Annotated in this window: 58 protein-coding genes (2 of these 58 cut by a window edge); 27 read left to right on the top strand and 31 right to left on the bottom strand. The window is 39.1% G+C overall.

The annotated features are described in order from the left end of the window. Nucleotides 1–766, bottom strand: the 5' portion of a protein-coding gene (locus tag JN11_RS17875) for a hypothetical protein (RefSeq protein WP_144914747.1). Its footprint begins 53 nt before the window's first position; only the first 766 of its 819 coding nucleotides appear in the window; its start codon is at nt 764–766; the stop codon falls past the left edge of the window. Between the two features lie 421 nt (nt 767–1,187). Here JN11_RS17875 and JN11_RS17870 point away from each other — a divergent pair, with 421 nt between their 5' ends. Both JN11_RS17870 and JN11_RS17865 read left to right on the top strand, forming a co-directional pair. Beyond that, a complete protein-coding gene (locus JN11_RS17870; protein WP_144914746.1) occupies nt 1,188–3,968 on the top strand; it encodes a response regulator in 2,781 nt (926 codons plus the stop codon). A gap of 116 nt (nt 3,969–4,084) precedes the next feature. Next, nucleotides 4,085–4,459 (top strand): hypothetical protein, encoded by a 375-nt coding sequence (locus JN11_RS17865; RefSeq protein ID WP_144914744.1) that lies wholly within the window; start codon nt 4,085–4,087, stop codon nt 4,457–4,459. Between the two features lie 92 nt (nt 4,460–4,551). Here the strand turns inward: JN11_RS17865 and JN11_RS17860 are convergent, their stop codons facing one another. From JN11_RS17860 to JN11_RS17850, 3 genes are all read right to left on the bottom strand, one after another. Continuing rightward, nucleotides 4,552–5,688, bottom strand: a complete 1,137-nt coding sequence (locus JN11_RS17860; RefSeq protein WP_144914743.1) for a M20 family metallo-hydrolase — start codon at nt 5,686–5,688, stop codon at nt 4,552–4,554. Between the two features lie 17 nt (nt 5,689–5,705). Further along, complete coding sequence (locus JN11_RS17855) at nt 5,706–6,308, bottom strand: N-acetyltransferase (protein ID WP_144914741.1); 603 nt, start codon at nt 6,306–6,308, stop codon at nt 5,706–5,708. Between the two features lie 209 nt (nt 6,309–6,517). Then, entirely contained in the window at nt 6,518–6,919 is a 402-nt protein-coding gene (locus tag JN11_RS17850) for a hypothetical protein (RefSeq protein ID WP_144914739.1), read from the bottom strand. A 208-nt stretch (nt 6,920–7,127) separates the two neighbouring features. On the opposite strand from JN11_RS17850, the gene JN11_RS17845 reads away from it, so the two are divergent. Next, nucleotides 7,128–7,502 (top strand): hypothetical protein, encoded by a 375-nt coding sequence (locus tag JN11_RS17845; protein ID WP_144914738.1) that lies wholly within the window; start codon nt 7,128–7,130, stop codon nt 7,500–7,502. Nucleotides 7,503–7,510: 8 nt separating this feature from the next. Here JN11_RS17845 and JN11_RS17840 read toward each other — a convergent pair whose 3' ends face one another. Next, the gene (locus JN11_RS17840) at nt 7,511–8,656 is read right to left on the bottom strand and encodes a putative sensor domain DACNV-containing protein (protein ID WP_144914736.1); all 1,146 of its coding nucleotides are present in this window, start codon (nt 8,654–8,656) and stop codon (nt 7,511–7,513) included. 269 nt (nt 8,657–8,925) lie between these two features. On the opposite strand from JN11_RS17840, the gene JN11_RS17835 reads away from it, so the two are divergent. Beyond that, entirely contained in the window at nt 8,926–11,343 is a 2,418-nt protein-coding gene (locus JN11_RS17835) for a glycoside hydrolase family 3 C-terminal domain-containing protein (RefSeq protein WP_144914735.1), read from the top strand. A 162-nt stretch (nt 11,344–11,505) separates the two neighbouring features. Here the strand turns inward: JN11_RS17835 and JN11_RS17830 are convergent, their stop codons facing one another. Together JN11_RS17830 and JN11_RS17825 are read right to left on the bottom strand one after the other, a co-directional pair. Continuing rightward, nucleotides 11,506–12,003: a hypothetical protein gene (locus tag JN11_RS17830; protein ID WP_144914733.1), complete on the bottom strand. Its 498-nt coding sequence runs from the start codon at nt 12,001–12,003 to the stop codon at nt 11,506–11,508. 60 nt (nt 12,004–12,063) lie between these two features. Then, nucleotides 12,064–13,239, bottom strand: coding sequence for a THUMP domain-containing class I SAM-dependent RNA methyltransferase (locus tag JN11_RS17825; RefSeq protein ID WP_144914732.1), 1,176 nt, complete (start codon nt 13,237–13,239; stop codon nt 12,064–12,066). Nucleotides 13,240–13,319: 80 nt separating this feature from the next. On the opposite strand from JN11_RS17825, the gene JN11_RS17820 reads away from it, so the two are divergent. Then, entirely contained in the window at nt 13,320–13,682 is a 363-nt protein-coding gene (locus JN11_RS17820) for a DUF3127 domain-containing protein (RefSeq protein ID WP_144914730.1), read from the top strand. Between the two features lie 148 nt (nt 13,683–13,830). On the opposite strand, the gene JN11_RS17815 is transcribed toward JN11_RS17820, so the two are convergent. Continuing rightward, nucleotides 13,831–14,631 (bottom strand): T9SS type A sorting domain-containing protein, encoded by an 801-nt coding sequence (locus tag JN11_RS17815; RefSeq protein ID WP_170227788.1) that lies wholly within the window; start codon nt 14,629–14,631, stop codon nt 13,831–13,833. Between the two features lie 133 nt (nt 14,632–14,764). On the opposite strand from JN11_RS17815, the gene JN11_RS17810 reads away from it, so the two are divergent. Together JN11_RS17810 and JN11_RS17805 are read left to right on the top strand one after the other, a co-directional pair. Beyond that, the gene (locus tag JN11_RS17810) at nt 14,765–16,585 is read left to right on the top strand and encodes a sensor histidine kinase (RefSeq protein WP_144914727.1); all 1,821 of its coding nucleotides are present in this window, start codon (nt 14,765–14,767) and stop codon (nt 16,583–16,585) included. A gap of 87 nt (nt 16,586–16,672) precedes the next feature. After that, nucleotides 16,673–17,365 (top strand): response regulator transcription factor, encoded by a 693-nt coding sequence (locus tag JN11_RS17805; protein ID WP_144914725.1) that lies wholly within the window; start codon nt 16,673–16,675, stop codon nt 17,363–17,365. Here JN11_RS17805 and JN11_RS17800 read toward each other — a convergent pair. Continuing rightward, nucleotides 17,362–17,712, bottom strand: a complete 351-nt coding sequence (locus tag JN11_RS17800; protein WP_144914723.1) for a bleomycin resistance protein — start codon at nt 17,710–17,712, stop codon at nt 17,362–17,364. The two genes, JN11_RS17805 and JN11_RS17800, sit on opposite strands and share 4 nt — an antisense overlap. Nucleotides 17,713–17,918: 206 nt before the next feature. Between JN11_RS17800 and JN11_RS17795 the strand changes: the two genes are divergently transcribed. After that, nucleotides 17,919–19,460 (top strand): M28 family metallopeptidase, encoded by a 1,542-nt coding sequence (locus JN11_RS17795; protein ID WP_144914722.1) that lies wholly within the window; start codon nt 17,919–17,921, stop codon nt 19,458–19,460. Between the two features lie 53 nt (nt 19,461–19,513). Here the strand turns inward: JN11_RS17795 and JN11_RS17790 are convergent, their stop codons facing one another. After that, nucleotides 19,514–20,914 (bottom strand): MBL fold metallo-hydrolase RNA specificity domain-containing protein, encoded by a 1,401-nt coding sequence (locus JN11_RS17790; RefSeq protein WP_144914720.1) that lies wholly within the window; start codon nt 20,912–20,914, stop codon nt 19,514–19,516. A gap of 238 nt (nt 20,915–21,152) precedes the next feature. Between JN11_RS17790 and JN11_RS17785 the strand changes: the two genes are divergently transcribed. From JN11_RS17785 to JN11_RS17770, 4 genes are all read left to right on the top strand, one after another. Beyond that, nucleotides 21,153–21,524 (top strand): BlaI/MecI/CopY family transcriptional regulator, encoded by a 372-nt coding sequence (locus tag JN11_RS17785; protein WP_144914718.1) that lies wholly within the window; start codon nt 21,153–21,155, stop codon nt 21,522–21,524. Between the two features lie 3 nt (nt 21,525–21,527). Continuing rightward, a complete protein-coding gene (locus JN11_RS17780; RefSeq protein WP_144914717.1) occupies nt 21,528–23,162 on the top strand; it encodes a M56 family metallopeptidase in 1,635 nt (544 codons plus the stop codon). Nucleotides 23,163–23,278: 116 nt separating this feature from the next. Beyond that, nucleotides 23,279–23,683 (top strand): hypothetical protein, encoded by a 405-nt coding sequence (locus JN11_RS17775; RefSeq protein WP_144914715.1) that lies wholly within the window; start codon nt 23,279–23,281, stop codon nt 23,681–23,683. 169 nt (nt 23,684–23,852) lie between these two features. Then, nucleotides 23,853–24,263 carry an SPW repeat domain-containing protein gene (locus JN11_RS17770; protein WP_144914713.1) on the top strand — a complete coding sequence of 137 codons (411 nt, stop codon included), beginning with the start codon at nt 23,853–23,855 and terminating at the stop codon, nt 24,261–24,263. 149 nt (nt 24,264–24,412) lie between these two features. Here the strand turns inward: JN11_RS17770 and JN11_RS17765 are convergent, their stop codons facing one another. Both JN11_RS17765 and JN11_RS17760 read right to left on the bottom strand, forming a co-directional pair. Continuing rightward, a complete protein-coding gene (locus tag JN11_RS17765; RefSeq protein ID WP_144914712.1) occupies nt 24,413–24,955 on the bottom strand; it encodes a YybH family protein in 543 nt (180 codons plus the stop codon). 88 nt (nt 24,956–25,043) lie between these two features. Next, nucleotides 25,044–25,529, bottom strand: a complete 486-nt coding sequence (locus JN11_RS17760; protein ID WP_144914710.1) for an FKBP-type peptidyl-prolyl cis-trans isomerase — start codon at nt 25,527–25,529, stop codon at nt 25,044–25,046. A gap of 124 nt (nt 25,530–25,653) precedes the next feature. Between JN11_RS17760 and JN11_RS17755 the strand changes: the two genes are divergently transcribed. The 5 genes from JN11_RS17755 to JN11_RS17735 all read left to right on the top strand — a co-directional run bounded on the left by JN11_RS17755 (nt 25,654) and on the right by JN11_RS17735 (nt 29,307). Next, a complete protein-coding gene (locus JN11_RS17755) occupies nt 25,654–25,989 on the top strand; it encodes a tRNA-binding protein (protein WP_144914709.1) in 336 nt (111 codons plus the stop codon). Further along, nucleotides 25,989–26,459 carry a nucleoside deaminase gene (locus JN11_RS17750; RefSeq protein ID WP_144914707.1) on the top strand — a complete coding sequence of 157 codons (471 nt, stop codon included), beginning with the start codon at nt 25,989–25,991 and terminating at the stop codon, nt 26,457–26,459. Before JN11_RS17755 ends, JN11_RS17750 begins: the two co-directional genes overlap by 1 nt. Nucleotides 26,460–26,580: 121 nt before the next feature. Next, nucleotides 26,581–27,189 (top strand): superoxide dismutase, encoded by a 609-nt coding sequence (locus JN11_RS17745; protein ID WP_144914706.1) that lies wholly within the window; start codon nt 26,581–26,583, stop codon nt 27,187–27,189. Nucleotides 27,190–27,292: 103 nt separating this feature from the next. Further along, nucleotides 27,293–28,291, top strand: coding sequence for a zinc-binding dehydrogenase (locus JN11_RS17740; RefSeq protein ID WP_144914704.1), 999 nt, complete (start codon nt 27,293–27,295; stop codon nt 28,289–28,291). A 2-nt stretch (nt 28,292–28,293) separates the two neighbouring features. Further along, nucleotides 28,294–29,307: a ferredoxin--NADP reductase gene (locus tag JN11_RS17735; RefSeq protein WP_144914702.1), complete on the top strand. Its 1,014-nt coding sequence runs from the start codon at nt 28,294–28,296 to the stop codon at nt 29,305–29,307. 5 nt (nt 29,308–29,312) lie between these two features. Here JN11_RS17735 and JN11_RS17730 read toward each other — a convergent pair whose 3' ends face one another. The 6 genes from JN11_RS17730 to JN11_RS17705 all read right to left on the bottom strand — a co-directional run bounded on the left by JN11_RS17730 (nt 29,313) and on the right by JN11_RS17705 (nt 38,263). Next, entirely contained in the window at nt 29,313–30,212 is a 900-nt protein-coding gene (locus tag JN11_RS17730) for a hypothetical protein (protein ID WP_144914701.1), read from the bottom strand. 42 nt (nt 30,213–30,254) lie between these two features. Beyond that, nucleotides 30,255–31,103: a glycoside hydrolase family 16 protein gene (locus tag JN11_RS17725; protein ID WP_144914699.1), complete on the bottom strand. Its 849-nt coding sequence runs from the start codon at nt 31,101–31,103 to the stop codon at nt 30,255–30,257. 43 nt (nt 31,104–31,146) lie between these two features. Continuing rightward, the gene (locus JN11_RS17720; RefSeq protein ID WP_144914698.1) at nt 31,147–32,367 is read right to left on the bottom strand and encodes a family 16 glycosylhydrolase; all 1,221 of its coding nucleotides are present in this window, start codon (nt 32,365–32,367) and stop codon (nt 31,147–31,149) included. Nucleotides 32,368–32,460: 93 nt separating this feature from the next. Beyond that, the gene (locus JN11_RS17715) at nt 32,461–34,347 is read right to left on the bottom strand and encodes a glycoside hydrolase family 30 beta sandwich domain-containing protein (RefSeq protein WP_144914696.1); all 1,887 of its coding nucleotides are present in this window, start codon (nt 34,345–34,347) and stop codon (nt 32,461–32,463) included. Between the two features lie 515 nt (nt 34,348–34,862). Next, the gene (locus JN11_RS17710; protein ID WP_144914695.1) at nt 34,863–36,764 is read right to left on the bottom strand and encodes a 7TM diverse intracellular signaling domain-containing protein; all 1,902 of its coding nucleotides are present in this window, start codon (nt 36,762–36,764) and stop codon (nt 34,863–34,865) included. Nucleotides 36,765–37,039: 275 nt separating this feature from the next. Beyond that, a complete protein-coding gene (locus tag JN11_RS17705; RefSeq protein ID WP_144914693.1) occupies nt 37,040–38,263 on the bottom strand; it encodes a glycoside hydrolase family 5 protein in 1,224 nt (407 codons plus the stop codon). Between the two features lie 310 nt (nt 38,264–38,573). Between JN11_RS17705 and modA the strand changes: the two genes are divergently transcribed. The 6 genes from modA (at nt 38,574) to JN11_RS17675 (ending at nt 43,236) form a co-directional block, all read left to right on the top strand. Continuing rightward, a complete protein-coding gene (modA, locus tag JN11_RS17700) occupies nt 38,574–39,320 on the top strand; it encodes a molybdate ABC transporter substrate-binding protein (RefSeq protein ID WP_144914692.1) in 747 nt (248 codons plus the stop codon). Nucleotides 39,321–39,324: 4 nt separating this feature from the next. Further along, nucleotides 39,325–39,996, top strand: coding sequence for a molybdate ABC transporter permease subunit (modB, locus tag JN11_RS17695; RefSeq protein WP_144914690.1), 672 nt, complete (start codon nt 39,325–39,327; stop codon nt 39,994–39,996). Beyond that, entirely contained in the window at nt 39,993–40,628 is a 636-nt protein-coding gene (locus JN11_RS17690) for an ATP-binding cassette domain-containing protein (protein WP_144914688.1), read from the top strand. Before modB ends, JN11_RS17690 begins: the two co-directional genes overlap by 4 nt. Before the next feature lie 67 nt (nt 40,629–40,695). After that, a complete protein-coding gene (locus JN11_RS17685) occupies nt 40,696–41,286 on the top strand; it encodes a hypothetical protein (protein WP_144914687.1) in 591 nt (196 codons plus the stop codon). Next, a complete protein-coding gene (locus tag JN11_RS17680; protein ID WP_144914685.1) occupies nt 41,258–42,586 on the top strand; it encodes a YARHG domain-containing protein in 1,329 nt (442 codons plus the stop codon). Before JN11_RS17685 ends, JN11_RS17680 begins: the two co-directional genes overlap by 29 nt. Beyond that, nucleotides 42,583–43,236 (top strand): DUF2306 domain-containing protein, encoded by a 654-nt coding sequence (locus JN11_RS17675; protein ID WP_144914683.1) that lies wholly within the window; start codon nt 42,583–42,585, stop codon nt 43,234–43,236. Before JN11_RS17680 ends, JN11_RS17675 begins: the two co-directional genes overlap by 4 nt. Before the next feature lie 22 nt (nt 43,237–43,258). Here JN11_RS17675 and JN11_RS17670 read toward each other — a convergent pair whose 3' ends face one another. The 4 genes from JN11_RS17670 to JN11_RS17655 all read right to left on the bottom strand — a co-directional run bounded on the left by JN11_RS17670 (nt 43,259) and on the right by JN11_RS17655 (nt 45,083). Beyond that, nucleotides 43,259–43,837, bottom strand: coding sequence for a peroxiredoxin family protein (locus JN11_RS17670; RefSeq protein ID WP_144914682.1), 579 nt, complete (start codon nt 43,835–43,837; stop codon nt 43,259–43,261). A 72-nt stretch (nt 43,838–43,909) separates the two neighbouring features. Further along, nucleotides 43,910–44,164, bottom strand: a complete 255-nt coding sequence (locus tag JN11_RS17665; protein WP_144914680.1) for a hypothetical protein — start codon at nt 44,162–44,164, stop codon at nt 43,910–43,912. 83 nt (nt 44,165–44,247) lie between these two features. After that, nucleotides 44,248–44,520 (bottom strand): hypothetical protein, encoded by a 273-nt coding sequence (locus JN11_RS17660; protein ID WP_144914679.1) that lies wholly within the window; start codon nt 44,518–44,520, stop codon nt 44,248–44,250. 11 nt (nt 44,521–44,531) lie between these two features. Further along, nucleotides 44,532–45,083, bottom strand: coding sequence for a sigma-70 family RNA polymerase sigma factor (locus tag JN11_RS17655; protein ID WP_144914677.1), 552 nt, complete (start codon nt 45,081–45,083; stop codon nt 44,532–44,534). Between the two features lie 326 nt (nt 45,084–45,409). On the opposite strand from JN11_RS17655, the gene JN11_RS17650 reads away from it, so the two are divergent. The 4 genes from JN11_RS17650 (at nt 45,410) to JN11_RS17635 (ending at nt 49,264) form a co-directional block, all read left to right on the top strand. After that, the gene (locus tag JN11_RS17650; RefSeq protein ID WP_144914676.1) at nt 45,410–46,219 is read left to right on the top strand and encodes a DUF1223 domain-containing protein; all 810 of its coding nucleotides are present in this window, start codon (nt 45,410–45,412) and stop codon (nt 46,217–46,219) included. 94 nt (nt 46,220–46,313) lie between these two features. Further along, nucleotides 46,314–47,021 carry a cytochrome b/b6 domain-containing protein gene (locus JN11_RS17645; protein ID WP_170227787.1) on the top strand — a complete coding sequence of 236 codons (708 nt, stop codon included), beginning with the start codon at nt 46,314–46,316 and terminating at the stop codon, nt 47,019–47,021. After that, nucleotides 47,005–47,793 (top strand): molybdopterin-dependent oxidoreductase, encoded by a 789-nt coding sequence (locus JN11_RS17640; RefSeq protein WP_144914674.1) that lies wholly within the window; start codon nt 47,005–47,007, stop codon nt 47,791–47,793. The genes JN11_RS17645 and JN11_RS17640 overlap by 17 nt, the downstream gene beginning before the upstream one ends. Nucleotides 47,794–47,899: 106 nt before the next feature. Continuing rightward, nucleotides 47,900–49,264 carry an MFS transporter gene (locus tag JN11_RS17635; protein WP_144914672.1) on the top strand — a complete coding sequence of 455 codons (1,365 nt, stop codon included), beginning with the start codon at nt 47,900–47,902 and terminating at the stop codon, nt 49,262–49,264. A 61-nt stretch (nt 49,265–49,325) separates the two neighbouring features. On the opposite strand, the gene JN11_RS17630 is transcribed toward JN11_RS17635, so the two are convergent. The 9 genes from JN11_RS17630 to JN11_RS17590 form a co-directional block, all read right to left on the bottom strand. Beyond that, a complete protein-coding gene (locus JN11_RS17630) occupies nt 49,326–50,564 on the bottom strand; it encodes an SAM-dependent methyltransferase (RefSeq protein WP_211360822.1) in 1,239 nt (412 codons plus the stop codon). Between the two features lie 79 nt (nt 50,565–50,643). Then, nucleotides 50,644–51,453: a DUF1365 domain-containing protein gene (locus JN11_RS17625; protein ID WP_144914671.1), complete on the bottom strand. Its 810-nt coding sequence runs from the start codon at nt 51,451–51,453 to the stop codon at nt 50,644–50,646. Between the two features lie 15 nt (nt 51,454–51,468). Further along, a complete protein-coding gene (locus JN11_RS17620; RefSeq protein WP_144914669.1) occupies nt 51,469–52,755 on the bottom strand; it encodes an NAD(P)/FAD-dependent oxidoreductase in 1,287 nt (428 codons plus the stop codon). Then, a complete protein-coding gene (locus JN11_RS17615; protein ID WP_144914667.1) occupies nt 52,755–53,873 on the bottom strand; it encodes an alpha/beta hydrolase in 1,119 nt (372 codons plus the stop codon). The genes JN11_RS17620 and JN11_RS17615 overlap by 1 nt, the downstream gene beginning before the upstream one ends. 58 nt (nt 53,874–53,931) lie before the next feature. Then, the gene (locus JN11_RS17610) at nt 53,932–54,966 is read right to left on the bottom strand and encodes an SAM-dependent methyltransferase (protein WP_144914665.1); all 1,035 of its coding nucleotides are present in this window, start codon (nt 54,964–54,966) and stop codon (nt 53,932–53,934) included. 121 nt (nt 54,967–55,087) lie between these two features. Next, nucleotides 55,088–55,882 carry a DUF1295 domain-containing protein gene (locus JN11_RS17605; protein ID WP_144914664.1) on the bottom strand — a complete coding sequence of 265 codons (795 nt, stop codon included), beginning with the start codon at nt 55,880–55,882 and terminating at the stop codon, nt 55,088–55,090. Then, complete coding sequence (locus JN11_RS17600; protein WP_144914662.1) at nt 55,875–56,210, bottom strand: DUF1475 family protein; 336 nt, start codon at nt 56,208–56,210, stop codon at nt 55,875–55,877. Before JN11_RS17600 ends, JN11_RS17605 begins: the two co-directional genes overlap by 8 nt. Nucleotides 56,211–56,215: 5 nt before the next feature. Next, complete coding sequence (locus JN11_RS17595) at nt 56,216–56,950, bottom strand: acyl-CoA desaturase (protein ID WP_144914660.1); 735 nt, start codon at nt 56,948–56,950, stop codon at nt 56,216–56,218. Between the two features lie 55 nt (nt 56,951–57,005). Next, a protein-coding gene (locus tag JN11_RS17590) for a peroxiredoxin (RefSeq protein ID WP_144914658.1) crosses the window boundary here: on the bottom strand, nt 57,006–57,356 show its 3' portion. 195 nt of this gene lie beyond the right edge of the window; 351 of the gene's 546 nt are visible here — the last part of the coding sequence; the start codon falls outside the window, past its right edge; its stop codon occupies nt 57,006–57,008.

Below are 57,356 nucleotides of genomic sequence, written 5' to 3'. Positions count from 1 at the left end.
CACTTTTATAACTGTCTGCAATGGTTACCAACGCACTAGTCGTGCCTGCAGCAGTATTCAGATAATTCGTTATTTTGCCAAGGAGGCTTTTTACGGATATAGCATTATTGGCTTTTAAAGCAACTAAAAGCGCATTCATATCGGTTTTAATCTGCTCAATATCCGTTTGGGCGAGTGTTTGGTTGATGATTTTCAGGTCTTCATTTTGTATGGCATCAACATTTAGGAAATCCTTGCTGATGTTGACATCAAAAAGATGGTCAGCGTGTAGGCTTTCGTTATGCGGAAACAGTTCGTCATCGACCTTTCTTGCCATGCATTTAAACCCGAAGACGATACTATCTGTGATATTGAATACAATGGCTGAGCGCTTTTCTTGAAAGTTATATAATACCTGTAGATGCCCCGGTGGCCTGGTGGACACCAATCCGCCAGCATTTATCGGTATGTATGGTTTGTCTTTGAATTTAATGATGTCCGGCACATATCCCTTAGGAAACAAAATGCCGATGACCGTATCGCCTGGGACGCCGTAATCATCACAAAATATGAGCTCGTTTTCTTTCATGACCAATATCGTTTCATCGCCCGACTCACGCTCACAAAGGTCATGTTTGCCATTAACGTGAAAGGGAAAGAAAACTGGGTCATCCGGCATCCTGCTGCGGTGGGCGTGAAAGGTCCACTGGAAATTGTTCCCGCTGATTTGGGCGACATCGACCCGTTTCTGGTCTATATGCTGAAGTACTAAAAGTTTGGTGATCATAAAACTATGGTTGGTTCGGTTTTGTTCCAAGCAATATCCGAATAAAAAATCAAAGAGAAGGCTGATTGGAGGTTTATTCTTACTTAACGATTCGTCAACTCATAATTTGCCCCCCCCCCCATAATTTATCTAAATTACATTTCTGCAATGCAGAGGCTTAATCCGTCCAAGCCCACAAGTGTCCCACTTACCACAGCAAAATTGACATTTTTTAGCCCACCTCAGCCCAGCTTGTCCCAAGCACTGCTGTTAACTTGTTTATTTCCAGTAGATTAGCTTTTTAGCCGTCCCGGCGTACTTCTTCTGTCCCATATATTCGCGGGACAAGGCAGCAGCTCCGCCTCCAAGCCTCCCCATAAATTTTTGACTAAAATTAATCTTCCCTTAACAACTTCGATTAGTGCATTCCGTATAATCGCAAATGAGAATTCTTAAATCTAATCTTGAAATATCGTACAAACTACGACTCGTTTTAAGCTTTTTTTCTTTGGTTGCCGTAATATTTATCTGGTTAATAACCTATCTTATTATCGATCAAAAGCAAAAGGATCTCAGAGGTTTTTCTGACGACTTAACCCATATCCAAATTCAATACCTCAAAAGCTCAACCTACCTTCAAAAGTTTATGCTTACCGGTTACCATGATCCGCTGTTTTATAAAACCGGTAACCAGGAGGATGTTGACAGTTTCATTAGGCTCCAAAGGAAAATCATCAATAACATAACTGATCTTAAAAACAGCCAGGCCGATGGTCAAATCAATGTTAACAACAATATAAACTCACTGCTTCAAATTAGTAATGCAACGCTTGCATCAGGCAAGGTACTTAAGCAATTGTATCTGAAAAAAGGCTTTGTAGACTATGGCACAGAGGGTCTGATGCGTCAACGTGCCCACTGGATTGAAGATTCGGGTAAAGTGGCGCGGGTTGATATTCTGCAATTGCGCAGGCATGAGAAAGATTTTATTATGCGGGGTAAAATGATGTACGCCCAGCAGTTTTTTGGCACCATTGATTCCCTGATTAGCGGGAAGAATATGACTAACCCCACCAAGCAGGAGCTAATTGAATATAAAAACAAGTTTACGGACCTGGTTAATTATACCGAAGAGCTGGGCCTGTTTCATGACCATGGCATTGTGCCCCTCACCCAGCATGAAATTAATCAGTTTAACCGCGTTTACATGGTAACCCTGGCTTTGGTAAATGCCGAAATGACGCATTTGCAGGGGCGGTTTGAAGCCATACTAGTTGGTGTTTCAACCATTTTGCTCATTGGGCTTATTATGCTGAGCTTTATTCTTTCCAAATACCTTACACGGGATATAAAGGGGATCAACAAGAAAATGGAGGCCTTTATTAATTCGGACTTTACAGATATCCAACTAATGCCGGTTGAAAAAAGTATTGTACCTAATAGCATCGAGATTAAAAGATTGTATAACTACTTTAACCTCCTGAAAACAACTATCCGCGATTATATTCAGGATCTTAACCAGCGCACAGCAGAGTTACAACAGGTAAACGGCGAACTCCAGGCGGTAAATGAAGAGCTGCAGGCACAGTCGGAGGAATTGCAGGGGCAATCGGAAGAGTTGTTACTCTTAAACAATGAACTGGAAATTCAAAAGGAGCAGGAGCATTTGGCTAAAGAAGAGGCAGAAAGAGCCAACCAGGCTAAAAGCACTTTCTTAGCCACCATGAGCCATGAAATACGTACCCCTATGAACGGGGTTTTAGGAATGGCCTCTTTATTGGGAGATACCTCTTTAAACCAGGAACAAACAGAATATGTGCAAACCATTACAAACAGCGGTGAAACGCTGCTTAATGTAATTAACGATATTCTTGATTTCTCCAAAATAGAATCGGGCAAACTGGAGCTTGATCTGCATGAGTTTAATCTGCGCAGGTGTATTGAAGAAGTAATGGACATGTTTGCCGGCAGGGCTGCCCAGCTTGGATTGGACCTGGTTTATCACATTGATAGCAACGTGCCTTTGCAACTTTTTGCCGATAGCATGCGGTTAAAGCAGGTAATAATTAATCTGGTAAGCAATGCCATAAAGTTTACGCACAAGGGCGAAGTCTTTTTGGGGGTATCCTTAGCTGAGAATAACGGGGAAATTGCAAAACTCGCTTTTGAATTACGGGATACCGGGATAGGCATAGCAGCTAATAAAATACCCAAGCTGTTTAACTCGTTTTCGCAGGTTGATTCGTCCACCACCCGCAAATACGGTGGTACGGGACTTGGGCTGGTTATATGCGAGCGCCTGGTTCATTTAATGGCTGGCGACATCGGCGTAAAAAGTGAACTAAATGTAGGTACCAGCTTTTATTTTACTACAAAAGCTGAATTGGGAAAACAAGAGGAAGTTATCGATCCAAATGCAGCTGCGCAACTTGAAGGGAAAAAAATACTGGTTGTTGATGATAATGAAACGAACAGAAGAGTTTTGCAAATGCAGCTTGAAAACTGGAGGCTAATTCCTTTCCTTGTTTCATCAGCTGCTGACGCGATTGCGGCAATGGAAAAGAACGCTTTTGATATGGTGCTGAGTGATATGCAAATGCCCGGTATGGATGGGGTAGAACTTACTAGAATAATAAAAGATAAACATGCTAACCTGCCTGTAGTTCTACTTAGCTCCATTGGCGACGAAACCAGGAGTAAATATCCCGGCCTTTTTACGGCCATACTTACCAAACCAGTTAAGCAACAACGGTTGTATGATGTAATACGAACTGGACTGTGCAGGGTTAAGGAGTTGCCGGCTCAAAAGCAAAATCAAGCTCTTTTAGAAAAAAACTTTGCTGAAAAACATCCTATGGATGTTTTAGTTGCTGAAGATAACATGATTAACCAGAAGCTGATTTTGCGGATACTTAACAAATTAGGCTACGAGGCTGATTTGGCACAAAATGGAATTGAGGCGGTTGCCATGATGAATGATAAATTATATGATTTGATTTTGATGGATGTGCAAATGCCTCAAATGAGCGGATTGGAGGCAACAAAAATAATAAGGAGCTCCAATATTGCTAAACAACCATTAATAGTTGCCATAACCGCTAATGCTATGCGTGAAGATAAAGAGGCCTGCCTTGATGCAGGTATGAATGATTATTTATCAAAACCAATAAACATTGATGCATTATTGTTGGTTTTAGCAAAGGTTAAAGAGTTGGTTGTATAGCGAAATACACTTAAAATGTTAAAAATATTATAAAATCATTGATTTACAGTTACTTTTTGGAAACCAAACACCCGGTTTATCCGTAAAAATGAACTTGGATTGATTAAAAAAAAATTATGGAACGGAAATACCTTTTTGGAATTGAGGATGGCGGAAGAACCGCAGGTATGGTTAGTTACTTTTTTGTAATAGGATGGTCTATTGGCTATTTTGGGTTCCATCAACCTAACAAAACAAGTTTAAGTGCTTTTCATTTAAGGCAATCATTGTTTTTATATCTAACATTTTTAACTATCTGGTTTGGCTCTTCAATAATTGCCAATGCCATGGGGCAGTCTTCAGCAATGGTTTCACTTTTTTATTTTAGGATAGTTTTAACAGTTGCATTTCTTGCTCTTTGGGCAACAGGTTTAAGTGCAGCTTCAAATTCATCAGAAAAAGGCATACCCGTATTGGGGCAGCTTGCACAAAGTGTTTTTGCATTTATTTAGTTTCATCAACTTTAATTATATTAAATAGCGAGGCGATGTTCCGGAAGGTAGTTCCAGAATCATCGCCTTTTTTGTAATAAGGGGAAGGGGGCTTAGTATTCGCAATTAACCGGATTGTTAATGAGTGTTAAAGTCAGTAGATCCAGGATTGCGGTGTAGGTTTTAATACCTTGTTGAATTTCACTAATAAAAATATACTCATCAGGCATATGTGACCTGGCCGATGAACCGGGCCCAAGTTTCACTGAAGGGATGTTTAATAATGCTTGATCTGAAGTAGTGGGCGAACCATAAGTTTTACATCCCATCATAAGGCCTGCCTGTACTATGGGGTGGCTAATATCAATAACCGAAGGGTTTAAGTGAAATGGCCTTGGTGTAATAGTGCTGTTTACATGTTCTTGTACTATCTGCAAAACCTCATCATAAGTATAAGCGTCCGTTAGCCTGATATCCACAGTAAAGTTGCAGGTGCCTGGTACTATATTATGCTGTGTGCCTGCATTAATAACAGTTACCGACATTTTAACCGGGCCAAGGGTATTAGAAACTTTCGGGAACGCAAAATTGCGGAACCAATCAATATCTTTTAAACAAAGATAAATGGCGTTATTCCCTTCTTCGCGTGCGGCATGCCCTGCCTTTCCGTTTGATACACAATCAAGCACCATTAATCCTCTTTCGGCAATAGCCAGGTTCATGAGGGTGGGTTCACCAACAATGGCAAAATCTAAGTGCCCCAATTCAGGAAGAATAAGCTTCAACCCATTTTCGCCTGAGCTTTCTTCTTCGGCGGTAGCTGCATAACATAAATTGAAAGCCAGGTTAGGCTTGTTATAAAAGTGCAGAAAGGTAGCCAGTAATGATACAAGGCATCCCCCGGCATCATTGCTTCCTAAGCCATAAAGCTTATTGCCAACTATTGATGCTTGAAACGGATTGCGTGTATACTGGCTATTTGGCTTTACAGTATCATGATGTGAATTTAAAAGTATAGTGGGTTTGGCCGGATCATAGTAATAATTAAACGCCCATATATTATGCTGCTGGCGATGGGTTTGAACGCCCCTGTTTTGGAGGAAACACTGGATAAGCGTTGCTGTAAAGGATTCTTCGCCACTAAATGAAGGTGTTGCAATCAGGTCTTTTAATAGCTGAAGGGTATCATGAAATAAATGATCTGTAATATGTTCATCAGGAGTAATTACCTGCTCATGTTGTGTTTGCATAATAAAAGTGTTCTAGTTTATAATTCCATCATAGCGAGACTTCCTACCTTCATTCCGGTAGCATTAGCAGTTTCATTAGCTTTAGCCGGGTCAAAAAGCATTGCTGTACATAGGCAGTTACATTTGTTTTTGCCGTTAAGTACATTGTAATTTATGCAGCTTTTACATCCTGCCCAAAACTGCTCATCGTGTGTTATTTCGGAGTAAGTAACAGGTTCAAAACCAAGCTTGGTGTTTAGTTTCATAATGGCCAGGCCGGAGGTGATGCTAAAAATGCAGGCGTTGGGGTATTTGCTGCGTGATAAATTAAAAATGCAGTTTTTGATAGCTGTGGCTACGCCGGCATTTCTGTATTGAGGAGAAACAATCAGACCTGAGTTGGATATGAATTTGCCATCTTCCCAAACCTCAATGTATTGAAAGCCAACCCAGCGGCCCTCATTAGTAAGTGCTATTACAGCCTTGCCTGCCAAAATTTTTTCGCAGATTAATTCAGGCGATCTTTTACTTATCCCGGAGCCCCTTGCAATGGCAGAGGCCTCCATTTCATATGCTATTTCTTTGGCAAAAATCACATCACTGGCTTCGGCCAGGCGTATAATTATTCGTTCTTCTTCCATTTTATGAATATAATTTAACCCGGAGGATAATTATTTCATGCCAAAAGAATGCCCTGATAATATTTTTTTAATAAATATACTTTTAAACGGTTTTAATGCAATTTGTGAACCCGGAAGGAAAATATTACCCATAAAAAAACCTATCAAAACGATAGGCTTTTTTCAATGTGATTGAATGTTTTTTTAGTGAAACTAATAAAAGTGGAGTCTTAAGACACTTTATCTTCTTTTACCACTTTGGCTGTTGCCGGTTTCGCTTTAGGCGCTGCTGTGGCTGCTTTAGTTGCTGGTTTACTAGTTTTGGCTTCGGCCGCTTTAGGTGTAACAGGTGCTGCTTTTGCCTTTTCTTTAGGAGCAGACGTTTCTGCTTTTACTACAGGTGCCGTTTCTTTTGCTTCCTCTTTATTTTCAGACTTTGGCTCTTTTATGCCTTTTGTGATCTGCTTTGCCAGTTTTTTAGACCCTTTTTCTATTTCTTTAGCCAGCTTTTCGGCATCTTGTCCAAATTGACCGGTTAGTTTTTTTAATTCAGTGATCAAACGTTGTTGAATAGCCTTTCTTGCGGTTTTCCTGGCTGATTTAACCGGTGATTTCTGTTTACTCTTACTCATAAATATGTTGTATTTACCCAAAGGTATATGATTTTATTGTGAATTTAACATTATCATTATGTTAACATTTCAAATTGTATTAACATTAGTTTCAATAACTTAGCAATTAAGGAAGTGTTTTGTTTATTTAAAAATAAATACCAGTTGTTAACAAACGTTGTTGTTAATTAATATTAATTTTAAACAACATTTATCAAACCTTAAACTAATGGAACCAACTAATCCTTTTGCAAATGAGAGTAATGGAAAACTGGCAGGTATAATCAGCTACTTTACTATTGTTGGCTGGCTGATTGCTTATTTTGCATTTTATGTAAATAACAGAACCAGTTTAGCCAGTTATCAGCTTAGGCAAACATTACTGTTTCACCTTGTTTCAATGGTATTAAGGTTTGTTGTTGCTGCAATATTGGGTCTTGTCTGGCTGTCAACAGGTATGTTTTCTTTATATTCTTTAATGAACATTTTATACCTGGCACTGTTTATTATGTGGATAATTGGTTTAATTGGAGCCATTAATGGTGATAAAAGGCCAATACCATTTATAGGCGATGCTGCGCAAACAATCTTTTCAGGAATTTAAGCTTATAATTAAAGCAGCAGTGCATCTACCGAATGTGCATGAACTATATTTTCGCATGGCGACCAGGAAAAAATAGTAAACCGTCCATCCTGTGATGATACTAGTGCTATGGCATCACGCTGATCATAAACAAACTGAGCCGCAGAAAGATGCCTGGTGCCACCATTTTGCGATGGATGGATAATGGTAGCAATGTTGCCTTGCACCGGCTCTGTGATCATCATTTCTTCAACAGGAGAACCATTGGAGGATAAGCCTATTTTGGCACCGAAAGCCAATAGCTCCAGTTGATCATTAATAATAGTTGCACCGTCAACAGCGGTAAGACCAGCTACCGCATCAACTGTGCGATTTACTTCGTCCTGCCATAAAATCATGCTGCGTTCGTTCACCACCTGGCTCATTAGTTTTTTTAATTCGCTATAAGCAGGAGTAACCGGATAAGTAACCGGGTTAATAATGGAACTGCGCCAGGCATCACTCTCTGAAGGGACAACCAGCAAACTGCCCCCATGTCCGTGAGTTCGCATAGATGCGGCTAATTGTACCAGTACATTTACAGAGTCGTTCCAGCCAGTTGGCGAATTATAATCAAGCAATGAGGTAAGCATGGCCGGGCAATCAGGAAGACTTTTGCTTTGTTCATCAATGATCTTTATTTCATCGCCTTTTAATACGGCCACATTAATAAACTTCCCAAAACCTTTTATACGGCGGTGTTTAATTACAAGCAATCCTGGTTCTATCACTTCTAAAACAAAACAACAATCGGGTATGGACCGTGTTGTGCCCCAAACATATAATTCGCCATTCTGATCCCAAACCCCCAGGTGGATACCCGAACGCTCAACTGCTGGAGCCAGTTTAGTAAGTATATAAGGGGTGAGCAGGATGCTTTCTTCAAAAATAAGGGGCTGGCCTGCTAATATAGGCGGAAGATAGGCCAGCGATATTTTTGGCGATCGGCCCTCTTCTTGCCTCAGGCTGGCCCAAAAGGCAATATCTATTACAGCTTCTATTACCTTTAAAGGGGGTTCAGGAGCGAGTTCTTCATTCTCGCCTTGCTGTAAAGCCGTAGCTAAAAGCTTTGAAAAATGCTTTTCAATTGCCGGTGCTGCTGCGTTTGCTCCCTGGTATGTTGATCTGAATGTCATGCCTGCTTTAAGAATAAATAATGTGCTAAAATACCATTATTGTTTTTTGCCGCCCTCAAATATTGTAAGTATTACAAAAGGATTAATAAAGGGCTATTCCAAACTTAATTTACTGCTATAAAAACTTATTTACATTGGCATTTGTAGTGTATTTATCTATTTCTCTTGGTATTGTAAAAAATAATATATAGCATTGTGTATTGATGACACAATAATGAATGTTGCATCATTAAGCCAATTTACCAATAAACCAGTTAAATTATAAATCAATGAAGATTAGTTACAGAATTGCGGCAGTTGCTGCATTAATTGTGCTGGCATGTTCATTTCTGATCACTGTCAATGCACAAGGTAAAAAGCCGGTCCCTAAACTGGGCAAAAGCACCTTGAAACAGGTTATCAATGCCATGACGGTTGAAGAAAAAGCAAGACTTGTGGTAGGGATGGGCTTCATAATGCCTGGTGTGCCGCCACCCGTAAAAGGTCAAAAACCTCAGCCTATAGATATTGGGGGTTTTAAACTCCCTCCGTCAGATCCTGAAGCTTATGATGTACCCGAAAAAGTACCGGGAGCAGCAGGCAGAACACATGCCATTCCGCGTTTAGGTATTCCATCCATTACTGTTTCTGATGGTCCTGCCGGGCTAAGGATTGAGCCTAAACGCCCTAATGATCCTAAAACTTATTATGCTACCGCTTTCCCTGTTGCTACTTTGCTGGCATCATCATGGGATACTGCTTTAGTGCGTAAAGTAGGAGTGGCCTTCGGGAACGAAATACGCGAATATGGTGTTGATATAATATTAGGACCGGCTTTAAATATCCACCGCAACCCTCTTGGTGGCCGTAACTTTGAATATTACTCAGAAGATCCGCTGGTAGCAGGCAGCATGACCGCCGCTATTGTAAAAGGTATTCAATCAAACGGTGTAGGTACATCAATTAAACACTTTGCAGCCAATAACCAGGAAACTAATCGTAACAGTATAAATACCATAGTAAGTGAAAGAGCAATGCGGGAAATTTATCTGAAAGGATTCTCCATCGCTGTAAAAACTGCACAACCGTGGACAGTAATGTCATCATACAATAAAATAAATGGTACTTATACTTCTGAGCGCCGTGACCTGCAAACCACCATTTTAAAAAATGAATGGGGCTTTAAAGGTTTGGTAATGACCGACTGGTTTGGTGGTCATGATGCAGTTGCGCAAATGAATGCCGGTAATGATTTGCTGATGCCAGGTAACCCTGATCAGTCTGCAGCAATTGTAGCTGCGGTTAAAGATGGCAGTTTAAGCATAGCGCAGCTGGATGCCAATGTTGAAAGGATATTACAGATCATCTTAAAATCACCAACCTTTAAAGGATATAAATATTCAGACAAGCCAGATCTGGTCGACCATGCAAAAGTATCACGTACGGCCGCTGCTCAGGGTATGATATTGCTTAAAAATGATAGCGAAGCACTTCCGTTAGCCAGCGGAAGGCGTGTTGCAGTTTTTGGTAATACTTCTTACAATATTATAGCCGGTGGAACCGGTAGCGGTGATGTGCATAAAGCTTATACCATATCATTATTGCAGGGTTTAACTAATGCTGGTTATAAAGTACAGGAACAGCTGGCTAAAAACTATACTGATTATATTGCTGATGCTAAAGCTAAGCAACCAAAAAATATCAGTTTTTTTATTGCCCCCCCGCCAATTCCGGAAATGAATGTAGGTGACATTGTTGCCAAAGAGGCCGACGGTGCCGATGCAGCAATCATTACCATAGGCAGAAATGCAGGTGAAGGTGTTGACCGTAAAGTAGAGAACGATTATAGCCTTACTGAGGCTGAAAAGGGATTAATCAGTGGTGTTTCACGGGCTTTTCATGCTAAAGGCAAAAAAGTGGTTGTGGTGTTAAACATAGGCGGTGTTATTGAAGTTGCCAGCTGGAGAGATAATGTGGATGGTATTTTATTAGCATGGCAACCAGGTTTGGAAGCAGGTAATGCCATTGCCGATGTATTGAGCGGCAAGGTTGATCCATCAGGTCATCTGGCTACTACTTTTGCAATGAGCTATGGTGATGAACCAACAAGCAAAACCTTCCCGGGCAAAGAATTCCCAATGCCTGATGGTCAGAAACCAAACATGTTGATGGGCCGTCCGTCTGAAGTTACTTATGAGGAAGGTATTTATGTGGGTTACCGCTATTTCAATACATTTAAAGTAAAACCAGCATATGAATTTGGTTACGGTTTATCGTATACAACATTTAAACTGAGTGATATTAAAGCAAGTTCTGCTGATTTTAAAGGCAGTATTACCGTTAAGGTTACCGTTAAAAATACCGGTAAAGTAGCCGGTAAACAAGTGGTACAACTTTATTTAAGCGCACCGGCACAAAATATTGATAAACCGGAAAGTGAGCTGAAAGCATTTGCTAAAACAGGATTACTAGCACCGGGCCAATCACAATTTTTAGTGTTTACTCTGCGTGCTGCTGATTTGGCTTCTTTCTATACCGATAAATCAGAATGGATTGCTGATGCAGGCGAATACAAAATTAAAGTAGGTACTTCATCAACAGATATTGCTAAAACGGTTTCCTTTAAACTGGCAAGCCCTATTGTTACCGAAAAGGTACACGCGGCTTTGACACCACAGGTTACCATTAATGAGCTAAAGAACAAATAAGCTTAAAGAAACTAAACTATAAACTAAGCGAAGCCCCGTTAACCTTGTGTTGCGGGGCTTTTTTGTGGGGTTGCCATCTGTCAACTTATTTTAGGCAGAGACAGGTGTTCGAGATGTTCAGCGTTCAAAAATGGACACTGTTATTTTTTAACTGTGTAAATATTATTGCGGCAAATCGTAGTTAATCACTATGGTTGGCAACAGGGTTGTAAGATCCAGCACGGCCTGATTTGTAAATAAAATAGGCTTACGATTGATAATATAGTTATAAACCTCTTTTTGCAATTCGCGGTTGGCAGTAGCCGGGGGATTAAAATTAAAAGTGAAAGTTATCAGATAGTCGTTTACTTTTACATCATCCGGAAGTACCCATTTACGGTTAGATTTTTTCAGTATATCAATAACCGGCTGTACCAAAACGGCATCATCAGCATAATAAAGTACCATTTTAGTAACGTTACCCAACTGATCTGAAGTGAATTTAAAAACTACAGTGCCAGTAGCTTTTTCTTTCATAATCTGAGGAGAAACAACCAAACTATCCTTTAAAAACTCCATCATATGCTCCTTACCGCCTCTAAATGGGAAAGGTGATTTTTTTTGGGCCATGCCATAAAAAGACAGCAGCATAAGCGCAATAAACAGTGTGTTCTTTTTCATTTGTAATCAATAATCAAATCAGGTATTACCCTTTATGCAAACCAAATGGATGCATCATCATTATTCAACATCTCTGGGCTCCCTTTTGGTCCCTTCGTACAATTCATACTCCAATAAACGGCAATCCAGCTTTCCATTATAAAACTCTACCTTTCGGGCAGCCTTTAAACCAATCTTTTTTGCCAAATCGGGGTTTCCTGTAAAGATATAGCCCCGGTATCCCAGGCATTCTTTTTTCATAAAATCACCTATCCGTTTGTAGGTTGCTTCCAGCTTGGTATGTACGCCTAAACGCTCGCCATACTCCGGGTTAAACATTACTATACCCGGTTCGGCAGGTACAGGTGTATCCGCAAAATCACAAACGCTAAACTCAATCAAATGTTCTACCCCTGCAGTTTTAGCATTTTTTTGGGCGATGTCAACAGCATCATCCGAAATATCGGTTGCTATAATTTTAAAACCGGTATCTTTTTTGGATTTATCTTTGAGTTTTCTTCTTTCAGTAAAAAACACGGTCTCGTCATACCCCATAATATGCATAAATCCATAATTCATCCTGAATAGGCCTGGATGTTTATCGGTAGCTAACAATGCGGCTTCAATAGCCAATGTTCCGGAGCCGCACATGGGGTTAATAAAAGTGCTTTTTCTATCCCAGTGTGTCGCCATTATGGTAGATGTGGCTAATGCCTCCAGCATGGGTGCCTTACCGGGAATTTTCCGGTAGCTGTGCTTGGCTAATGTTTCGCCCGAGGTATCTAAAAAAATATCGGCACTATCGTCCTGCCAGTAAAGGTGAACCAGTGTTTTATTTACTTCAGCACCTGAGTTTGGGCGAATGCCTTTTATAGATTTAATCCGGTCGGCAATGGCATCCTTAACCTTTACATTGGCAAAAAGCGGCGTGCGGATATGCTCGTTATTCACATTTGATGATACAGAGAAATATCCGGTAAAGTCAATCAACTTTTCCCATTCAATGGTAACCAGGTTATCGTACAGCTCTTGCGGATCTGCCGCTTTAAAACTTTTTATTAAATATAATACCTGGCTTGCGCAACGTAAATTCAGGTTTAGGCTGATAGTATCCGTTACGGTGCCCAATAATTCAACCCCGGTTTGAAAAACGCGTGTAGGCTTAAAACCCAACTCTTCAACTTCCTGTTGCAGGTATGATGATAACCTTTTGTTGCAGGTTATGATGATTTTACTTTCTGTGTGGAAAACTTGCATGATATTTTGCGAATTTATGAATTAAATACGCCCTATTTTACTTCTTATCTATTAACTTTACATTTTTAATTTTTGAAACTATGGAAATTAAGGGTAAGGTACATGAAGTAGCGCCGACTGTACAGGTTACTGAGTCGCTTAAAAAGAGAGAACTGATACTTGAATATATTGAAAATCCGCAATATCCGGAATATTTGAAGTTTGAAGCTATACAAGATCGTTGCAATTTATTGGACAACGTAAAAGTTGGTGATGATATTGAAGTATTCTTCAACTTAAAAGGCCGTCCGTGGACAGATAAGACAGGCAAAAAGAGTTATTTCAATTCAATGCAGTTATGGAAAGTAAATGTTTTGGCAGGAGCCGGAGCCAGTGCAACACCTGAATATGCGCCACCAGCAGACATCAGCTCAACACCTGATGAGGATGATTTGCCTTTCTAAAACAGTTTGCAGCCTGTAGTAAGCAGTTTGCAGTAGGAAAAAGACATAAAAAAGCCCTTTATCAATTTGCTTGATAAAGGGCTTTTTATTTAACTGCTAGGAGCGAACTGCAAACCGTCAACGGCCAACGGTTCACTGCCAACTGAACTTATTCTTCTTTTACAATTTTCTTTATAGCGATATTATTACCTTGTTTTACCTGCAGGAAATAAATACCATTGAGACCTAAAGGAAAAGTTTTGCTAAAGCTTCCGCTGGTGGTTTTTTCTTCAAACAGCAATTTACCTTCGCTGTCTGTTAGTTTAACTGTGGCAACTGTTTTTGCCGGTAAATCAAATATCAGCAGGGTTTTGCCGGTTGAAAACTCAGGGACAACGTTCAGGTCGGTTATCTCAAACTTACCGCCTTCTACATGAGGCATTTTTTTCAGGTCCTCGTTTGAAATTTCAGACACGCGGAATCTTACCCTGGTGCTTATTCCTTCGTTATCAGTGCTTACGTAATCAAAATTTTGAGTGTTTTTACGCTCGGCGCGCATTTTCATTGCAAAGTCTCTGGCCCTAAATCCATTATCGCCGTCATCACGAAGCTTAAGTGAATAGGTATAGTCCATCTTTTTTAAATTATCAGGCTTACCATTTATCATATTGCCTGTGCTATCCAGATCCGAGCGGCGCTTAAACGTATAAGTGCGTTGGGTATTGAAATCTTTATTGCCAAGTATCACTGTGGTATGGCTCATGCGATTAATGTCTTTTAAAGCCACGGCTCTATCACTCGCCGAAAGATCTTTTATGTTTTTGCCATTAACTGTAGTATCGCCATTAACAATATTTATATCAACATCTTTGCGGTTTTGTGCCAGCAACATAGGGGGCAGGCCAAGTACTATAATTAAACTCAGCGAAAAAATAAATTCAAAGCCTGGTTTTAAAACGATTTTTTTCATGGTTGTGGGGTTATTTAACATCAAAGTTAACAAACAACTATTTGTCCTGTTGTTAAATATCCATTATTATTTGTTAAAAAGTGTTAAAAGCCTGATATGTCCGGTAATTTGAAATATTTTTGTTGTTTACAGGATGAAGAAAAGAAACATCACGCTTATTATCAGTTTAATGGGTTTTGCACTATTAGGTGTGGTGGGCATGCAATTGTATTTTTTAAGGCAGTCTTATCAAATGCAATCTGAACTTTTTGACCGTTCTGTTAACGAGGCTTTAAATAATGTTGTAGCCAAAGTTACCAAACGCGATGCCCAAAACTTTTTAAATACAAAAGCCCGTAATTTTGCAGCACAAAATCCACCCAATGGCAAGATTATTCAAAGTACAGATAATGGCAACATTATAAGTAATAATATTCCGCAAGCTAATCCTAACAGAAAACAAACCCGAAGGGAAAAGAAAATTGCTTTGCTGCGCGACAGCCTGAGGCGCATGATCATGCATAAAAAAATGGATGATGAAATTGCCGGCTTAATGCAAGGCGGAACCATTAACCTGCAACTGCGCTATGAAGAGTATACTGATGAATTTGGTGATGTTCATGGCCGGGTAACGCCGGTGCTGGTAAGGAACCCGGCACCTGCTTTAAAGAAAAATCAAAAACTACGTAAGTTTGATACCATTAGGTATACCTATAGTGACCCTCAATTTGGTAAACAGGTAATTTCTATTACCCGTGTTAATGCACAGTGGGAGCGCGAACAGGAACGCAAACAAAAAGAAAGGCAGTTAAAAGAAGTTCAAAAGTTGCTTGAAAATGATTCGCTGCAATATACCAGCCATAGCAAATCAACTGTGATCCAAAATCTGGCTGAAGAATACGGCAGATATGGCGAACCATTAAAAATGCGCCTAAATCCTTTTTGGATTGATACTTTATTAAGATTTGAGCTGCACAATAAAGGTATTAACTTGCCTTTCAGCTATGAAGTATCAACCGCCAACAGCGATTCGCTTATATTTTCAAAGGCAAATGATGTTACCGGGGAAAAACCCACTTTTAACAATGGTACTCCTTATTACCAAACGCCTATATTCAGTACAGATGTAATTAATGATCCGGGATTGATAAGACTTGCTTTTCCGCAAAAAAATACCCTTATCTTAACCAAAATGACTGCCACCATGGCTACTACCGGTGGTTTGCTGCTTGTGCTTGTTATTTGCTTCGGGTACACCATTTTTACTATTATTAGGCAAAAAAAGTTATCTGAAATGAAAACCGATTTCATTAACAACATGACCCATGAGTTTAAAACTCCGGTATCAACCATCATGATTGCCAGCGAAGCTTTAAAGGATAATGAAATTGCACAAGACAAGGCCCGCGTTTCAAGGCTGGCGAATATCATCTATGAAGAAAATGAACGCCTGGGCAGTCATATAGAAAGGGTATTAAACATAGCCCGTATTGAAAAAAACGATTTCAAACTGGATAGAAAACCCATTGATGTTAATGAAATGATTGCGGTGGTGGTAGATAGCATAGAGCTGAAATTGCAAAAACACAATGCAATCATACATTTGCAACTTGATGCTGAAAGTGCCATTATTAAGGCTGATGAATTACATTTTTCAAATGTGATGTACAACTTAATTGATAATGCCATTAAATACAGTATAAATGACCCTGATATCACCATAAGCACATCAAATAAAAATGGGCAGATAGTAATAAGGGTTGCAGATAAAGGCGTGGGGATGAGTCGCGATCAGCAAACAAAAATATTTGAACAGTTTTACCGTATACCAACCGGCAATTTACACGACGTTAAAGGATTTGGATTAGGGTTAAGCTATGTTAATACCGTGGTTAAACGGCTTAATGGTATGATCAGTGTAAAATCTGAAAAGGAAAAAGGATCTGAATTTGAATTAAAGTTCCAGGTAGTGTAGTTGGGTCAGAAGCGGAAAGCCCGGAGTTAATAGTGTCAATTTCTGACTAAATAAAAAACAATCTTCCGGATTTTCGGACTAAAACATATGAAAAAAATACTACTGGTTGAAGACGATCCGAATTTAGGCTTACTGCTACAGGATTACCTGCAGCTAAAAGGCAAATTTGATGTTGTTTTGTGTAAAGATGGCGAGGAAGGCTTGCGCACCTTTACCAAACAAAGCTATGATTTGCTGATTCTGGATGTTATGATGCCTAAAAAAGATGGCTTTACACTTGGTAAAGAAATCAGGAAAATCAACAGCCACGTACCTATTATTTTTGCTACTGCCAAAGGAATGATTGAGGACAAGACGCAGGCATTTAATTTGGGCGGTGATGATTACATTACCAAGCCGTTTCGTATCGAAGAGCTGTTGCTGCGCATAAATGCACTGCTTAAAAGAGCAAACAACTCTGAGAAGGTGGAAGAAGAGAAGCAAACTATCTTTAAAATAGGGCGATATACTTTTGATTACACCGCCCAGCTAATTACTACCGACGAAAACCAGCAGAAGCTTTCAACCAAAGAGGCAGAACTACTCCGCCTGCTTTGTTTGCGTAAAAATGAGGTTCTAACCCGCGAAGAAGCTTTGTTAAACATCTGGCACGATGATAATTACTTCAACGGCCGCAGTATGGACGTATTTTTAAGTAAAATACGCAAGTATTTAAAAGATGATCCCTCGGTGGAGATCATCAATGTACATGGCAGGGGCTATAAACTACTTATTGACTAGCTGGCAAGTTCTTCGGCAAAGTGAATCAGGTTGCCGTTATTATCCAGTATGCTGAATTGTTTTATTTTCCAGGGCATTTCCTGCAATTTACCGTTGGGATGTACAATGCCCAGCGGCTCATATTCAGCGTATAGTTTATCAATATCGGTAACGTTGAAATAGCAGGAAGTATGTTTAGCTATCTCCGGGTCTTTGCATGGCCATAAATGCAGTATTATTTTATCGCGTCCCAAAATAAGATAACCCTCCCAGGTAGAATAAAAAGTAAATCCTAATTTTTCGTTATAAAATCTAATAGTTTCATCTTCATTAAGCGAAGCCAGAATAGGTACTGCAGATTTAATCATTTTTTATAATATAAAATTCTTCAAGGTAATTGACAATGTATTATTGATAGTTGAAGCCTTTAAATCAATGCTTTCTACCGGGCATAAAGCCATTGGTCAAATATAATTTAAATAGTTGAACCAGTGTAACAACATTTTTAAGTTGCCTTTTAAGTATTCCCATTTTTAATAAATAAGTTTGATGTTAACTGATCAAATTATTATTCATGAAAAAAAACTTACTTTATTTAGGCTTGCTGCTGGCCGCCACTACCGGCACCGCATTAGCACAGGAACCGGTTGATACCGCAATGGTTCATAAAATACGGAATGAAGGTTTAAATCATTCCAAAGTGATGGAAACCGCCTTTTACCTTACGGATGCGTCTGGTCCGCGCATATCAGGTTCACCTGAGTTAAAACATGCACAGGAATGGGCTGTAAACCAGTTAAAATCATGGGGACTGGTAAACGCCCAGCGTGAATCGTGGGGTAAATTTGGCAAAGGCTGGAATGTGCAAAAAAACTACGCCGCCATTACTGTTCCTTATTATCATGCCATAATTGCTATCCCCAAAGCATGGACTCCCGGAACCAATGGCCCCGTACAAGGTGATGTAGTGATAATAAAGGCTGATACCATTACCGATCTGGATAAATACAAAGGCACACTGAAAGGTAAAATTGTAATGTTAGATGCTAAACCAGGCGTTGAAAGAACATACAAGGCTGATGCAGTGCGTTATACTGATGACCAGCTTGACGAAATGGCAAAAGCAAAGCCTACAACTACTGAAGCACGCAGAGCCGTGGGGCCTAACTCACCCTTTATGAGAGCGCGTGTACTGCGTGCCGCCATTAATACCTTTTTGCAAAATGAAGGTGTTGCTTTAATATTAAGCCAGGCCAGAGGAAGCGATGGTACCGTATTTACCACAAATGGGGCATCATATGCCGATACTGCAAAGGCTGTTTCGCCTGAACTGGAAACCAGCGGCGAAGACTTTCAACGCATTTTACGCCTGGTAAAAGCCGGCATTAAAGTGCAGATGGAAGCTGATATAAAAACACAGTTTTATACTGATGACCTGCAGGGCTATGACGTAGTGGCTGAAATACCGGGAACTGATAAAAAGTTAAAGGACCAGTTAGTAATTATTGGTGGTCACCTTGATTCATGGCATGGTGCAACCGGCGCTACTGATAATGCTGCCGGAAGTGCTGTAATGATGGAAGCTATGCGCATTTTAAAAGCTGTTAATTTTAAACCACGCCGTACCATACGTATTGCTTTGTGGAGCTCAGAAGAACAAGGTTTATTTGGCTCACGCGGCTATGTATTGAACCATTTTGGCGACCCTAAAACCATGGTGCTTAAACCTGAACAAGCAAAGGTTTCTGCTTATTATAATTTAGATAACGGAAGCGGTAAGATCCGTGGTATTTATTTACAGGGTGATTCGGCTGCTGCACCAATTTTTAAAGCCTGGCTTGCGCCATTCAAGGACCTTGATGCTACAACTGTTACTATCAGGAACACTGGTAGTACCGATCACGTTTCGTTTGATGCAGTTGGCATTCCGGGCTTCCAGTTTATTCAGGATGCGCTTGATTACGGTACACGTACCCACCATAGCAACCAGGATACCTATGATAAACTAAGTGAAGATGATTTGAAGCAAGCTGCAACTATTGTTGCATCCTTTGTTTACCACACCTCACAACGCGATGAAATGATTCCGCGTAAAGACTTACCTAAAGCACAATAAGCTGAGTAAAATATAGGGAACAGGATGTCTCAAAATGGACATCCTGTTTTTTATTATAGTTCTATTTTTTGATGCTGGTAGGGTATTTCCACATCGGCAAAACCATTGGCTAACAACTTTTCTTTAAAATGCTGCTGCACTTCGTATTCACCATGAACCAAAAATATTTTTTTCACTTTATGCGGATCCTGACCGGATATAAAATGAAGCAGATCATTATAATCACCATGCGCGCTCATTGATTTAATGGATTGCACCTCGGCTTTTACTTCATATTGTTCGCCAAAAATATGAACCTCCTTTTCACCTCTCAAAAGCCTTCCGCCTAATGAATTAGGTTCACAATAGCCCACCATTAAAATAGTGCAGTTTTTATTGCCGATGTTATTTTTAATATGATGCTTTACTCTTCCTGCTTCGGCCATACCGGATGATGAAATGATTACGCATGGAGCCGGATCATCGTTTAATGCTTTTGATTCATCTGTCGACTGGATAAATTTTAGCCCTTTAAATCCAAACGGATTAGAATCAATTTTTAAAACATCACATACTGCTTTATTATAAACCTCCGGATGATCCATTAATACATGGGTAGCTTTTTCAGATAAAGGACTATCCACATAATAATGCAGATCAGGCAGTATGCCTTTAAGCTCGAGTGAATTTAAGGCGTATAATATTTCCTGGGTTCGGCCAACACTAAATGCCGGGATAATTACTTTTCCTTTTTCATCGATACAGGTATGCTTAATCACTTCCAATAATTTCCCTTCAACTGATCCGATTTCTTTATGCAGGGAATCGCCATAGGTTGATTCCAGTAAAATGTAATCTGCCTGCGGAAATTGCTGCGGACTCTTTAAAAGTAAATCTCCATAACGGCCAACATCACCACTAAAAGTGATATGTGTTTGTTTCCCATTTTCCAATATATTAAGATGAACAGCTGCGCTACCCACCAAGTGGCCTGCATCAGTAAAATGAAACTTTACTTCGGTGGTAATGGTGTATTCCTGATTATAATCAACCATCTTAAATAAATCAAAAGAGTTTGTTGCCTCTTCCTCTGTGTACAATGGTGTTAAAAGCGGTAAATTATTTTTACGGCGATGTTTATTGCTATATTCAACATCCTGCTCCTGTATCCGCGCCGAATCCATTAAAAGAATTTTCACCAGATCGAATGTTGGAGGGGTACAAAATATCTGCCCTTTAAAACCTTCGGCAACCAAACGGGGTATTAAACCGCAATGATCAATATGCGCGTGCGAGAGTATAAGGTAATCAACCGTTACCGGGTTAAACCCAAAATGCTCATTTAAATCTTCAGTATGCTCACCCATACCCTGAAACATGCCGCAATCCAATAAAATCCGAACGCCATTATTTAGCTGTACCAGATGTTTGCTGCCGGTTACATTACGGGCAGCACCATGAAAAGTTATCGTCATTGAATGGTTTTATAAAGTTGGAAAGCTACAAAATGAATAATAAATAAACAATTTAAGAAAAACTAAGCACTTAGTTGCATATTTGATTTATAAATTATAACTTAGTTTCAGATAAATTAAATGAGTAGGTGTCTGTGCTGATTTATTTTGATTTCGCTTCCAATTGCGGAAATTATCAGGTCAGAACTAAAGGAATTTGACCCTATTCAATCTGATCAGACCTAAATGAAATTGTTGTATGGAAATTAAAGAATTAACGCGGGCCGAAGAACAAATAATGCAGGTACTATGGCAACTGCAAAAAGGCTATGTAAAAGATGTGATTGATGTGTTACCGGAGCCTAAACCCGCCTATAATACGGTATCAACCATTATAAGGATATTAGAGACCAAAGGGTTTGTTGGGCATACAGCATACGGAAAAAGCCATGAATATCATCCGGTTATCAGCAAAGAACAATATCAGAACTTTGCCACAGATAAGCTAATGAACGGTTATTTTGATAATTCAGTGAAACGCATGTTCTCTTATTTCGTAAAAAAAGAAAAAATTGACCTTAAAGAGGCCGATGAGATAATGCAACTGATTGAAAAACTTAAAGAAAAATAGAGCATGAGCTGGTGGCAATATTTAATGCTGGTAAATATTTACCTGGTGGTATTCTACGGGTTTTATATTATCCTGTTAAGTCGCGAAACTTTTTTTCAGCTTAACCGGGTTTACCTTGTTACTGCATTAATATTGTCTTTTTTAATACCAATGATCCAGGCAAATTGGGTAAAAAGCCTGTTTATAACCCAAAAAGTTAAATATACCATATACACCAATCCGGTAATGTTTTACCAGTTTAAGCCGATAAGGGATACACAAATTACCCTTGGGCAAATATTTGTTGCTATCTATATTATTGGAATCGCGTTTTTGCTTATCCGTTTTATATCGCAGCTGGTAGCCTTAAACAAAATAATCGATCAGCCACAGGCAAACGTCGCTTATTCTTTTTTTAAAAAAATCCGTTTAGGTAATAATCTCGAAAACAACCAGGTTGTTGCTGCACATGAGCGTGTTCATGCTAATCAATGGCACTCTGTTGATATATTGCTTGCGGAAGCCGTTATGATTATGAACTGGTTTAATCCGGTAGTTTATTTTTACAGGCTTGCCGTAAAACATATTCATGAATTTATAGCCGATAAGCAAGCCATTAAAGCCGGTACTACTAAAGAAACCTATGCGCTTCTGTTATTGAGTCAAACGTTTAACACCGAGGCTCACCGCTTGGTTAATCCCTTTTTTAATCAGAGTTTATTAAAAAAGAGGATTAAAATGCTGCAGAAAAACAATTCAAAATATGTTGCATTGGTTAAATATGGCTTGTCTGCTCCTCTATTTGTGTTAATGTTGATTTTATCATCAGCAACGGTAAATAATAGTAAGCCGGTACGATTATTCAACAAAAAAGCAGAGCAGGTATTTTTAATCAAGGCAACTACCGATAGCAGCCAGAATGAAGAAGATATGCCTGCTTTAGTTGCGCCAGCAATTAAAAACACAGGAGAAGAACCTCTAATAGCTTCACAAGCAAAAGGCAGGATTCCTTCTTTTTCCACAGATACAGTTCCGGCAAGAGATAATAAAGTTTTTACCGCAATTGAACAGGTACCACAGTTTCCTGGCGGGGTTAATGCCTTTTACGAGTTTTTGGCAAACAACATACAATACCCGGCCGAAAGTCGTAAACTAGCTTCACAAGGACGAGTAATTATTAGCTTTGTAGTTGAAAAAGATGGCTCATTAACCAATATACATACCGTGAGGGGTGTTGATAGTAGTATTAATGCAGAAGCAGTAAGAGTAATAAAACTATCTCCAAAATGGAGTCCGGGTGTTCAAAATGGACATTTGGCAAGGGTAGCATATTCCGTACCTATAGCCTTTACACTAGACGATACAAGATCAAAACAAACTGAAGAAAGTAAGCTGTGGAATGCTGATGCAAACGAAAAAACAGATACTAGCCGGAAATCTGCAGAAGTAAGGGTAAAAGAAATTCCTTCAAATGCTATTTATATTGTTGATGGAAAAGAAACCGACAATATATCCCGGATAAATGCAAATGATATTCAAAGTATAACGATTTTAAAAGATAAAGAAGCAATAGCACAGTATGGTAAAAAGGCTGTTGGAGGTGTAGTTGTGCTAATTACCAAAAAATCTAATTCACCTGCATCGTCAAAACAATTCTAATAGTAGTCTTAAAATTATCCTGTTATTTCTTCCATATTCTTTCTCTTGATGCTTCCTTGCTTCATGAAGTTTTATTTTTTACCAATTAGTTTTACATTTATATAAAATCCTGATACATGAACTGGAAAATAATTGTTCAATTATCCCTCTTTGGGTTGATAATGGCTTTTGGCACCATAGCACTTATCCCGCAAAATATTGAACCTGCTTTTTGGCTCATAATTTTTGGCTTTTGTGCGCTGGTAATAGCGAAGGTATGTGCGGGAAAATATTTTTTACACGGCTTTTTAGTAAGCATGGTTAACTGTATCTGGATAACCGCTGTACATATATATTTTTATCAAACTTATATAAATCACCATGCGGCAATGGCCAATATGGGACAGAACATGCCATCGTTTCTCTCCATTCATCCAAGACTAACAATGCTGATTATAGGGCCGGTTTTTGGGGTATTATCTGGCATTATACTGGGCTTATTCGCTTTAGTTGCTTCAAAAATTGTAAAAAAACCTCAGTAAGCCTTCGGTTAAAAACACAACTATTTAATCGACGTAAAAAAATTAAACAGTTTTCCTGAATAATTACGTAAAAGAGTTTACAGATAAATCAAATTTTATACCTTTGAAAAAAAATGCATTCGTGGATGTATTTTTAGTAAAAAAGAAAAATAACTAATTCGCAAAAAAAATGAAACCATTCATTTCAACAGGCTTTTACGGAGTTTTAAATTATATCATCGCCCTTACGCTGATAGCTACACCATGGTTATTTGACTTAACAGGTGTTTCAAGCGCAGCTATATTCATCCCTATTTACATAGGTTGGTTACAGTTGATTATGGCAATTTTTGCTGATAACGCGGCAAGCCCGATCAAAAAATTCCCGATGGAAATGCATTTAACTTTAGATGTTGTTATGGGATTTTTCCTGGCAGTATCTCCATGGTTATACACTTTTTCATCAAAAGCTTTCTGGCCAGAATTACTAATTGGTGGTTTGTTATTCTTTTTGGGCATATTCACCAAAAAGTCACCTTTTACAACCAAACGCCATCCTTCACTTTCTGAAGGCGGATTAACTTCTATCGATTCAATCTAATCCAATCCTCTTTTAGAGATTTCGGATATAGCATAAATAAAAATGCCCTGAATGAGATAATCATCCAGGGCATTTTTTATTTATCTTCTTTGTGTTCTTTCGGGTGAATAAAGGCTTCGTCAGCTTAGCAGAAACAGAAGATTCTAAATTTAAAATCCTCTTTTCGGCATCCATACCTGGCTCTTAATAAGCCATTTACCGTTTATAAACCGCAGTACAAATGTGAATGCGCCTTTCGAATTAAAGTGTTGTTTGTCAGGTAATTGGCCATTATAACTAACAGGTACTACCACATAAACATTATCAGCACTCTGCTGATAAACATTAATTGCTTCGATTGATCCTTTAAGTTTCGTTAATTTATTATCCTTACATACCTGTTCAACAGCATTTACCCATTGCACCCCGGCTGTAGGTCCATTCCACGAATAGGGCGGTTCATCATCGGCTACCAGGGCATTGGGGGTATACAAGTTTGCGACTTTGTCAATGTCAAAATTATTGAGCGAATACACAGCTTCCTTGATTACTTCCATTACTTCAGCCGGAGGCGTGGTATCAGCTTTAAAAGCTAACTGCTCTTTTTTTAAATTATCAATACTTACTGATTTATGACTACCGATAGCATAAACATGACCGCTGATGCTATTAGTCAGCAATAAAAAAAACAAAATAAAGGCATTCTTCCTCATAACTGTTGACCAGTAAAATAGTTGCGGGGCTTTCTTCACACTAAGTTAATACAAATCAAGTTAATGCGCTGATTTTTAACCCAATAAATTATTTGCCGGTACTGCTTGTTGTAAAACTTGTAAGTGTGATGGTAAACACAAGTACAGAATTGGCTGGTATGCTTGCACTTGGCGACGTAGTTCCATATCCTAACGCAGAAGGAATTAATAAAAGAATAGTGCCACCGGTATTAATATATGGTAATCCATATTGCCAGCCTAATATTAAACCGGATAAAGGTGCGGTAAGAGCCGGTGAAGAGTCAAAAACAGTTCCATTTAACAGTTTTCCAGTATAACTTACTGTTACAGTAGAACTTACGGTTGGATTAGCTCCTGTGCCGGCAGTTATTATAGAATAATAAACTCCTGACGCATCTTCGGTAGCGGTAATATTATTGGCCTTAATATAAGACTGTATCAGAGAATTATCTATTGCAGCCTGCTGGGCTGCACTGACAGCGGTAGAATCGCTTTTTGTACAGGAAGAAATTGCAATAATGATTAAACTTAATAGTAAAAAATACTTTTTCATATTTGTCGTTTTCGATTATAACTTTATTTGTCGTTAAAAATTGTGCTGCAATTTAATTGATTGGTTTGGTAAAATAACTATTATACCCAGATGTTGAATTCATTTAGGTTTTTAACTTTGCAACATGGAAACCATTAACTGGCATGAGTTTGAAAAAGTTGAACTGCGTGCAGGGACAATTCTTGAAGTTGCAGATTTTCCGCAGGCCCGTAAACCCGCATACAAAGTTAAGGTTGACTTTGGCCCTTTGGGAATTAAGTGGACAAGCGCTCAAATAACCAAGCATTATACCAAAGAACAATTGCCGGGGAGGCAGGTTATGGGAGTTATCAATTTTCCCGAAAAACAGATTGCAAACTTTATGTCGCAGTTTTTGCTTACAGGCTTTGCAGATGAGAATGGCGATATTATTTTAGCATCAATTGAAAAAACAGTGCCAAATGGCAGCAAACTTATATAATGCGATACATTAACTTTGGCGATGAGCCCGCAATTTCGCCTGATGATTTTTTTATGAATGAGGCTATCAGGGAGGCTAAACTTGCCCTTGCCGAAGATGAAATACCTATCGGGGCCATTGTTGTTTGTAAGGGTAAAATTATAGGCCGGGGTCATAACCTTACCGAGCGATTAAATGATGTATCCGCACATGCAGAAATGCAGGCGCTAACTGCTGCAGCCAATTTTATGGGCGGCAAATACCTGCAGGATTGTACACTTTACGTAACCATGGAACCCTGTGTAATGTGCGCCGGTGCATCATACTGGTTTCAGTTAAGCCGTATTGTTTTTGGTGCTTATGATACTAAATTGGGTTTTGGACGCATTAATCAAAAAATAACACATCCTAAAACTGTAATAACCGGTGGTATACTAGAAAATGAATGCGCTGAACTGGTAAGAGGTTTTTTTAAAAGCAAAAGAAAATAATTACGGTCATACATTATCATACATCTGCAACTAAACAAAAACTTGACATTTATTAGAACAAATATCGCCTTCAACACTTTATATTTGTTATAAACTATCATACAACTTTAAACTTAGCATTATGGCTTTTACACTACCTGCGTTACCCTACGCAACTGACGCACTAGAACCGCACATTGATAAATTGACCATGGAAATTCACCATGGTAAACACCACCAGGCTTATGTTACCAACTTGAATAAAGCATTGGAAGGTAAACCTGAGGCTGACAGCAATATTGAAGATATCGTTAAAAATATCTCGAAATTCCCAACTGCTGTTCGTAACAATGGTGGCGGTCATTATAACCACAGCTTGTTCTGGACGCTGCTTTCACCAAGCGGTGGTGGCGAGCCTACAGGCGAACTGGCTGCAGCTATCAACAGCACCTTCGGATCATTTGCTGATTTCAAAACCAAGGTTAACGAGGCTGGCGCTACCCGTTTCGGTTCGGGCTGGGCATGGTTAATTGTTACTCCAGACAAAAAATTGGCCGTTACTTCAACCCCTAACCAGGATAGTCCTTTAATGGATATTGCTGAAGTAAAAGGAACTCCAATTTTCGCTATCGATGTTTGGGAGCATGCCTACTATCTGAAATATCAAAACCGTCGTCCGGATTACTTGGCAGCAATCTGGAATGTGATTAACTGGAACCACGTTGCTGAATTGTACGCGAAAGCAAAGTAATTTAGTTTCCAAAAAATAAAAACGGCAAGATTTAAAAATTTTGCCGTTTTTTTATTTACCCACTATTACGCACGAAGCAATAATCGATCAATACATTTCTCTTATGAAAGCCATAGTTCTTGAAGCAGCAGATAAGCCACTTATCCTGAAAGAAGTAGAAAATCCTATATTAAATGCAGGTGAGGTTTTAGTAAAAATAAAAGCTGCTGCCTTAAATCGCCGCGATTACTGGATAACGGTTGGTAAATATGCTGGGATCAAGTATCCAACCATATTAGGCTCTGATGGTTCGGGCATTGTTGCCGAAGTAGGAGGCGATGCTGACAAACATTGGCTCAATAAAGAAGTTATTATTAACCCAAGTATGGATTGGGGAAGCAACCCTGCTTACCGGTCAGATCAGGCCAGTATCCTTGGTTTACCTCAGGATGGCACTTTTGCCGAATATGTTAAAGTGAAGGCCGAATATCTGTATCATAAACCAGCTCATTTAAATTGGGAACATGCCGCAGCGATTCCACTTGGCGGATTAACGGCTTATAGAGCATTATTTACAAAAGGCAAAGCCCTAAAAGGCGAAAAAGTATTGATAGTGGGTGTGGGCTCTGGAACAGGCACCATTGCCCTGCAACTGGCTTTAGCCGCAGGCTGCCAGGTATTTGTTACCTCAGGCACCGGCGAAAAGCTTCATCGGGCAAAACAATTAGGCGCATCAGCCGGGGTAAATTACAAATCGCAGGATTGGGCAGAGCAATTGCATCACCTGGCCGGTGGATTTGATGTAATTATTGATAGTGCCCTTGGTGAAGGCTTTGCCAAACTATTGGATCTTTGCAATCCTGGAGCACGCATTGTAACCTTTGGAGCTACGGCAGGTAATATTCCCGAACTACCCGGTCGAAAAATATTCTGGAAACAATTACAAATCCTGGGCACAACCATGGGCACTCAGGAAGAATTTAAAGCACTGCTTGATTTTGTAAGCGAACATAAAATTGTACCTGTTATAGATGAAGTATTCCCTCTTGCTAATGCAGATACAGCCGTAAAAAAGATGGAAGTATCATCACAATTTGGCAAAATTATTTTAACTGTTTCCTAAATATGCTTCAGTTAAGAGTTGAAGCTATAAAGCAGGAACTATCCGGTACGGCCACTTTTTACCTTTCTGAGTTATCCGGTAAAAAGATAACCTACAAAGCGGGCCAGTTTATTACACTCGTTTTTACGCATCATGAAGAAGAGATCAGGCGATCCTACTCATTAAGTTCATCCCCGGATGAAGAATTATTAGCTATCACTGTTAAGCGGATTGATAATGGGGAAATATCCCGCTTTATGCTAACCAAAATTAAACCGGGTGATGTTTTAAATGCCGTGGAACCTGCCGGTAAATTCGTTATTAATAAGTTTAATGATGAAAAGGATATACTGCTTTTTGCAGCCGGCAGTGGCATTGTCCCTATTTATGCCCAGCTTAAATATATTTTGCGCCGTGAGGGAAAGAGCAGACTGACACTGATTTGCAGCAATCAAAACAGCCAATCTATTTTATTTAAGAATGATTTAAATGAACTTCAGCAAAAGCATGCCGATCGGTTTAAAATTATTCAATTTTTAAGTGATGAGGCCAATAGGCTTAACAACTTGTTAGTGGAGAAATTGGTTCGTGAAAACATCAGTTCAATAAACATTCCCAAAGCTGAATTTTACACCTGCGGGCCTTTCAGCTATATGCGTATGATCAGGCTCACCTTGTTATTTATGGGAATTGAAGCAGGGCAGATCCGTAAGGAAAACTTTGTATTGGAAACTATACCTGTAACGCCCTCAACTACCACTTTTGCTCCCCGTAATATCCGGATTCATTTTAATCATGAAATACATGATCTGGTAGTGGGTGAAAATCAATCTATACTGCAAGCCGCACTTCAAAATAATATTCCACTGCCTTATAGTTGCCGTGTTGGCGATTGCTCAACCTGTTCGGCCGTCTGCAAGAGCGGCAAAGTTGAAATGGTTAAAAATGATGTATTAACAGATGCTGATTTAGCCGAAGGTTGGATACTTACCTGTACCGGGCATCCTTTAACTGATAATGTGGTGATTGCGTTTTAATAGAATTACATAGATAAAATTACCCCACCGGTAATTTGATATCCATATCGGTACACCCAGTTCAATTGCGTTTTGTCAACAGCTCCGGTTGAAAGATATAATTGATCTGTTCCGTTGCCTGTTTCCCAATTATAGTAACCGTAGCCAATATTAACTGCAACATTTTGGGTAATATTATAAACTAAACGGGTATTAGCATTTATGCCGTAACCATCAGCCATGTGGCTATAACTTACGGGGTGCTGAAATTCTTGAATCAGATTCCAATCTCCGTGGGCACTGTAGGTAAGTTGATTATAGGTAATATCTGCGGCTAGTTTTAACCCGCGCCATATTTTTAATGAGGAAGTTACTTTTAAAAAAGGCCCCTTCCAACTAGTAAAATAACTGCTGTTTAAGCCAGGGAATTGTCCGGTTAAATCAATAATGTATAAGTTCTGCTGGCTTGTTCCGTAACCAACGTAAGGGATCAAGCTAAATAGCTTGTTATTAAAAACAACATAACCCATTCCTGCTAACCATTGCGAATTATATCCTTTGTTATCACTAAAGTTGCCTGTATAAACAGGTTGGTTACGATTATCTGCTCCATAATCCATATCATTTACAGAGCCCGAGTGAACATCAACTTTGTTATAACTGCCATAAACAGAAAAACGCTTCCGGAAATTCCATTGTAATGAACCCGAGTAAGCTGTTCCGCTTACATCCTTCCATTTTAACTCCGATAAAATATTAGGGCTTTGTCCGTTTTGGTTCCCGGCAATTGACCAGTTGAAATTTTCCTGCTGTTTTCCTGCTGAAAAAGACAATTGAGCCTTTTGTTCAATATCCTGCGCACAAACCTGGCTAATAAAGCGTGTCATGGCAAATGCAAAGCAAAAAAGTTTGATAAGCTTATTCATCAGGAATTATCAGCAGCTTAAATATGGCGACGTTCTTTATAATTATTTGGCTTTGTAAACCCGTACATAATCAACATACATACTGGCCGGCAGCTTGCTTTCATCAACCGTTTGCCCTGGGAAATCACCGGCGACAGCCAGGTTTAAAATGATGAAAAATGGCATCTGAAATGCGCCTGTGTTGTTAATGTTGTTTTGGATATTACCTGTGCAGTATAAGGTATTATCCACGTACCAGTTTATGGAGCCTGAGTTCCATTCAATGGCATAAATATGATAAGCGTCAGGATTAGTTACCTGGGTGTTGAGTCCGTACTGTGTGGCACCGTTTACATTCCAATGCATGGTGCCATAAATGGTATTATCTGCATTAATATGCTCCATTATATCCATTTCGCCGCATTGCGGCCATGATACCGTTGTAATGTCTGATCCTAACATCCAAAAGGCGGGCCACAAACCTGCCCCTAACGGCAATTTTATCCGGGCCTCAATACGGCCGTACTGAGCCGTCACCTTACCCTGGGTATTTAACCGGGCAGAGGTGTATGGTTGCCCTCCAACAGACTCTTTTTTTGCCGTAATAACCAGATTACCGTTGGCTACGGTTGCATTTGAGGCCTGATAATACTCCTTTTCGTGGTTCACATTCAGGTTACCTGTTTCAAAGTTCCATTTGGTGGTATCAACAGAGATTCCATTAAACTCATCAGACCAAACTAAAGTATAATTTGCAGATATACTGGTATCAGGACTGGTAACAGGTGGGGGCGTTGTAGTAACCGGAGGCGGAGTAAACGTGCTCTGGCTTTTTTTGCATGAAAAAGCAAAAAATGCAAGCACCAGTATAAAACCGGTGCTTGTTATTTGTTTAATAAAATGTTTTCTCATAATAATTGGTAGCCCAAAATAGTCATTTTAATAATAAAATGTTCTATTGATTAACTTTAAATGACTCCCATCCCGACGCGACCGTCCGGTTACAGGTCATTGCCTGGGTACCATCTTCGCTCGAAATATAATCACCATTATTACCCTGCAGGGTTATGGTGCCATCTGCATTTACACCCCAGGTAAACTCTTCCCAGGTACTATAACTGGTACGGTTACAGGTTATTGGTTGGGTGCCATTTTCGCTGGATACATATTTACCCATGCTTTGCAAGGCTACTTTGCCGTTTCCGGCATCTACCACTAAAAACTGCTCCCAAGTACTGGCAGTAGTGCGGGTGCAGGTCATAGCTGTTGTACCATCCTCTCCACTTACATAATCATTATTAAAACCTTTTAGGGTGATGGTTTGTCCAATTGGCGGCCCACTTGAAGTTACGCCTTTATAAACCCGTACATAATCAACATACATGCTGGCAGGTAGTTTACTCAAATCAACTGTTTGCCCCGGGAAATCTCCGGCTACAGCCATATTTAAAATAATAAAGAACGGATTTTGAAAAGCACCGGTGTTGTTGATATTGTTAGAGATATTGGCCGTAGCATACAATGTATTATCAACCCACCAGGTAATGGAATTGGTATCCCACTGCACGGCGTAAAGGTGATAAGCATCAGGGTTGGTGGTAGTAGTGCCGCCGTATTGGGTCGCACCATTATCGTACCAATGGATAGTTCCATAAATGGTGTTGTCGGCATTAATATGCTCCATAATATCTGTTTCGCCGCACTGTGGCCAGCCAACGGTACTAATATCAGTGCCCAACATCCAGAAAGCAGGCCATAAGCCCTGACCCAATGGCAATTTTATACTGGCCTCTATACGTCCATACTGGCAGGAAAATTTCCCGGAGGTATTCATCCTGGCTGATGTGTATGGCCAACCGCCAACGCTTTGGTTTTGGGCAGTGATCACCAGGTTACCACCGGTAACAGTAGCATTTGAAGCCTGGTAATATTCCTTTTCGTTATTTACGCCAGGGTTACCGGTTTCCATGGTCCACTTGGTATTGTCAACGCTCGTACCATTAAACTCATCCGACCAGATAAGCTGATAAGTTACTGCCCTGGGAGCAGTGGTCGTCGTATTGTTGCCTGTTAAGGCACTTTTAGGGCTAATATCCTTTTTACAGGAAACAAGCGCCATCATCAGCAACAGGATCATTCCTGTTCCCGGTAGAAACTTTAAAATTTGTGTTTTCATAAAAGGTTGGTTAATGTAGAAATTTGGTTAATTATCTATTAGATTAAAATATTATCACCTCTCCGGAAAACCAAAGAGGTGATAATATTTGTGTTATTGATTTACCCCAAATGATTCCCATCCCGACGCTGAAGTTCGATTACAGGTCATCGCCTGTGTGCCATCCTCGCTCGAAATAAAGTCACCATTGTTGCCTTGCAGCGTTATAGTGCCATCGGTATTTACGCCCCAGGTAAACTCTTCCCAGGCACTGTAGGTGGTGCGATTACAGGTGATCGGCATGGTGCCGTTTTCACTCGATACATATTTGCCCATGCTTTGCAGCGCCACTTTGCCATTTCCGGCATCAACCACTAAAAACTGCTCCCAGGTACTTGCTGTGGTACGGGTACAGGTCATGGCGGTGGTGCCATCTTCGCCACTCACGTAATCGCCATTAAAACCTTTAAGGGTGATGGTTTGGCCAATTGGAGGGCCTGATGCTGAAGACTGTGTTCCAGCCCATTTAAAGGTAGCGGCAGCTCCGGCAGGCAAGGTATAAGTGAACGACTCGCCGCCCCATTTAATTTTAAATGTCTGGCTTGTTGTTGCTGTGTTTAACGCTACAACCACTTTTGTACCATCGGGGTTTTTGAAGGCAACATCCTGGATACTTGTTGAAAAAGTATTAGATGAAATACGCACAGCACCGGCTTTTACAAATTCCGAAACGTGGGCAACTGTGTAATAAGCGGTATTACGGGTATAACTATTGCCCGATATGGTTACCGCTCCTAAACAGGTAGAGCAGCCGCCAGCAGTATGCGGATTATAATTTGGATCGGAAGCAAGGTTCCATTCCAAAACTACACGGCTCCAGTTACGTGGTGCGCCGATAAGCAAATTATTCATGTGCCATGAAAAATCGCCTGCAAAATTTCCGGGACCACCAATGTATTGTTCAGTGAAATAAACGTTTTTGGACGGATAAGCATTATGCACAGTGGTTAGAGCGCTGATGTCACCGGCATATAGGTGAAATGCAGAGCCATCTACATAAGGATTAGCACTTGCATCGCCCAAAACAGCTTCGGGATAGCCCGGCTGATCACAATTATGATCATAAGCGATAATTTTAGTAGTGATGCCATTTGCGGCAAACTGAGGGCCAAGGTTATTCTTTATGAAGTTGGCTTCCTCGTTTGATTGCATCGTCATGGCCGGATTATTATTGGCATTTAGGGGTTCGTTTTGCGGTGTAATAGCATATATGGTTATGCCTTGTGCCGCCATAGCCTGTATATATTTTACAAAATACCGGGCATAAGCATCGTAATAAGCTGTATTTAAACTACCACCTGTAAAACCACCATTGCCTGTAGTATTTGATTTCATCCAAACAGGAGCAGTCCAGGGAGTAGCCAATATTTTTATGGATGGATTAATGGCAATAATCTTTTTTAGTACCGGCACCAGATCGGTCATTTCCTGGCTGATGTTGAAATTGTTGAGATTATTATCTGTTTGACCCGATGGCATATCATCATAAGTAAAATCAGAAGAACTCAAGTCCGAAGCTCCGATACTGATGCGCACAAAGCTCGATCCTACGTGGCCCGCTGCGGTTGAAAAGATGTCATTAAGGAACGTGCTTTGGTTTGCGCCAAGCCCGTCAATTAATTGTGCGCTTCCGCCTGTTAAAGCATAGCCAAAGCCGTCAATAGTTTGATAGGTGGTGTTTTCATCAACCGTAATAGTTGTGGCGTTGGTGCCTGCATCGGCTGCAAAATTTACGCTGGTTTGCTGTGCCAAAAGTTTGCTTTGATCTGATGTTGTTTCCCAGATGCTTACGGTTTCATTTGCTGCCCGCGCAACCGTACCAGCAGTCATTCCGGGAACAGACGGGCCTGATTTTGACAGATCTTTTTTACAAGAATGAAGGAATAGCGCTGGTGCCATTAAAAACATCGCCAGCAGTTTAAGTGTGTAATTTGTCTTCATAAAAAAATTGGTTTCTATAGTTGGTTTAATTGGTTCAGGTACATGCCAATAGAAAATTTATGCGGATAAATAGCACTCTCTATATTTAACCAAAAATTAATACAGTAAGCATAATTTGGCCCTTAAAATCGGGCGTGGTTTAATCATTTTTCAGAAGTAGGTAATTATCTCGTTTATATTGGTAAAACAAATTTAGCTCAATTTATACGGTAAAAACAAATTAAAAGTTTATAAATAATTGATTTAAAGCATATTGTATTGATTTTAATACGCTTTAAACACAAAGACTAATTACCTTCAAAACAGCCTAATGAGGCTCAAAGATTGTTTTTCATACAGAGAAATTTTATTTCTGATACGCTTGGTTCACATTTAATTTTCAGGAAATTATTTATCAGGGGTCTAAGTCAAAACCCCAATAAAAAACCCGGTCACAATTTATTTGCAGCCGGGGCTTGATAATTTCGCAAACGAGCTGTTTGGTGATCTCAGTTCAAGTAAATTTTTATGGCCTTTTATTCTAGTTCCATAACCAATTTGCTCCAGCCTTTGTCGCCCGCATTCTTGGTTTCTTTTTTACGGCTATTCATTACTTTTTTAATTCGGGAGCTGTATGCCCAGCAGGTACTTTGGCGAATGGATAAAATTTCGGACAATTTATGGGATGATATTTTACCATTGGTGGAGTACATTAAAAATATCATGTAAAATGCCTTATTGAGCGGTATACGAGTATTTTGAAGTAAGGTATAAGCTATCACAGATTCTTCATACCCGCACTTGGAACAACGCCGACTATAGGGTAAATGCCCATGTCCATAGTGGGTATTGGTGCATTTGCGGCAAGCGTATCCGTTTTCCCATTTCAGGTCTGATAAGAATTTAAAGCAGGTTTCCCTGTCCGGATAAATTTTGCTGAATTCCTCAAAATCAACTTCGGTCGACATTACCCTGTCGTGTGTTACCTTTTCAATATCCTGGTGCAAAATAGAGTTATCTTGCTCCAGCAAAACGTTCATTCTTGATATTTCTTCTGTTTGCTGCTTTAACAATTGATTAACTGACTTAAGTTCCTCATTCTGCTGCGCTATTAACAGTGATTTTTCAGATAGTTCTTTAGTTCGTTCCTGCACCTGGTCTTCCAGGTTTTTATTCAGTGCGTCTTTCAGCTCCTCATTCAGTTTTAATTGTTTGATGACCAGCAACTGCGCCTCTTCTTCTTTCTTTTTAAGGATCCTTACTTTATCGCCTATGGCAAATGATATAAAGATCATTTCCATTATAAAACAAAAACTCAAACTGTAATAAATGGCAGCCGTTACAGGCAACCACCATATATTAAGCGATATCAGCGCTTTAATGATAAACCCGGTAAGTAAAAAAGAATATCCTATCACAAAAAAACGTGCTGCCCGGTAACCTTTCATCAGCACATAACAACCTGCATAAAAAGCTACAGATAATGGAATGATCTCAATTATCTTATAACTGAACCAGTTTTTATTTACCGTTAAGCACAATACAAAAAACAAGCTTCGTAATAGCATTACCCATATAATCAACTTGTTTAATCGGGGAGCATTTACCTTTACATTTAACAAACTTTGGGCAAATAATACCGAGCAAATACTGGCAGAAAATAATGCAACACCATAAGCATTATGATTCCAGATAGGGGAGCCAGGCCAAATATATTGGTAGGCAATACCATCAGCACACATTTCATAAAGGCCGATACTTAAGTTATATGCTATGTAGTACAGGTATTGCTTTTGCCGCATGGCAATAAACATCATGAGGTTATACAGGCCAAAAACCAATATCATCCCATAAAAAATGCCGAAGAAAAAGTACTCATCAAGAGCGTAGCTAATGAACCAGTTTACCGATCGCAAAACCATTATCACATTTACCGGTTGATGCGATTTAATACGGATATAATATATTTGATTGCCCGAAAGGTTGTTGTTTATATTTAAACTGAAGTTTTTATGCTGATACATCCTGGCTGTAAACGGACGACTGCTACCCAGAAATGTAGCTGAATAGTTATTTTGCTTATCCGGCGAATAAACGGTTATGCTATCTATAGTTTGATCAAAAAACTCTAAAATCCAGTTATTCCGGGATTGAGGATTGTGCCCAATTTTAATGCGATACCAATAGGTAATATCAGGATCAGAGGTTATCGGGGTGGCAACTTTGTTTACTTTAAATTTGTTAGTAATTGCAGTGCTTTTTACCTGATTTAGGGTTAGTTTATTATGAATATCCTGCAAATAATCAACCTCTCCATATCTGAATATCTGTTGTTTTGCGGTATCACTTATTTTTACCGCAATTTGTGCATTGCCATTGGGGACATACACAAAATATATCCACGCAGAAATAAAAAATCTCCATAAAAATTTTACCATACTTACAGGCAGCTACATGCCCTTTTGGCCCCATGCAGCAAATGCAGATGAAACAAAAGGTTTATAATTGGTTACTTTTAGGTAAGCAATTATAAACCTTTTAATTTTCAAATCCTATTAAAGGTAAGGATAACAGTTATTTAGGATGGTGTTTATAACCACTTTACAACTTGTCGCAGAGTGGGCTCACCCCGGCGACGCTACGCTAGCCGACCCTCTCTATGACAAGTCATAAAGAGGGTTAGGAAAAACCTTTTATTTTTTGAAACCTTTAATTACGGTTTAAAATCCAATGCTTGCATGTAGCCCGTATTGGGGTGGCAATTTTCGAATTTGCTGTTATTGATAAAATCGTATAATGCCTTTTTAATGGCTTCTCGATCGGCAGGGGCTGCTTTTCTGATGGCTGCAAAATCTTCTCTTGGCTGTTGGGTGTAAGCTATCAATTTGTCGTAGTTTTCAGGAACGTTAAAGGTTACTATGCCCTTAGTATTATCCAATTTTTTGTATGGCCAGTAATGCCAGCCTATATTGTTTTCTTCCAGTGTTTTTTTGAAATCACCTACCCATTGATCGGTGTTCTCACCGGTTTCGCCGCAGTAAATAGGTACGTTGTATTTATCCCTGAAATCAATATAATCCTGTATAACTTCTTTGCCGGTAGTTTTAGTCCAGTATTTGTGAAACTGATAAACCAGTTTAGAATCAAAGGGAGTACCAAAAACGCTGAAGTTACTATCCCATTGTGCACCACCTAAAAACAAGATGTGGTTTTTATCAACACTGCGAATGGCTTTGGTTATCTCTTTATATGTTGGTTCCAGATATGGGTTAAATTCATTTTTATCAAAATAGGTAGCTATGGGTTCATTCAATAAGTCATAACCCATTATGATGGTTTCGTTTTTATAATGATCAGCTATTTTGTGCCAAATATTGGCAGTTAACTCGCGCATAGCAGGGCTTTTAAACAGAAAAGGATAACCATAGCCGTCATCAATATTATCGCCGGTTTGGCCGCCGGGTGCACAGTGCATATCTAAAATAACATATAGTCCTTCTTTTTTGCACCAACCAATTACCCTATCCAACAGCTCAAACCCTCTGTTTGGGTCTTTTTGCTCCAGATAGTTTTCATTATTGAAAATACGATAGTTAAACGGAATGCGGATAGAATTCATTCCTGATGCTTTCAGATAGTGGATATCAGCAGCGGTAATATAAGTGTCCTGATATTGCTTCCAAAATGCAGCAGCTTCTTCCGGACCTAATAATTCAAGAATTGCTTCGTTAATTAAACGGGGTGAGTTAATGTTAGTGAATTTAAACATATAACCTTCGGGCACCAGCCAGTTACCGAGGTTTGTACCCCGCATTAAAAAAGGTTTATTATCGGTGCCGATAATTTCTTTTCCCTTTACTGAAATAAACTGTGCCTGCGTGGCAAAAGGGAGTGCAAAAAGCATCAAAAAGAGCAGTCGTAAGTAAAACTTGTTCATGATAATGTGTATTTGATTCGTAGTTGGCAGTTCATGGATCATAGTAAAAGAAGGTTTAAAAATTGCTCATTAACCAACATCTTTCCAGCTATGAATTATTAACAATGAACCATTAACTAATAAAAATTTGGATTTGCGGGCTAATATAGTACTATTACCTGTTACCAATTACATACATTTACCGTAACAATTTTGAGGTGAAAAGCTATGCTGAAAATGCTGATACGCTTTAATAACAATGTATATTAGCATTACAATAACTTCACAAAGGAATTGGCTTACCCTGGCAAACATTATAATACCAAGTACTATGAAACGTATATTTTTTTTAACAACTGCCTTTTTACTTTTATCGTTTGGATTATTTGCACAAAGTATAAAGGTGGCAGCAGCAGCCAACCTGCAGGCGGTAATAAAAGTATTGCAGGCCGATTTTAAGAAAAAAACAGGAATTGAAATTGAACCTATTGTTGGGTCATCGGGTAATTTGGTTAACCAGATAAAAAACGGGGCTCCTTACGATGTGTTTCTTTCTGCCGATATGACTTTCCCTGAAACACTTTATAAAGATGGATTCAGCACCAAAAAACCGGTTGTTTATGCATGGGGTAGTCTAATCATTTGCAGCAACCAGGATATTGGATTTGAAAACTGGGAAAGGATATTGCTAACGCACCGCGTGAAAAAAATAGCCATTGCCAACCCGGCTATTGCTCCATACGGCAAAGCGGCAGATGAGGTGCTGCAAAAAAAAGACATCTTAGTTAATATTAAATCAAAAATTGTTACCGGCGAGAGCATTTCGCAGGTTAATACTTATATCACTACAGGAGTTGTTGATGTGGGCTTTACTACACAAGCTTTAGTAAAAGACCCGACTAATAAAACAAAGCTTTACTGGCAGATTATTGCCCCCGATTCTTACTCACCTATTGAGCAAGGTATAGTTTTATTAAAACGTGCTGAAACAAATAAAGAGGCTGAGAAATTTTACCAGTACATTTTAAGTCCGGCAGCAAAAGCAATATTTTTAGAATACGGTTACCGGGTAAAATAAATTGATGGACTTTAATCCAATTTGGCTTACGCTTAAATTAGCTTGTATTACTACATTGCTATTGCTGGTTATTGGCTTGCCGGTTGCCTGGTGGCTCTCAAAAGGACGATCATTTTTTAAAATCATTATTGAAGCTATTGTTACTATGCCCCTGGTTTTACCACCTTCTGTATTGGGGTTTTATTTGTTGCTGGCTTTTAGTCCGCAGCATGGTGCCGGTAAATGGTTGCAGCAAACTTTTAATATCCAATTTGTGTTTTCATTTCAGGGTTTGGTACTGGCTTCTGTTATTTATAGTATGCCATTTATGCTGGGCCCCATTAAATCGGCTTTGCAGCAATTACCTGTTTCACTTTCACAGGCGTCTTATTCTTTAGGTAAAAGCAGGTGGCAAACATTTATCAGGGTGCTGCTCCCCAATATAAAACCATCATTGCTAACGGCAGCAGTACTGACCTTTGCACATACACTGGGCGAGTTTGGCGTAGTGCTGATGATTGGGGGCAATATTCCCAACGTTACACGCGTGGCATCCATAGCGGTTTATGATGCTGTTGAGCAGATGGATTATCATGCCGCCAACGTGTATTCGTTTATACTGTTTGCTATTACTTTTGTGTTGGTGACCGGGGTGTTCATTTTTAATAAGTACCAGTTAAAAAGTCCTCTGGAATGATTAGCATCAACATAGAAAAAAAAATAAAAACCTACCAGGGTCAGCGAATATTAAAAGTTTCCGGGGAATTTAAATCCGAGAGCATTACCAAGATCCATGGGCCTTCCGGAGCAGGTAAAAGTACTTTTTTGAAGGTCATTGCAGGATTCATCCAGCCGGAACAAGGAAATATTACGGTTAATAACAACGCATGGCTGGATACTGTTTCAAAAATATCCCTATCGCCACAAAAAAGAATGGCAGGCTTTGTTTTTCAGGATTATGCGCTTTTCCCCAACATGACCGTAAAAGAACATTTGGAATATGCCACGGCCGATAATGAATGGATAAAACATTTGCTTGAAATTGGCAAACTGGAAACTTTAACTACACATAAACCACAATATTTATCAGGAGGTCAACAGCAGCGTTTGGCTATTTTACGGGCACTGGCCACCAAACCCCAAGTGCTTTTGATGGATGAACCATTTTCTGCATTGGACCCGGAAAATAAATTGGCACTGATTACTGAATTAAAGCTGATATTTCAAGAGCTGAAAACAACTGTATTTATTGTAAGCCATAACCCGCAGGAACTGGATGGAATAGCAGCAGATGGGGCCATCTTATCAGAACTTTATATCAATAACTAGAAATGTGCTCCTGGATAGGTAAGGAATTTGGTTTGCACAGTTTGGGTTTCTTTATATATTTGGTACGATGAAAACCAAGCCTATCCTAATAATTGCAGCTATTGTAATAGTTGCTGTATCCACGTTTTTCCTTTTACACAAAAAAAAGTCGCCCCCAAATTCAATAGAACTAACCGAATTTCTATTCAAGTTTAATAATGCAGTAAATTCGGGTAATACCGATTCGGTGATGGCCTGCTTCCAGTTCGACAAAAAAAACAAGGCGCTTAAAAATTTGGCGAATTTGTTGATCGGAAAAAAGAAAAAAGATGGATCACTACCACTTGCTACTGTAATACTTGATGTAGATAAAGCCGAAACAAGGAACATAGGTTCCGGCCTCGTTTCGGTAAAAATACCGGTTACTTTTAGTCATCAATCCCTTGACGATAACCATTCCATACTGATACTAAAAATATACAAGACAAAACATTATAAGCTAAAAATAATACAGGCCGATACCCGCAAGTTTTTTGCCGATTATCTTACTTATGAAACTTATGTAAAAAACAACACCCATGTAGATAATCTTTTTTATAGTGCATTAACGTTGGCATCTTTTAAAACTGCCGACCAATTAAAAACTCGGTATGACAGCGTACTATGGTTTGAATGTTGACAGCAAAACTTTTTACTACGTTATTAAAGGTAAATTAAACAAAAGATTTTACTGGCCTGATGACCAACAGAAAGATGATGCACCTACCTATAAAATGGGATTGGTAAATGCTGATCTTAAAGAGATTATCCCTCCCGAATATGACCTGATCCGTAATGTTGGTGGCACGATTGATGGATTTGTAGAAGTAGAGATGAACGGAAAAAAAGGTCTTTATAATTTGGATGGAAAAAATGTAGTGGTGGTTATTTATGACCAGATTATCCCATTAGAGGATGACGCTAATTTGGCCTTATTAAGAAAGGACGATAACTATTTTTATTTAAAGAAAGACTCAACAGTAACCGATAAAATAGATGGTTTTAAAATTGCCGATGTATTCTCCAAATTTAAAAACTATAGTGATTCTTACTCCTTATCAGAAAACAGTTCAAAAAATATAATGGAGTATAATGAACGTGGAAATACCACATCTCTTATCATACCTCCATCATATCTGGTTGATCTTCAAATTTTCCCGAGGATTATTAATTTTAATAATCCTTTAAGAACGGGACGTAATGATTATGAAGAAGAAGATAGGGGTAGTGAAAGGATGGATATTAAATATAATGGCACACAAAAGGATGATAAAAATTGGTTTATGAGCACCTTTTATTCTATTATAGACCACTATTGGGATGGACGTGCTGGTTTATATGGAAAATTTGAGAAAAAACCAGTTATCCTTATAGATAAAAACCAAAACAAAATATTAAGCTTTACAGGCGAAAGCGACATTTCTGACGATGAAGGAGAGGAATCCATTTCTAATGAAACAACATTTTGTAAAGAAAATGCCATACGTGCAATTAATGATACTTTGTTTGAATATAAGTCGGCCTTAGCTGTCCGTTTGTCATTAACAAATGATGATATATCTGAAGGCTCTTACTATTATTATTTGCATATCGTGAATGGAAAACTTGCTGCTTTACCAAATAAAAGGCTCTTTGGCTGCACCAAATATGTAAAAATGGATGATTCTTATTTGAACGCATGTTATGTAATTGGCGACAGAAAAATCGACCATGTAACAACAGAACTACTCGAATACATGAAAAATGAAATTTATGCACCCTATGGCTATAAATTTAAAAGCGACAAATGGACCACTGTTTTTCAATATCGTTTTGACAGGTACGAAGGGGCAAAAAACATTACAGTAGACGACTCATTAACCGAGATAGAAAAGTATAACATCAACTGGATAAACAGTAAACTGAACTCGTTGAAACAGAATACCCTTGCCGCTCAATGAAAATTGCATTAAAACTGCTTTGGTATTTTGCTTTCTTATGGGTAGCCATGTTATGCATCGGTGTATTCGTTATGTACTCTGGCTTTTTTAAATATCAACGCGCTTTTTTAACCATAAAACAAGCAGCCATTAATACGGGCTGGTATTTACCAGCCTTTTACTGCCATATTATTGGGAGCAGCCTGATATTATTCGCTGGCTTTTTTCAATTTTCCAAAGCCGTTTATAATAACAGGCAACTGCACAGGCCCCTGGGCAAATTGTATGTGTTCGGTGTTCTATTTTTTGCGGCACCGGGCGCATATGTAATGACTTTATTTGTGAACCGTGGCAACTGGGTATTTGCGTCGTTCTTTGTGCAGAATACTTTGTGGGTAATTTTTACGCTTTTGGCATGGCTCTACATAAAAAAAGGGAGAGTTACCGACCATATTTATATGATGCGCCGGAGTTATGCGCTTGCCTTTGCTGCCGTAACCCTGCGGTTTTACATTTGGGGTTTAACCGTTTTTGGCCATGGTGTTAACTTTGAAAACAACTATATCATTATTGCATTTTTAAGCTGGGTGCCTAATCTGCTTGTAGCCGAGCTTATTAATCATTTTGACAATACACGCATTTCGCCAATTAGCCACGATAACAGCAACTAGCTAATTGGCGAAATTGTATTTTTTATAACGCAGCCATTATTGATTTTACTGACGCCCTTTTTGTATAGTCCTTATCAAAATGGACGTAGGTAATTTTACCTGACTGGTCAATAACATAAGTGGCAGGAACTGGCAGCACATGGTCGGTATTGCCATTATTCTTTTCCAGATCGACGCCGTAGTTTTTTAGTTTTCCCAACAGTTCGGCATCAACAGTGTAATTAACCTGGTAAGCCTTCATAATGGTATAACCTTTATCTTGTATAATTGAAAACGAAGCATGGGTTTTATCAATTGTTTTATTGATGTTTTCGCTTGTTTCGGGAGTTACACCAACAACATAAGCGCCTTTGCCGGTTAGGAGCTGCAAGGAGTCCTGCAATTCTTTAATTTGTTTGTTGCAATAAGGGCACCACTGTCCGCGGTAAAAAAACAATACCACCGCTTTGTGCGATTTGAGCAGGCTTTTTAAACTGAGTGTTTTGCCCATATTATCAACCGCAGTAAATTTTGGCGCTATATCACCGCTCTTAAGGCCGATTTGTGCAAACAGGTTTAAGGTTAAAAGCACACAACCGGCAATTAGTAAATACTTTCTCATAATATTTGAGTTTAAAATTTAATTCAAAAAAAGAAAGGGGGATAAATCCCCCTCCCTGTAAACAAAAACAACTTACATTTTACTTGCAGTGTCTTTTGACATTTTCTTTTTACTCATTTTAGAGTCAGACATTTTTGACGTTTTCTTTTTGCTCATTTTAGAGTCAGACATTTTGCCCATCTTATCTTTGCTCATTTTATCCTTAGCCATTTTACCTGTATCACTAACGGCAGTTGCTGGTAAATGATTAACTGTTTTTGCTTGTACACCAAGGCTTAAGCAAGCTACAATGGCAGTTGCTATAACTGCTGAAAAAATTGATTTCATTTTTTGTTTTTTTAGTTTTTACTGATATTTCCTGCTTTGTCGGTTAATACCATTAAACCTTACAAACTATTTTGAAATAATTTTTATTTGTTTAATTCCGCTTCAATGCGTTCCTGAAGTTCGTTCTTGAAATTTTCATCCAGCTTCACATCGCGTTCCATCGAACTGCGAAAAAGCTCCTGCACCATTTCATTAATCATTCGGCTTTGCTTTTTATAAATGCGGCAAAACGAACATCCATATAGATGGATACGCAACTCTATCATTTCTCTGAAACTAAGCCTGGAAGTTGCTTTTTTATCAATCAGGAAGGTAGCCTGTTTACAGTTATATATAATTCTTTTCAAATAGCTCATAACAATAATATTTAAATCCAGTTTTTCTGAAGGCAGGCCCTCAGGTTAAGTTTGGCGCGATGAATGATCACCCAAAAGTTGGAAGATGTTACTTTTAATTCGGCACAAATGGTATCGGTAGGCTCTTCGTCAATATGCTTCATAGTAAAAACGGCCATCCATAAAGCCGGTAATTTTTCCATGCATTTTTTAAGGATGCTATCAAACTCTTTGTTAACCAAATGATCCTTATCTTCAATACCAAATTCTTTCGGACCATGTTCAGCAACCCAATGTCCATCCGCCTCAAAAAAATCGCTCTGCTCTTCTTCGGCTTTCACCTCTATGTTTTTTAAGCCTGATGATTTTTTGCGATAAACATCTACTATTTTATTTTTAAGGATAGCCGTGAGCCACGTTCGTTCGGAGCTTTTACCTTCAAAATTGGCTGTTTTTTCAAGTGCAGCTAAAAAGGTTTCCTGCACCAGGTCTTTCGCCTGCTCTTCGTCGTTAACACGGGTAATGGCGTAGGCGTACAGGTAATCGGCATGGGTAGCAACCCATTGATGGGGATTTAAAGTCATAAAAATTAAACGAATAGTACAAGTTAAACCAAAAACAAAATGAAGATTAACACCTTCAATTTGTTTTGTTATATTGATGGTTAGTCGTTAGCGGGTACAAAACCTTACAATAATAATGACTTTTTTTTCGAATAATCTCGAAATGCTTCCCTGGCATATGGAGATGACAACCAGCTAATTAGTCTAATATTTATAATAATTCGTACAAACTTGTACAAGTTGATTCATTGCAAACTAGCTAAATAAAAAACTTTAAATTTATTGTAAGGATTTGATTGTTGGCCCGACTAAGCCCGAAAAGACTTTAAATTTAATTCGATAAAATAATGAGAACTGCAAAAATATTAACCCTTGCTGCTTTTCTAATTGCAGCAGCTTTGGGCACCACTGCATTTATTAATGCAAAGCACACCAACGTTCCTATTGCTGATAATAAGGGATTTGCCCTTATTGAGTTATACACTTCCGAAGGCTGCTCCAGTTGCCCACCAGCTGACGAGTTGGTAGCTAAAATACAAAAAGAAAATGCCGATAAACCGGTATACATTTTAGCTTACCATGTTGATTATTGGAACCGTTTAGGCTGGAAAGATCAGTTCAGCAGTGCCGATTTTTCAAAAAGACAAAATGAGTATGCCAATTACTTAAATATCAACTCTGTATACACACCTCAAATAGTTGTAAATGGACGTACCGAGTTTGTTGGATCGGAAGAAGGTACTTTACGTAATGCTATCCGGACCAATCTACAAAAAAGCTCATCGGCTCAACTGGATCTAAGCGTTTCAGCTACAAACTCAAGCCATGCAGATTTAAAATACACTACCCAGGGTGCAGACAAAAGCACCGTGCTACAGGTAGCCGTATTGCAGAAAAATGCACAGACAAAAGTATTACGTGGCGAAAACGGCGGTCATACTCTATCACATGTTCAAATTGTCCGTGAATTGCAGGAAGTTAGTCTTAAAGGAAATAACGGAATTGCAAACATTACTCTTCCTCATGGTTTTGATACCCAAAACTGGGAAATTATGGGCTTTTTACAAAATACTTCAAATGGGGCTATAATAGCCGCGTCCAGGGTTTCTTTTACAGGCGAGGCAGGCATAGGTGCAATGGTAAAAAGTTCCAAATAATAAATCATTAACTTTAAGAAAACATATATCCGGTTATTTTACCTAGGTAAGATAACCGGATATCTTATGGTATCTTTTACCTTAATACTTAACTATGAAAGCTATAAAAGAAAAGCATTCTTTAACCATGCGCTGGTGCCATTGGGTAAACTTCCCAATACTGACCATTATGATCTGGAGTGGAATGCTGATTTACTGGGCCAATGATGAATATTACATCAAAATATTTGGCCATACCTATTTTCGTTTTTTTCCTGATTGGTTTTATAATACGCTGAAAATTCCGCATCGCCTGTCCGAAGGCATGGCCTTCCATTTTTTGTTTATGTGGTTTTTTACCCTTAACGGAATCTTTTATATTATTTACACCATCATATCCGGCGACTGGCGTGAACTGGTGCCGAAGAAAAATTCTTTTAAAGAGGCTTTTTTAGTGGTTTTGCACGATCTGCATATCCGCAAAATGGCACCACCTCAAAATAAATATAACGCGGCACAACGCATTGCATACACAGCCATTATAATAATGGGTATTGGCTCAGTAATTACCGGATTAGCCATCTACAAACCGGTACAGTTTTACTATTTAACCTGGATATGCGGCGGTTATCATTTCGCCAGAATATTACACTTTGCTTTAACATTGGGTTATGTGTTCTTTTTTCTGATCCATATTGTGCAGGTGATATTGGCCGGATGGAATAACTTCCGATCGGTTATATCCGGCTTTGAGGTGATAAATGAAAATCCTAAACCCGCTATTGAAACAACAAATACCGATAACGATGAGCACTCCAGATAAAAAATCAAAAAAAGAGCTCACCGTTGAGCAAAAGATAAACAGGCGTAATTTTATCTCATTTTCAACCTTTGCTGTATTGGCAGCCGGTGCCGTTGGTGGATGGGAGTGGTTGTATAAATCGCCGGAAGAAACTGCAGGCATTACCGCTGGCGCACGTAAGCCTCTGCGCAGGGCACTTAATAAAACTGAATTGTTTTTCAGAAGGGTGTTCAGTGATAATCACATGGTAAAAATTTACCCCAAATCAATGGCGGCCAAACGCGTAAGAGTAAACAGCGATATCGGAATTGAAGCTGATAAAAAGTTCGACCCATCTAACTGGAAACTGCAGGTAGCCAAAAAGGGTGGGGAAGTGTTACAGATTTCTTTGCAGGAGCTAATGACCCTACCCAAAACTGAAATTATTTATGATTTTAAATGCGTGGAAGGCTGGGATCAGATTTCGCATTGGGGCGGTGTAAGGTTCAAGGATTTTATTGAGCATTACAAGCTGGATGATTATACCAAAATGCAATATGTGGGCATGGAAACACCCGATAAAGGTTATTACATAGGACTTGATATGCCGAGTGCCATGCATCCGCAAACCTTGTTGGCCTACGAAATGAACGACAAATTATTACCGCTTGAAAATGGTGCACCATTACGACTAATCATTCCGGTAAAGTATGGCATTAAAAACCTTAAAAGGGTAGGCTCCATCACTTTCAGCAACACCCGGCCACGCGATTACTGGGCCGAACAGGGGTATGATTATTATTCGGGATTATAGTTTTTGAAGAGATAAAGTTTAACTTTTCTTTTAGGCGTAGTAACAAAGCCATAGGTTTTACCTTTTTCTTTCACATCTTACCCGATTATTTGCATATTGCATTGATATGCCCGTAGAAAAGCTGCCGTTTAAAAAACAAATTTCATATGCCTGCGGGATGATAGGCTGGAGCATCATGACCAATATTATTATTGTAATGCTGCCCTATTTTTATCTACCGCCATCCAATTCGGGCTTAATACCTTTTGTTCCGCAATTGCTTTTATTCGGGGTATTAAATATCATGTCGGTTATTGCAGCATCTGGCCGATTGGTTGATGCTGTTTTTGATCCATTTATTGCTTCATTAAGCGATAAAAGTCATAATCCAAAAGGGCGCCGTGTTCCATTTATGAAATGGGCCATACTGCCTGCCGTTATTTTTTGCGGGTTAACCTTTTGCCCGCTTGTAAAGGCTGAAAGTCTGCATAATGCATTTTGGCTTACGTTTACACTCATTTGTTTTTTCATGAGCGTTACGGCCTATATTATACCTTACAATGCCCTGCTGCCCGAACTTACTGATACAGCAGCCGAAAAAGTTAAGCTATCCTCATTTCAGCAGGTTGGTTTTGTAATTGGGATAATTATAGCCGCCCTGGTAAATAACTATGCCGATTTGGTACAAAAGTATTTCAACGTCCCTAACCGGGATATTGCCGTTCAGTACACTATTTGGGGCTTATGTGTTTTTGCCGGCTTAGTAATGTTGATACCTGTAATTGCCCTTGATGAAAGCAAATACATGGTAAGTAAAAAGCCTTCGCATTTGCCCGTTTTGCAGGCTATACGTAAAACTTTTAGTCAGCGCAATTTTAAATATTACCTGATCTCCGATTTCTCCTATTACATGGCGCTTAGTATCATATCCAGCGGGCTATTATATTTTGTAACGGTATTACTCCGTTTGCCCGAGTCAATGGGTGGTTTGCTAATGCTCACCATGGTTTTGGGATCGTTGATCTTTTATCCGTTTATTAACTATGTTTCCAAAAAATACGGAAAGAAGCCATTGGTTCTGATCTCCTTCGGCATATTGAGCCTCATTTTTGCAATGATTTATTTTTTAGGGCGATTCCCGGTTTCGGCAAAAGTACAAGTTTATACATTGGTGCTGTGTGCTGCATTTCCACTTGCAGCCCTGGGTATACTGCCTAATGCCATATTAGCTGAGATTGCCGAAAAAGATGCTAATGCTACCGGCGAAAACCGTGAAGGAATGTTTTTTGCTGTAAAGTATCTGTTTGTAAAACTTGGCCAAACGCTGGGCATAGCGCTTTTTGCGTTCCTTACTGTTTACGGCAAAGATCCCGGTCATGACCTTGGCCTGCGCCTCAATGGTATCTGCGGTTTTGTGCTTTGTCTCATAGCATTTATTTTCTTCACCCGTTTCCGCGAAAAGAAACCACAGGTAAGGAAAGTTGGCGGTTAGCAGTAGTAGCAGTTTGCAGTTCTCTGAAGATCGAGGTTGACTGCAAACTCAAAACCGCAAACTAACGTGACACATTATTGGGCCTTGTATAAATCAGGTGCATTACATTGATGTTACGCATTTCAAAGGCAGCTTCGCAATAACACAAATAGTATTTCCACTTACGGATAAAAGTTTCATCAAAACCCAGTGATTTTACTTTTGAAAGATTAGCATTAAATGCATCAAACCAAAGTTTTAAAGTTTTGGCATAATCCAAACCGATATCTTTTAAATCAACCAGGGTCATATCACCGGTGCGGTTAATTGACTTATTGATAGCACCAACAGATGGTAACAATGAACCCGGGAAAATATGTTTCTGTATCCAGTCTACCCCTTTTCGTAAGGTTTCATACCTTGAATCGGGCGAAGTAATTACCTGTATAGCCAGGATACCGTTTTTCTTCAGCAAATCATGGCACTTTTTAAAGTAAACGTCCATAAAGTTAAAACCCACTGCTTCCAACATCTCTACAGAAACTATCTTATCAAAAGTGCCATCCAATTCCCTGTAATCTTTCAGTTCGATGCTCACCTTGTCACTTAAGCCTTCTGCGGCTACACGTTCAACTGCCAGTTTACGCTGTTCTTCGCTAATGGTTAATGAGGTTACTTTACATCCATAAGTTTTGGCCATATAAATGGCATTACCACCCCATCCGCTGCCAATTTCCAATACATGGTCTGTAGGTTTTAAATGTAGTTGACGGCACAAACGCTCATACTTGGCTATCTGTGCTTCCTGCAGGCTCAGTCCATCCTTATAAAAATAAGCACTTGAATAGGTCATGGTTGGATCAAGGAAACTCGCAAAGAAATCATTATTCAAATCATAATGTGCTGAAATATTTTTGCGCGATCCTTCAACCGTATTGGCCCTTTTAAAGTGCGAGAGTTTATTATATATCTTAAGCAGGTTAAGTGAAAGCGTTTGGATATTGCTGCCAGATACACCCGGTGCATTTTCAATATTTAAAAGCACCCATTTAATAACATTAGTAATATTATCAGTATCCCATAAGCCATCAACATAAGCCTCGCCAAAACCAATATCACCAAACAGAATGATCCTTTCATAAAACTCAGTATTATTCACCGTTATACTGGCGGATATATTGCCTTCGCCATTACCTATTGTAATTTGTTCTCCATTGGGTAAAGCAAGATACAAGGTGCCTTTATCCATTTTCGATAGAAATTTCAAAACAATATCCTGATAAAAGCTTCTTTTTTTAACTAATGAAATTGTGCTGGCCATGGTTTAATCTGTAATTTGTGATTTGATTATACCTACGTAAATTAACCGGCGTAAGGTTTTGTTAATATACGAAATTGGATTAATTATATGGCCGGTAAACTTCGCGCTGCAACTCCATGTCATCCGTCTTTTTGTGAAAAGGCAACTTTTTGAGCCACAGTTTTAACGCCTGCCAGTGTATTAAACCAATTACCTTTAAAGTTATTAAAGGGAAACTGAAAAAGTAAATTAATAGGGTTAAATCTTTCAATTCCTTACGCTTACCATTTAACGTGCTTGTAAAAAAGCGTTTACCCTCTTTATCGTAATCATCAATTTTAACCCAAAGTTTTTCGCCGGGAATGTGTAGATTGAAATCAAAATTGGTATCCATATCAATAAAGGGCGATACATAAAAATATTTCTCTGTATTGAGCAGGAAACGGTTATTGTTTAAAGTGCCAGCTCCTAAAAAATAAGGCTTCATCTCCAAAAAAGTATTACAAACCTCTACAATGGAGCAAAGCGGATTATTTTGCTCATCATAACAATAGTAAAATGACACCGGATTAAACTGGTAACCCATTGTACATAAATTAGTAAGCACCATTATGCGACCGGCACCAATATCCACACCATTAATCTTGAGATAATCAGTAATATGCTGCCTGATGTTTTTTGAAGTATCCGGGTTTTCTTTGGGCAACTGTAAATGATCCTTATCCCTGAAATTAAACAGGTTAAAGCGGTTGTGGCTCATAAATTTAAGCCGGCTGGAAAGGCCATCAATCTCATCCAGATCGAGGTAAAACATAAAGATATTGTAATGAAACGAATGCTGCTTTGGAGCAAGCCGGTGATGCATTACTTTAGCTTTATATAAACAGGAATTAACTGATATGCTGGCCATATATGAATATACGGATTAATTTTCCGGCTGGATCAAAACATCATCATAAACCGGCTTGCCCAGCAATTGGGAACAAAGCTGCACTGCACTTGCAAATGCGTCTTCATGAAAGCCGTATTTAAAATAACTGCCACAAAAATAAATGGGCCCGGTTTCGTTCAGTATATGTAATTCTGCCTGGGCATTAATGGCCTGTACGTCAAAAAGCGGATGCTCGTAGTCGAGTTCCTTAATAATCTTGCTTTCATCAAGCCCATTATGCGGGTTAATGGAAACAAAATAATCTTTCTTGTCTGATACCTGCTGCAACTGGTTCATCCAGTAAATAGTAGTAGGCGTTAACTTGCCATCTTCCATTTTTATGCTGTAGTTCCAGCTGCTCCATGCCAGTTTCTTTTTAGGCATGATACTTTTATCGGTATGTAGAACCGCTTTGTTGTATTGATATTTAAAGTTTGATAAAAGTCTTTTTTCATCCTCAGTTGCATCAAACAGTATGGTAAGAGCCTGATCTCCATGGGTGGCGATAATCACCCTATCGAACGTTTCCCGCGAACCATCAGATGCGTGAACAATCACTTTTCCATTCTCACGAACAACCTTTAATGCCTTTCGATTTACATGAATACGATCTTTAAATGGTTTAATCAGTATTTCGCGGTATGACTGGCTTCCTTTCTCGAGGGTATACCATTGGTGCTGGGTATCCAACCCTAAAAAACCATGATTTAAAAAGAACCTGATCAAAGTCACCGCAGGGAAATCGAGCATCTGCTCCATCGGGGTAGACCATACGGCCGAGCTCATGGGCACCAGGTATTTCCATAGCATTTCTTCGCCAAAACCAAACTCTTTAATATATTGCCCTATCGAATAATCGGCATATTTAGGATCGTCCAGTATCTTTACGCTTTCTTTGTTAAAGCGCCCAATCTGGCTCAGCATTTTAATATATTTAAGGTTGAATATATTACGGCGCTGCGCAAAAAGATGATTAACGCTGGATCCGCTATACTCCAGTCCGCTCGACAGATGCTGAACGCTAAATGACATATCCGTTTTTTTTACCGGTGCCTTTATTTCAGCAAATAGTTTGCACAGGTTCGGATAGGTCTTATAATTAAACACCATAAATCCGGTATCAATATAAACCGGCTTGCCGTCTTCATCAACAGTTACGGTATTGGTATGGCCGCCAACGTAATCATTTTGCTCGTAAATAGTTAAATCGGTATGCTTTTGCAAAAAATGAGCACAGCCCATCCCGGCAATTCCTGTTCCTATAATGGCTGTTTTATGCATTATTTTTGTGTGATGTTGTTTAAGAATGTTACTACTGCGTAGGTAGATAGTTGTCCGCCTGGCCCGTTTAAATTATAATCAAAGCCATGCGTTGCCCAGGGAAGTCTTAACCAATAATGTTTAATACCGTTTTGCTCCAACTTTAAGTTTAGCCTGCGGCTATGCTCGCGCGAAACCAAAACATCATTTTCACCGTGAATAATAAGGGTTGGCACCGATTTACTGCTTACAAACTCCAGAGGGGAGCAGGCAACATATTTTTGCGGAACTTTAAAATAAGAGCCTCCGATATAATCCTCCATCACCTTTCTTGAGTCCATAATCAACGGGTTTGATCGGATAGAATATCCCCAAACCATATCGGCAGGGCCATAAAAATCAACCACTCCTTTTAATCCGGGTTCATGCAGGGTGTAAGCAGCTAATAAAGCTATTTGTGCCCCGGCTGAGCGTCCTAGTAAAACATATTCGTTAGTGTCAATATGCAGCTCATCTGCGTGTTTATTCAGGTAAGCAATGGTGGCTTGTATATCTTCAACAGGTGCAGGCGTTTGGTATTTGGGGGCCATGCGATAATTAATGGCAGCCACATTGTACCCTCTTTCGGCAAGATAAGTATTCAACTCGGGTAATTGCTTACTATCGCCACCGGCCCACGAGCCACCATGAACCACTATAACACATGGCCTTTTACCTGAAGCCTTTGATTGATAGTAATCAAGATTTAAAGCGGTATCCTGATACTGAACATATTTTATGGTTTTATAAGGATCATTTTTTGCCGATTTAAACAGTTTGGAAAAACTTAAAGGAGTATCATCACTCTGTTTGGTGCTAAGAGCAGCTGCCATGTCCGCTTTTATGTCCGTAGCTATCCAATATGCTCTTATAATGGGTGAAAGAAAAATAATAACCGTTACCAGCCCCAGGATGGTTCCGGCCAGTTGGTATTTATTTACCCAGAAGCCGGTTACCGTTAACAAGGCGGCTATAGCTGCAAATATGAAAGGCAACTCGGTAACACCAATTGCCAGCAGCCAGAAATGATAAGATGGCGCCTTAAAAAAGTTAAGCAATGCGATAAGAAAAAAAGCAAGAATAAAATAAAAACGGATCATAAATATTTTGTTAAAAGGATCATTGCGGAGCTGCTAAAAGTTGCCTTACTGCCAAAGGTTATCGCCCCGATTTTTGAAATAAATAATGACTAACTATCCATTCATTGCCCTTATTGTAGTTCCACAACTCGGCGCAAGCCATATAAAAAATACGCCAGTATACCCACCATTTTACTGCATTATCTTTACCATATGTTTCTTCAAATAATGGCATAATTTCCGCCTTGTGGCTATCCATATTTTTAAGCCAGGCTTCGGCAGTTTTTCCGTAATGGGTACCGTTAACGTGCCAGTGTTTTTTAACTACTAAATCTTCATTAAAATAAAACATTAGATCATCGCTCGGCATAATACCTCCGGTAAAAAAGTACTTGCTCATCCAATCGGTTTCATCAATAACTTCAAACAAATAAGCGTACTCCTTATGGGTAAAAATGTGGATGAACAATTTACCATCATCCTTTAAAAATGAGGCTACCTTTTTAAGCAATAGCGTATAGTTACGCATGTGCTCAAACATTTCAACAGATACTACACGGTCAAATTGTTTATCAATTTTAAAAGTGTTCATATCCGCAGTAATCACTTTCAGGTTTTTCAATCCACGATCCTTAGCAGTCAAATCAATAAACATTTTTTGGGTACGTGAATTGGAAACCACTGTAAAATTACTGCGCGGATATTTGGCAGCCATATACATGGATAATGAACCCCAGCCACAACCCAACTCCAACACATCCTGACCGTTTTCTAATCCGGCACGCTGGCAGGTTAGCTCCAGCATATCATCTTCGGCAGTGTTTAAATCGGTAACGCCTTCCTTAAAATAACAGCTTGAATATTTTAAATTTTTGCCCAGGCAATATTGGTAAAACTTGGTTGGTACTTCATAATGTTGTTGGTTAGCATCTATTGTATTAACCGCAATAGGGGAGGTTTTAAGCTGACCAATTAGCGACATCAGGTGTGCTTGCTGGGCCTCTACATTACCTTTGTTTTCATCATCCAAACGTTGTTGTAATAAATTGCGAATGCCTTTTCTCAGTAAAAAATCAGGGACTTTATTTTGTTCAATCAATTTGTCGTACCACATGTGCACAGGTTTGGTTTTTAGGGGTTGTTTTTATTAATTGTAGTTTTAAAGATTTACGTTATTGCCATAACGTTGGATTTTGAAAACCGAAATTTTTAGAGCCATAAGCTCTATTTTTATTTCAACTCCTTTTAAACCAGGGTATAAAAACACTCGTTTTTTGCTGATACAGCTTAAATGCCTCACCTTTTGAACGAAGGGATTGCGCCTCTGTAGCCGGGATACCTGTTACCTTCAACAGCAAATACAAAATGATAGCTGGACTAATGATAGCCAAATAGCCATAAGGCGATGCCAGGGCAAATGCAAAGTAGGATAACCACATCAGCCACTCAAAAAAATAATTAGGATGCCTGGAGTATCCCCAAAGGCCCGTATCGCAGATCTTTCCTTTGTTATCCGGATTTTTTTTAAATGCCGCCAATTGTGCATCGGCAATAGCTTCGCCTAAAACACTTATCAGCCACAAAGCCGCACCGGCATATTCAAATGGAGAAAGCTGCTTAGCGGTATTTAGTGTGATGATAAAAAACGGGATGGCCAGCAATACATTTGATATAGCCTGGAATTGAAAAAAGAAAAAGAACTTCTTTTCGGCATTGGGTGCCCACTCGTTACGCAATTGCTGGTAACGGCCCTCTTCCTCGTTCAGGTGTTTCGTAATCCTAACGGCCAAATGTGTTCCTAAACGAAAGCCTGCAATAATAACCATGCTGCAAATAAGCAATTTGCGGGTTTCAAATCCGGGTGCAAACAACAATAAAATAATAGCAATTACCGGGAAGTTATACGACCAAAAAATATCAACCACACCGGCATTTTTTATTTTATGTGCCCAAAACCACACTATCACCATAATGCCGCAGCAAGCAAGCAGGCTATAAATTACTAAACTAACTATTGATTGATTATCCATTTTGTTTACTGAAAAATTCCTTAAGACCCTCGCCGGGTTTTAATTTTAAAAGCTGGATAAGTACATAAGCACAACTGGCTATACTACCTAAAGCTACTAATAATATTAACCAAACCACTTTTAACACTATACTTTTCTCCTTATAACAAAGCCAGAAAAAAATGATGGTTACATTGGCATAAAAATCCCAAAGGGTTGCCCGCATCCAGGGTATTGATCCCAAAAAATCCCATTCTTTAAACAGGTTGCTGTTGATGCTGGTATTGATTACCACGTAACACATCCATACAAACAGCAGGGTAAAAAAAACTTTTAAGGTAGTGATCATAAAGTTCAGGTTGTTTTACGCAATTTAATAATTCGCATCCAGTGCATCAATCTGATTATAGGATACGATGGATCGAGTTCAAACCAGCGTTTGGCAAAATTTACATCGTTAGGTTTTTGATGGTGATTATTCTGAAAAAGCTCGCCCATCATTAAAAAATCAAGAGGAAGCATGTTTTTGCTGTGATCGCCATTATCAAAATTAGTGTAACCGTATTTATGGCCGCACCAGTTTACAATGGCACCATGTAATGGGCCCATAAAAAAGTGAATGGGCAATAATAAATATAACCACCAATAAGGTGCAAAAACAATGTAAAATGCAATATAGAATAAAACAAATCCTATACGGGTAAGCCACATATCGCCAATATAATCGAGGGTAGGCCAGGTGGGGTAACGATCACGAAACTGCGGCTCAGGCTCCTGTTTATATTTGAGGTAACTGAGATAGATGTTTTTAGTCTGGATCATCAATCCCCAAACATCTTTTATAAAATGAGGAGAATGTGGATCCTTCTCGGTATCACTGTAGGCATGATGCATACGGTGCATAATGGCATAAGCTCGTGGATTAAGAAATGATGAGCCTTGAAAAATGAAAGTTGCCAAGTAAAATGTCCGCTCCCAAAACACATTCATCTTAAACATTTTGTGCGATGCATAACGATGCAAAAAAAATGTCTGGAAAAATAGGGAAAAGAACCAGTGACAGCAGAAAAAGACAATTATAATGGTCATTTCATTGGTTAATTATTCAGATCAGGTTAAATGAGGTATTAATTAAACCATCCTGTTAACCCTTTCCTTGCTGCTTTATAAAGGCAAGTGCATCATCCGAATGTTTTTTGCCCTGCATCATGGCTTCATAAGCAAAAACCACTTTGCCATGTAAATCAATAACGAATGTTTCGCGCCCTGTCATAAACATTTTGTTTTTCACCCCAAACTGGTGATACACCTTGTTATCCGGATCGCTTAATAATGTAAATGGTAATTTGTAATGATCGCTGAATGCTTTATGGCTGGTAACTGTACCACCATTTATGCCAATAACCATTGCTCCCGCTTTGGTGAAATCGTTGAAACTATCCCTGAATGAGCATGCCTCTTTTGTACAAACCATGCTTTCATCCTTTGGATAAAA

The sequence above is a fragment of the Mucilaginibacter frigoritolerans genome (assembly GCF_007830615.1).
Taxonomy (GTDB): domain Bacteria; phylum Bacteroidota; class Bacteroidia; order Sphingobacteriales; family Sphingobacteriaceae; genus Mucilaginibacter; species Mucilaginibacter frigoritolerans.
The sequence above is the reverse complement of the archived record's forward strand: the minus strand, read 5'-3'. Positions and strand labels throughout refer to the sequence as shown.

What these genes read in the sequence shown, in the direction of transcription:
- JN11_RS17870 (WP_144914746.1), top strand. Translation starts at nt 1,188, where the DNA reads ATGAGAATTCTTAAATCTAATCTTGAAATATCGTACAAACTACGACTC.
- JN11_RS17865 (WP_144914744.1), top strand. Translation starts at nt 4,085, where the DNA reads ATGGAACGGAAATACCTTTTTGGAATTGAGGATGGCGGAAGAACCGCA.
- JN11_RS17860 (WP_144914743.1), bottom strand. Translation starts at nt 5,688, where the DNA reads ATGCAAACACAACATGAGCAGGTAATTACTCCTGATGAACATATTACA.
- JN11_RS17855 (WP_144914741.1), bottom strand. Translation starts at nt 6,308, where the DNA reads ATGGAAGAAGAACGAATAATTATACGCCTGGCCGAAGCCAGTGATGTG.
- JN11_RS17850 (WP_144914739.1), bottom strand. Translation starts at nt 6,919, where the DNA reads ATGAGTAAGAGTAAACAGAAATCACCGGTTAAATCAGCCAGGAAAACC.
- JN11_RS17845 (WP_144914738.1), top strand. Translation starts at nt 7,128, where the DNA reads ATGGAACCAACTAATCCTTTTGCAAATGAGAGTAATGGAAAACTGGCA.
- JN11_RS17840 (WP_144914736.1), bottom strand. Translation starts at nt 8,656, where the DNA reads ATGACATTCAGATCAACATACCAGGGAGCAAACGCAGCAGCACCGGCA.
- JN11_RS17835 (WP_144914735.1), top strand. Translation starts at nt 8,926, where the DNA reads ATGAAGATTAGTTACAGAATTGCGGCAGTTGCTGCATTAATTGTGCTG.
- JN11_RS17830 (WP_144914733.1), bottom strand. Translation starts at nt 12,003, where the DNA reads ATGAAAAAGAACACACTGTTTATTGCGCTTATGCTGCTGTCTTTTTAT.
- JN11_RS17825 (WP_144914732.1), bottom strand. Translation starts at nt 13,239, where the DNA reads ATGCAAGTTTTCCACACAGAAAGTAAAATCATCATAACCTGCAACAAA.
- JN11_RS17820 (WP_144914730.1), top strand. Translation starts at nt 13,320, where the DNA reads ATGGAAATTAAGGGTAAGGTACATGAAGTAGCGCCGACTGTACAGGTT.
- JN11_RS17815 (WP_170227788.1), bottom strand. Translation starts at nt 14,631, where the DNA reads ATGAAAAAAATCGTTTTAAAACCAGGCTTTGAATTTATTTTTTCGCTG.
- JN11_RS17810 (WP_144914727.1), top strand. Translation starts at nt 14,765, where the DNA reads ATGAAGAAAAGAAACATCACGCTTATTATCAGTTTAATGGGTTTTGCA.
- JN11_RS17805 (WP_144914725.1), top strand. Translation starts at nt 16,673, where the DNA reads ATGAAAAAAATACTACTGGTTGAAGACGATCCGAATTTAGGCTTACTG.
- JN11_RS17800 (WP_144914723.1), bottom strand. Translation starts at nt 17,712, where the DNA reads ATGATTAAATCTGCAGTACCTATTCTGGCTTCGCTTAATGAAGATGAA.
- JN11_RS17795 (WP_144914722.1), top strand. Translation starts at nt 17,919, where the DNA reads ATGAAAAAAAACTTACTTTATTTAGGCTTGCTGCTGGCCGCCACTACC.
- JN11_RS17790 (WP_144914720.1), bottom strand. Translation starts at nt 20,914, where the DNA reads ATGACGATAACTTTTCATGGTGCTGCCCGTAATGTAACCGGCAGCAAA.
- JN11_RS17785 (WP_144914718.1), top strand. Translation starts at nt 21,153, where the DNA reads ATGGAAATTAAAGAATTAACGCGGGCCGAAGAACAAATAATGCAGGTA.
- JN11_RS17780 (WP_144914717.1), top strand. Translation starts at nt 21,528, where the DNA reads ATGAGCTGGTGGCAATATTTAATGCTGGTAAATATTTACCTGGTGGTA.
- JN11_RS17775 (WP_144914715.1), top strand. Translation starts at nt 23,279, where the DNA reads ATGAACTGGAAAATAATTGTTCAATTATCCCTCTTTGGGTTGATAATG.
- JN11_RS17770 (WP_144914713.1), top strand. Translation starts at nt 23,853, where the DNA reads ATGAAACCATTCATTTCAACAGGCTTTTACGGAGTTTTAAATTATATC.
- JN11_RS17765 (WP_144914712.1), bottom strand. Translation starts at nt 24,955, where the DNA reads ATGAGGAAGAATGCCTTTATTTTGTTTTTTTTATTGCTGACTAATAGC.
- JN11_RS17760 (WP_144914710.1), bottom strand. Translation starts at nt 25,529, where the DNA reads ATGAAAAAGTATTTTTTACTATTAAGTTTAATCATTATTGCAATTTCT.
- JN11_RS17755 (WP_144914709.1), top strand. Translation starts at nt 25,654, where the DNA reads ATGGAAACCATTAACTGGCATGAGTTTGAAAAAGTTGAACTGCGTGCA.
- JN11_RS17750 (WP_144914707.1), top strand. Translation starts at nt 25,989, where the DNA reads ATGCGATACATTAACTTTGGCGATGAGCCCGCAATTTCGCCTGATGAT.
- JN11_RS17745 (WP_144914706.1), top strand. Translation starts at nt 26,581, where the DNA reads ATGGCTTTTACACTACCTGCGTTACCCTACGCAACTGACGCACTAGAA.
- JN11_RS17740 (WP_144914704.1), top strand. Translation starts at nt 27,293, where the DNA reads ATGAAAGCCATAGTTCTTGAAGCAGCAGATAAGCCACTTATCCTGAAA.
- JN11_RS17735 (WP_144914702.1), top strand. Translation starts at nt 28,294, where the DNA reads ATGCTTCAGTTAAGAGTTGAAGCTATAAAGCAGGAACTATCCGGTACG.
- JN11_RS17730 (WP_144914701.1), bottom strand. Translation starts at nt 30,212, where the DNA reads ATGAATAAGCTTATCAAACTTTTTTGCTTTGCATTTGCCATGACACGC.
- JN11_RS17725 (WP_144914699.1), bottom strand. Translation starts at nt 31,103, where the DNA reads ATGAGAAAACATTTTATTAAACAAATAACAAGCACCGGTTTTATACTG.
- JN11_RS17720 (WP_144914698.1), bottom strand. Translation starts at nt 32,367, where the DNA reads ATGAAAACACAAATTTTAAAGTTTCTACCGGGAACAGGAATGATCCTG.
- JN11_RS17715 (WP_144914696.1), bottom strand. Translation starts at nt 34,347, where the DNA reads ATGAAGACAAATTACACACTTAAACTGCTGGCGATGTTTTTAATGGCA.
- JN11_RS17710 (WP_144914695.1), bottom strand. Translation starts at nt 36,764, where the DNA reads ATGGTAAAATTTTTATGGAGATTTTTTATTTCTGCGTGGATATATTTT.
- JN11_RS17705 (WP_144914693.1), bottom strand. Translation starts at nt 38,263, where the DNA reads ATGAACAAGTTTTACTTACGACTGCTCTTTTTGATGCTTTTTGCACTC.
- modA (WP_144914692.1), top strand. Translation starts at nt 38,574, where the DNA reads ATGAAACGTATATTTTTTTTAACAACTGCCTTTTTACTTTTATCGTTT.
- modB (WP_144914690.1), top strand. Translation starts at nt 39,325, where the DNA reads ATGGACTTTAATCCAATTTGGCTTACGCTTAAATTAGCTTGTATTACT.
- JN11_RS17690 (WP_144914688.1), top strand. Translation starts at nt 39,993, where the DNA reads ATGATTAGCATCAACATAGAAAAAAAAATAAAAACCTACCAGGGTCAG.
- JN11_RS17685 (WP_144914687.1), top strand. Translation starts at nt 40,696, where the DNA reads ATGAAAACCAAGCCTATCCTAATAATTGCAGCTATTGTAATAGTTGCT.
- JN11_RS17680 (WP_144914685.1), top strand. Translation starts at nt 41,258, where the DNA reads ATGACAGCGTACTATGGTTTGAATGTTGACAGCAAAACTTTTTACTAC.
- JN11_RS17675 (WP_144914683.1), top strand. Translation starts at nt 42,583, where the DNA reads ATGAAAATTGCATTAAAACTGCTTTGGTATTTTGCTTTCTTATGGGTA.
- JN11_RS17670 (WP_144914682.1), bottom strand. Translation starts at nt 43,837, where the DNA reads ATGAGAAAGTATTTACTAATTGCCGGTTGTGTGCTTTTAACCTTAAAC.
- JN11_RS17665 (WP_144914680.1), bottom strand. Translation starts at nt 44,164, where the DNA reads ATGAAATCAATTTTTTCAGCAGTTATAGCAACTGCCATTGTAGCTTGC.
- JN11_RS17660 (WP_144914679.1), bottom strand. Translation starts at nt 44,520, where the DNA reads ATGAGCTATTTGAAAAGAATTATATATAACTGTAAACAGGCTACCTTC.
- JN11_RS17655 (WP_144914677.1), bottom strand. Translation starts at nt 45,083, where the DNA reads ATGACTTTAAATCCCCATCAATGGGTTGCTACCCATGCCGATTACCTG.
- JN11_RS17650 (WP_144914676.1), top strand. Translation starts at nt 45,410, where the DNA reads ATGAGAACTGCAAAAATATTAACCCTTGCTGCTTTTCTAATTGCAGCA.
- JN11_RS17645 (WP_170227787.1), top strand. Translation starts at nt 46,314, where the DNA reads ATGAAAGCTATAAAAGAAAAGCATTCTTTAACCATGCGCTGGTGCCAT.
- JN11_RS17640 (WP_144914674.1), top strand. Translation starts at nt 47,005, where the DNA reads ATGAGCACTCCAGATAAAAAATCAAAAAAAGAGCTCACCGTTGAGCAA.
- JN11_RS17635 (WP_144914672.1), top strand. Translation starts at nt 47,900, where the DNA reads ATGCCCGTAGAAAAGCTGCCGTTTAAAAAACAAATTTCATATGCCTGC.
- JN11_RS17630 (WP_211360822.1), bottom strand. Translation starts at nt 50,564, where the DNA reads ATGGCCAGCACAATTTCATTAGTTAAAAAAAGAAGCTTTTATCAGGAT.
- JN11_RS17625 (WP_144914671.1), bottom strand. Translation starts at nt 51,453, where the DNA reads ATGGCCAGCATATCAGTTAATTCCTGTTTATATAAAGCTAAAGTAATG.
- JN11_RS17620 (WP_144914669.1), bottom strand. Translation starts at nt 52,755, where the DNA reads ATGCATAAAACAGCCATTATAGGAACAGGAATTGCCGGGATGGGCTGT.
- JN11_RS17615 (WP_144914667.1), bottom strand. Translation starts at nt 53,873, where the DNA reads ATGATCCGTTTTTATTTTATTCTTGCTTTTTTTCTTATCGCATTGCTT.
- JN11_RS17610 (WP_144914665.1), bottom strand. Translation starts at nt 54,966, where the DNA reads ATGTGGTACGACAAATTGATTGAACAAAATAAAGTCCCTGATTTTTTA.
- JN11_RS17605 (WP_144914664.1), bottom strand. Translation starts at nt 55,882, where the DNA reads ATGGATAATCAATCAATAGTTAGTTTAGTAATTTATAGCCTGCTTGCT.
- JN11_RS17600 (WP_144914662.1), bottom strand. Translation starts at nt 56,210, where the DNA reads ATGATCACTACCTTAAAAGTTTTTTTTACCCTGCTGTTTGTATGGATG.
- JN11_RS17595 (WP_144914660.1), bottom strand. Translation starts at nt 56,950, where the DNA reads ATGACCATTATAATTGTCTTTTTCTGCTGTCACTGGTTCTTTTCCCTA.